This window comes from Streptomyces sp. NPDC002130, assembly GCF_040296465.1.
Taxonomy (GTDB): domain Bacteria; phylum Actinomycetota; class Actinomycetes; order Streptomycetales; family Streptomycetaceae; genus Streptomyces.
In genome coordinates, this window is the sequence record NZ_JBEOXI010000019.1 from 4,188 (window position 1) to 55,105 (window position 50,918).

47 protein-coding genes are annotated in these 50,918 nt (G+C 71.4%); 23 read left to right on the plus strand and 24 right to left on the minus strand.

What is annotated here, in order from left to right:
• The 3 genes from ABT116_RS05800 to ABT116_RS05810 form a co-directional block, all read right to left on the minus strand.
• Nucleotides 1–1,176, minus strand: a 1,176-nt coding sequence (locus tag ABT116_RS05800) for an ABC transporter ATP-binding protein (protein WP_502983825.1), incomplete at its 3' end; no start/stop codon positions are given.
• Nucleotides 1,177–1,494: 318 nt separating this feature from the next.
• The gene (locus tag ABT116_RS05805; protein ID WP_351628338.1) at nucleotides 1,495–1,929 is read right to left on the minus strand and encodes a hypothetical protein; all 435 of its coding nucleotides are present in this window, start codon (nucleotides 1,927–1,929) and stop codon (nucleotides 1,495–1,497) included.
• Complete coding sequence (locus ABT116_RS05810) at nucleotides 1,926–2,588, minus strand: ATP-binding protein (protein ID WP_351628341.1); 663 nt, start codon at nucleotides 2,586–2,588, stop codon at nucleotides 1,926–1,928. Before ABT116_RS05810 ends, ABT116_RS05805 begins: the two co-directional genes overlap by 4 nt.
• Before the next feature lie 250 nt (nucleotides 2,589–2,838).
• Here ABT116_RS05810 and ABT116_RS05815 point away from each other — a divergent pair, with 250 nt between their 5' ends.
• The 3 genes from ABT116_RS05815 (at nucleotide 2,839) to ABT116_RS05825 (ending at nucleotide 4,847) form a co-directional block, all read left to right on the plus strand.
• Entirely contained in the window at nucleotides 2,839–3,699 is an 861-nt protein-coding gene (locus ABT116_RS05815) for a Sco1979 family transcriptional regulator (protein ID WP_351628344.1), read from the plus strand.
• Nucleotides 3,700–3,954, plus strand: a complete 255-nt coding sequence (locus ABT116_RS05820) for a DUF397 domain-containing protein (RefSeq protein ID WP_033310663.1) — start codon at nucleotides 3,700–3,702, stop codon at nucleotides 3,952–3,954.
• Nucleotides 3,955–4,034: 80 nt separating this feature from the next.
• On the plus strand, nucleotides 4,035–4,847 hold the full coding sequence (locus ABT116_RS05825; RefSeq protein WP_351628347.1) for an SAM-dependent methyltransferase: 813 nt from the start codon (nucleotides 4,035–4,037) through the stop codon (nucleotides 4,845–4,847).
• A gap of 37 nt (nucleotides 4,848–4,884) precedes the next feature.
• On the opposite strand, the gene pdxR is transcribed toward ABT116_RS05825, so the two are convergent.
• The gene (gene pdxR, locus ABT116_RS05830) at nucleotides 4,885–6,297 is read right to left on the minus strand and encodes a MocR-like pyridoxine biosynthesis transcription factor PdxR (protein WP_351628350.1); all 1,413 of its coding nucleotides are present in this window, start codon (nucleotides 6,295–6,297) and stop codon (nucleotides 4,885–4,887) included.
• Between the two features lie 47 nt (nucleotides 6,298–6,344).
• On the opposite strand from pdxR, the gene ABT116_RS05835 reads away from it, so the two are divergent.
• Nucleotides 6,345–6,830 carry a carboxymuconolactone decarboxylase family protein gene (locus tag ABT116_RS05835; protein ID WP_351628353.1) on the plus strand — a complete coding sequence of 162 codons (486 nt, stop codon included), beginning with the start codon at nucleotides 6,345–6,347 and terminating at the stop codon, nucleotides 6,828–6,830.
• 110 nt (nucleotides 6,831–6,940) lie between these two features.
• Here the strand turns inward: ABT116_RS05835 and ABT116_RS05840 are convergent, their stop codons facing one another.
• The 3 genes from ABT116_RS05840 to ABT116_RS05850 all read right to left on the minus strand — a co-directional run bounded on the left by ABT116_RS05840 (nucleotide 6,941) and on the right by ABT116_RS05850 (nucleotide 9,964).
• The gene (locus ABT116_RS05840; RefSeq protein WP_351628355.1) at nucleotides 6,941–8,431 is read right to left on the minus strand and encodes a glutamate synthase subunit beta; all 1,491 of its coding nucleotides are present in this window, start codon (nucleotides 8,429–8,431) and stop codon (nucleotides 6,941–6,943) included.
• Between the two features lie 152 nt (nucleotides 8,432–8,583).
• Nucleotides 8,584–9,063 carry an anthrone oxygenase family protein gene (locus tag ABT116_RS05845; protein ID WP_351628358.1) on the minus strand — a complete coding sequence of 160 codons (480 nt, stop codon included), beginning with the start codon at nucleotides 9,061–9,063 and terminating at the stop codon, nucleotides 8,584–8,586.
• Between the two features lie 202 nt (nucleotides 9,064–9,265).
• The gene (locus tag ABT116_RS05850; RefSeq protein ID WP_351628361.1) at nucleotides 9,266–9,964 is read right to left on the minus strand and encodes a DUF2293 domain-containing protein; all 699 of its coding nucleotides are present in this window, start codon (nucleotides 9,962–9,964) and stop codon (nucleotides 9,266–9,268) included.
• Nucleotides 9,965–10,087: 123 nt separating this feature from the next.
• On the opposite strand from ABT116_RS05850, the gene ABT116_RS05855 reads away from it, so the two are divergent.
• Together ABT116_RS05855 and ABT116_RS05860 are read left to right on the plus strand one after the other, a co-directional pair.
• Complete coding sequence (locus tag ABT116_RS05855) at nucleotides 10,088–10,729, plus strand: nucleoside/nucleotide kinase family protein (RefSeq protein ID WP_351628364.1); 642 nt, start codon at nucleotides 10,088–10,090, stop codon at nucleotides 10,727–10,729.
• Between the two features lie 174 nt (nucleotides 10,730–10,903).
• Nucleotides 10,904–11,332, plus strand: a complete 429-nt coding sequence (locus ABT116_RS05860) for a CBS domain-containing protein (protein ID WP_053671225.1) — start codon at nucleotides 10,904–10,906, stop codon at nucleotides 11,330–11,332.
• A 63-nt stretch (nucleotides 11,333–11,395) separates the two neighbouring features.
• On the opposite strand, the gene ABT116_RS05865 is transcribed toward ABT116_RS05860, so the two are convergent.
• The gene (locus tag ABT116_RS05865; RefSeq protein ID WP_351628368.1) at nucleotides 11,396–12,523 is read right to left on the minus strand and encodes a magnesium and cobalt transport protein CorA; all 1,128 of its coding nucleotides are present in this window, start codon (nucleotides 12,521–12,523) and stop codon (nucleotides 11,396–11,398) included.
• 290 nt (nucleotides 12,524–12,813) lie between these two features.
• Here ABT116_RS05865 and ABT116_RS05870 point away from each other — a divergent pair, with 290 nt between their 5' ends.
• Entirely contained in the window at nucleotides 12,814–13,605 is a 792-nt protein-coding gene (locus ABT116_RS05870) for a methyltransferase domain-containing protein (RefSeq protein ID WP_351628371.1), read from the plus strand.
• Between the two features lie 12 nt (nucleotides 13,606–13,617).
• Here the strand turns inward: ABT116_RS05870 and ABT116_RS05875 are convergent, their stop codons facing one another.
• Complete coding sequence (locus tag ABT116_RS05875; protein ID WP_351628373.1) at nucleotides 13,618–14,643, minus strand: carbohydrate kinase family protein; 1,026 nt, start codon at nucleotides 14,641–14,643, stop codon at nucleotides 13,618–13,620.
• Nucleotides 14,640–15,548, minus strand: coding sequence for a pseudouridine-5'-phosphate glycosidase (locus tag ABT116_RS05880; protein WP_351628376.1), 909 nt, complete (start codon nucleotides 15,546–15,548; stop codon nucleotides 14,640–14,642). Before ABT116_RS05880 ends, ABT116_RS05875 begins: the two co-directional genes overlap by 4 nt.
• A gap of 105 nt (nucleotides 15,549–15,653) precedes the next feature.
• Here ABT116_RS05880 and ABT116_RS05885 point away from each other — a divergent pair, with 105 nt between their 5' ends.
• Nucleotides 15,654–16,079, plus strand: a complete 426-nt coding sequence (locus ABT116_RS05885; RefSeq protein ID WP_351628378.1) for a VOC family protein — start codon at nucleotides 15,654–15,656, stop codon at nucleotides 16,077–16,079.
• Between the two features lie 42 nt (nucleotides 16,080–16,121).
• Here the strand turns inward: ABT116_RS05885 and ABT116_RS05890 are convergent, their stop codons facing one another.
• Both ABT116_RS05890 and ABT116_RS05895 read right to left on the minus strand, forming a co-directional pair.
• Nucleotides 16,122–16,676 carry a methylated-DNA--[protein]-cysteine S-methyltransferase gene (locus ABT116_RS05890; protein WP_351628380.1) on the minus strand — a complete coding sequence of 185 codons (555 nt, stop codon included), beginning with the start codon at nucleotides 16,674–16,676 and terminating at the stop codon, nucleotides 16,122–16,124.
• Nucleotides 16,677–16,728: 52 nt separating this feature from the next.
• Entirely contained in the window at nucleotides 16,729–17,601 is an 873-nt protein-coding gene (locus ABT116_RS05895; protein WP_351628382.1) for a glycerophosphodiester phosphodiesterase, read from the minus strand.
• A 289-nt stretch (nucleotides 17,602–17,890) separates the two neighbouring features.
• On the opposite strand from ABT116_RS05895, the gene ABT116_RS05900 reads away from it, so the two are divergent.
• The 7 genes from ABT116_RS05900 to ABT116_RS05930 all read left to right on the plus strand — a co-directional run bounded on the left by ABT116_RS05900 (nucleotide 17,891) and on the right by ABT116_RS05930 (nucleotide 26,583).
• Nucleotides 17,891–18,757, plus strand: a complete 867-nt coding sequence (locus ABT116_RS05900; protein WP_351628385.1) for an MHYT domain-containing protein — start codon at nucleotides 17,891–17,893, stop codon at nucleotides 18,755–18,757.
• A 40-nt stretch (nucleotides 18,758–18,797) separates the two neighbouring features.
• Complete coding sequence (gene uvrB / locus ABT116_RS05905) at nucleotides 18,798–20,942, plus strand: excinuclease ABC subunit UvrB (RefSeq protein ID WP_351628387.1); 2,145 nt, start codon at nucleotides 18,798–18,800, stop codon at nucleotides 20,940–20,942.
• A 139-nt stretch (nucleotides 20,943–21,081) separates the two neighbouring features.
• Complete coding sequence (locus ABT116_RS05910; protein WP_351628390.1) at nucleotides 21,082–21,660, plus strand: TerD family protein; 579 nt, start codon at nucleotides 21,082–21,084, stop codon at nucleotides 21,658–21,660.
• A gap of 76 nt (nucleotides 21,661–21,736) precedes the next feature.
• Nucleotides 21,737–23,752, plus strand: a complete 2,016-nt coding sequence (locus ABT116_RS05915; protein ID WP_351628393.1) for a TerD family protein — start codon at nucleotides 21,737–21,739, stop codon at nucleotides 23,750–23,752.
• 222 nt (nucleotides 23,753–23,974) lie between these two features.
• Entirely contained in the window at nucleotides 23,975–24,976 is a 1,002-nt protein-coding gene (locus tag ABT116_RS05920; RefSeq protein WP_351628396.1) for a TerC/Alx family metal homeostasis membrane protein, read from the plus strand.
• Between the two features lie 131 nt (nucleotides 24,977–25,107).
• Nucleotides 25,108–25,410: a hypothetical protein gene (locus tag ABT116_RS05925; protein WP_351628399.1), complete on the plus strand. Its 303-nt coding sequence runs from the start codon at nucleotides 25,108–25,110 to the stop codon at nucleotides 25,408–25,410.
• 72 nt (nucleotides 25,411–25,482) lie between these two features.
• A complete protein-coding gene (locus ABT116_RS05930; RefSeq protein WP_351628402.1) occupies nucleotides 25,483–26,583 on the plus strand; it encodes a calcium:cation antiporter in 1,101 nt (366 codons plus the stop codon).
• A 49-nt stretch (nucleotides 26,584–26,632) separates the two neighbouring features.
• Here the strand turns inward: ABT116_RS05930 and ABT116_RS05935 are convergent, their stop codons facing one another.
• Together ABT116_RS05935 and ABT116_RS05940 are read right to left on the minus strand one after the other, a co-directional pair.
• Entirely contained in the window at nucleotides 26,633–27,907 is a 1,275-nt protein-coding gene (locus ABT116_RS05935; protein WP_351628404.1) for an MFS transporter, read from the minus strand.
• 95 nt (nucleotides 27,908–28,002) lie between these two features.
• Entirely contained in the window at nucleotides 28,003–29,058 is a 1,056-nt protein-coding gene (locus ABT116_RS05940; RefSeq protein WP_351628407.1) for a S66 family peptidase, read from the minus strand.
• 171 nt (nucleotides 29,059–29,229) lie between these two features.
• Here ABT116_RS05940 and aroQ point away from each other — a divergent pair, with 171 nt between their 5' ends.
• Nucleotides 29,230–29,703: a type II 3-dehydroquinate dehydratase gene (gene aroQ, locus ABT116_RS05945; protein WP_142164611.1), complete on the plus strand. Its 474-nt coding sequence runs from the start codon at nucleotides 29,230–29,232 to the stop codon at nucleotides 29,701–29,703.
• Nucleotides 29,704–29,758: 55 nt separating this feature from the next.
• On the opposite strand, the gene ABT116_RS05950 is transcribed toward aroQ, so the two are convergent.
• The 5 genes from ABT116_RS05950 to ABT116_RS05970 all read right to left on the minus strand — a co-directional run bounded on the left by ABT116_RS05950 (nucleotide 29,759) and on the right by ABT116_RS05970 (nucleotide 34,040).
• Nucleotides 29,759–30,511, minus strand: coding sequence for an amino acid ABC transporter ATP-binding protein (locus tag ABT116_RS05950; protein ID WP_053671209.1), 753 nt, complete (start codon nucleotides 30,509–30,511; stop codon nucleotides 29,759–29,761).
• Nucleotides 30,508–31,404, minus strand: coding sequence for an amino acid ABC transporter permease (locus ABT116_RS05955; RefSeq protein ID WP_351628411.1), 897 nt, complete (start codon nucleotides 31,402–31,404; stop codon nucleotides 30,508–30,510). Before ABT116_RS05955 ends, ABT116_RS05950 begins: the two co-directional genes overlap by 4 nt.
• On the minus strand, nucleotides 31,401–32,273 hold the full coding sequence (locus tag ABT116_RS05960) for an ABC transporter substrate-binding protein (RefSeq protein WP_351628414.1): 873 nt from the start codon (nucleotides 32,271–32,273) through the stop codon (nucleotides 31,401–31,403). The genes ABT116_RS05955 and ABT116_RS05960 overlap by 4 nt, the downstream gene beginning before the upstream one ends.
• 407 nt (nucleotides 32,274–32,680) lie before the next feature.
• Nucleotides 32,681–33,337 carry an MBL fold metallo-hydrolase gene (locus ABT116_RS05965; RefSeq protein ID WP_351628417.1) on the minus strand — a complete coding sequence of 219 codons (657 nt, stop codon included), beginning with the start codon at nucleotides 33,335–33,337 and terminating at the stop codon, nucleotides 32,681–32,683.
• Nucleotides 33,338–33,347: 10 nt separating this feature from the next.
• Entirely contained in the window at nucleotides 33,348–34,040 is a 693-nt protein-coding gene (locus tag ABT116_RS05970) for a maleylpyruvate isomerase family mycothiol-dependent enzyme (protein ID WP_351628419.1), read from the minus strand.
• A 222-nt stretch (nucleotides 34,041–34,262) separates the two neighbouring features.
• On the opposite strand from ABT116_RS05970, the gene uvrA reads away from it, so the two are divergent.
• On the plus strand, nucleotides 34,263–37,292 hold the full coding sequence (gene uvrA / locus ABT116_RS05975) for an excinuclease ABC subunit UvrA (RefSeq protein WP_351628421.1): 3,030 nt from the start codon (nucleotides 34,263–34,265) through the stop codon (nucleotides 37,290–37,292).
• An 86-nt stretch (nucleotides 37,293–37,378) separates the two neighbouring features.
• On the opposite strand, the gene ABT116_RS05980 is transcribed toward uvrA, so the two are convergent.
• The gene (locus ABT116_RS05980; protein WP_351628423.1) at nucleotides 37,379–37,933 is read right to left on the minus strand and encodes a YceI family protein; all 555 of its coding nucleotides are present in this window, start codon (nucleotides 37,931–37,933) and stop codon (nucleotides 37,379–37,381) included.
• A 100-nt stretch (nucleotides 37,934–38,033) separates the two neighbouring features.
• Between ABT116_RS05980 and ABT116_RS05985 the strand changes: the two genes are divergently transcribed.
• The gene (locus ABT116_RS05985) at nucleotides 38,034–38,903 is read left to right on the plus strand and encodes a helix-turn-helix domain-containing protein (RefSeq protein ID WP_351628426.1); all 870 of its coding nucleotides are present in this window, start codon (nucleotides 38,034–38,036) and stop codon (nucleotides 38,901–38,903) included.
• A gap of 24 nt (nucleotides 38,904–38,927) precedes the next feature.
• Here ABT116_RS05985 and ABT116_RS05990 read toward each other — a convergent pair whose 3' ends face one another.
• The 4 genes from ABT116_RS05990 to ABT116_RS06005 all read right to left on the minus strand — a co-directional run bounded on the left by ABT116_RS05990 (nucleotide 38,928) and on the right by ABT116_RS06005 (nucleotide 42,337).
• Nucleotides 38,928–39,833 (minus strand): carbohydrate kinase family protein, encoded by a 906-nt coding sequence (locus ABT116_RS05990; RefSeq protein WP_351628428.1) that lies wholly within the window; start codon nucleotides 39,831–39,833, stop codon nucleotides 38,928–38,930.
• Nucleotides 39,830–40,873 (minus strand): LacI family DNA-binding transcriptional regulator, encoded by a 1,044-nt coding sequence (locus tag ABT116_RS05995; RefSeq protein WP_351628431.1) that lies wholly within the window; start codon nucleotides 40,871–40,873, stop codon nucleotides 39,830–39,832. Before ABT116_RS05995 ends, ABT116_RS05990 begins: the two co-directional genes overlap by 4 nt.
• A gap of 123 nt (nucleotides 40,874–40,996) precedes the next feature.
• Entirely contained in the window at nucleotides 40,997–41,944 is a 948-nt protein-coding gene (locus ABT116_RS06000; RefSeq protein WP_351628433.1) for a hypothetical protein, read from the minus strand.
• 240 nt (nucleotides 41,945–42,184) lie between these two features.
• Complete coding sequence (locus ABT116_RS06005) at nucleotides 42,185–42,337, minus strand: hypothetical protein (protein ID WP_351628436.1); 153 nt, start codon at nucleotides 42,335–42,337, stop codon at nucleotides 42,185–42,187.
• A gap of 263 nt (nucleotides 42,338–42,600) precedes the next feature.
• Between ABT116_RS06005 and uvrC the strand changes: the two genes are divergently transcribed.
• The 5 genes from uvrC to ABT116_RS06030 all read left to right on the plus strand — a co-directional run bounded on the left by uvrC (nucleotide 42,601) and on the right by ABT116_RS06030 (nucleotide 50,842).
• Entirely contained in the window at nucleotides 42,601–44,718 is a 2,118-nt protein-coding gene (gene uvrC / locus ABT116_RS06010; protein ID WP_351628439.1) for an excinuclease ABC subunit UvrC, read from the plus strand.
• Complete coding sequence (gene rapZ / locus ABT116_RS06015) at nucleotides 44,715–45,674, plus strand: RNase adapter RapZ (protein WP_351628441.1); 960 nt, start codon at nucleotides 44,715–44,717, stop codon at nucleotides 45,672–45,674. Before uvrC ends, rapZ begins: the two co-directional genes overlap by 4 nt.
• A complete protein-coding gene (locus ABT116_RS06020; RefSeq protein ID WP_351628443.1) occupies nucleotides 45,671–46,756 on the plus strand; it encodes a gluconeogenesis factor YvcK family protein in 1,086 nt (361 codons plus the stop codon). Before rapZ ends, ABT116_RS06020 begins: the two co-directional genes overlap by 4 nt.
• Complete coding sequence (gene whiA, locus ABT116_RS06025) at nucleotides 46,747–47,736, plus strand: DNA-binding protein WhiA (protein WP_351628446.1); 990 nt, start codon at nucleotides 46,747–46,749, stop codon at nucleotides 47,734–47,736. The genes ABT116_RS06020 and whiA overlap by 10 nt, the downstream gene beginning before the upstream one ends.
• 151 nt (nucleotides 47,737–47,887) lie before the next feature.
• Nucleotides 47,888–50,842: a M14 family metallopeptidase gene (locus ABT116_RS06030; RefSeq protein WP_351628450.1), complete on the plus strand. Its 2,955-nt coding sequence runs from the start codon at nucleotides 47,888–47,890 to the stop codon at nucleotides 50,840–50,842.
• The last annotated feature ends 76 nt before the right edge of the window (nucleotides 50,843–50,918 follow it).

Here is a 50,918-nt window from a genome sequence, read left to right on the forward strand (position 1 = left end):
GTTCTCGAAGCGGATCTCGCGCGGATCCTCCGGCAGCCGCGTGCCGCCCGCCGGGATCGCCCACTGGTCCGCCTCGGTGTACAGCCGGTGCAGATCGCCGACGAAGAGTGCCTCCTCGTGCAGCGCGTTGACCTCCACCACGAGCGTGTCCAGGCTCTGCGAGCCGGTCCGGATCGCGATCACGGCCGTACCCGCCACCGACAGGGCCATCGCGCCCGCCAGCAGCAGCCCGCCCAGCGTCGCGTACGTCGCCACCGTCGCCAGGCCCGTCCACGCCGCCGCGATCAGGCCGGTGCGCGCGGCGAGCCTCGCCAGGCGGGCCTGCTCGGCCTCGGCCGTCTCCGACATCGCGCGGAAGTGCCGCAGCAGGAAGGCGCCCACCCCGTGCACCCGGATCTCGGGGGCCGCCTCGGGCTCGATGAGCAGGCTGCCGAGCAGCCGGCCCGCGCGGGCGTGCTGCACCCAGGCGTGGAAGGACTCGTAGCGGCGCCGGGCGAGGGTCAGCGCGCTCCAGGCGCTCGGCAGGGTCATCGTGACCAGCAGCGGCAGCAGGGCGGGGTGCAGCACGGTCAGCACGCCCGCCGCCGCGACCAGCGAGATCATCGCGTTGATCACGCGCGTCCCGTAGGAGATCATCCGGCGCGCGGAGGCGGCACCGTACTGCGCGGTGTCCAGCAGCTTGTGGAAGGCGTGGTCCTCGATCGCGGCCAGCTCCACGGCCGCGGCCCGCTCCAGGTACTGCTCGGTCGCCACCCGCTCGACCTTGGGCTCCAGCCGGCCGGTGGCATAGGTGCTCGCGGCCCGCAGCAGGGCTGCGAGGAACATCACGACGGCCACCGTGACCAGGGCGGGGACGGCTCCGCGGAGCCGGTCGTCGATCGGGCCGCCGCCCATCAGCCGGGCCAGCACGCTGTTCACCGCGAGCAGGCTCACCGCCTGCGCCACGCCCCGGCCCGCCTCGGCGGCCAGCACGATCCGCGCGGCGCCCCGGTCGGCCTGCCGGGCGAGCCGGAGGCTGGCCGCGAGCAGGGACGGCAGCCGGGTGATCATGGCGTGGAAGTTCAGCTCCAGGAACGCGTCGGCGTGACTGTTCCAGCCCATGTCGTAGCGCAGCGGCCCGCCGAAGAGCAGCCGCTCCGACTCGGACACCTCCGGCGCGGTCCGCTTCTTCCCCACAGTCGACCGACCTCCCCGCTCGGGCCCGCTCCTTGGAACGAACGGCCACTATCGCGGGGCGGACACCGCCCGGGGCAGGGCGCAGCCCGGGGCGCCGGATGCGCGCGGGCGCACGACCTGGCCGGAGGAGGTGCGGGGCGGCGCGGGGGTGCGGGGTGGTGGGGGGACGGGGGCATGCGCTGGGGTGAGGGGAGCGGCCGGAAGGAGGGGCGCCGGCGGCGCGGAGGCCGGGTGTGGAGGTGGGGTGGGCGACGGCTGGGCGTGCGGGGCCGGGCTGGTCCGACTACGCGCTGACCGGACGGGACCAGGAGGGGCCGTCTACGCGCTGACCGGACGGGACCAGGAGGGTGCCGTCCCCGTCGCGCGGCACAGGGCCAGGTACAGGGGTATCGGCGGGGTGTACGGAAGGGTGCCGTCCGGGCGGTGGATCAGGTCGGGGATCTCCGGCAGGTCGGGGACGGCCGCGCCGGTGACGTACCGCGCCGGGGCGGGCCACTCAAGGGCGTGGTCGGAGTCGGACGGCACGAGCCACCACCAGTGCGTCTCGTCGGCGTAGACGCAGCCCACGCGGGGCAGTCGCGGCATGACCAGCGGGCCGAGGGCGGCGGGCACGGCGACCGCGTCACAGCCCAGCGGGGCCGTCATGCCGTCGGGCACGGGCAGCCGCAGGGCCGGACCGGGCGTCCGCAGCCCGCGGCGGACGCGCAGCAGCGTGTCCAGGTTCAGCACGCGTCCTCCCCGTGCGGGGCTCATGCGTGCCCCCGCTCTCGGCGGCGCTTCTGCGGGGGGACCTCCGGGGCTCCGCGCGTGTGGCGTGCCTCCTGAGGGGTTCCGTCTCGGTCGTCCGGGTCATCGGACGGGCCGCGCTTCGGGCGGGCGCCCCAGCCCAGGTCCGCACAGGGCTCGGCCGGATCGTTCGGCAGGTCCGCCGTGCGTGGCAGCTCGGCCCAGACCAGCAGCCCGGGGCCGTTCTCGTGGGCGCCCCAGGAATGACAGAGGGCGTCGACGAGGAGCAGTCCCCTCCCGTGCTCCTCCTCGGGCCGTGTCCGGCCGGCGGCGTGGGGCTGGCCAGGGGCGCAGCCCTCGTCGCGCACGGCTATCCGCACCAGGTCGTCACCGTCGTGCAGCTCGCACACTATGTGGGTGCTCGCCGTGTGCACGATGGCGTTGGTGACCAGCTCGGAAACCACCAGGGCCGCGCTGTCGCACGTGTCCTCGCACACCGACCAGCCCGTCAGCCGGGCTCGGGTCAGGCGTCTGGCCTGCGCGGGAGAACCCGGATGTGCGGCCAGCTCGAAACGGAACCGGCGCTCGGCAGCGGCCCCGAGGGGGACCTCTTCCGTGGCGGCGCCAAGCCCGGGAGGGCCGGCGGCGTCTGTTCCTAAGGGCGCGGACGGAATCACGCTTGCCACTATCGCCCCGCCGTGAACACTTGGCAAGTGTCACTCTGAAATTTGCAGAGTGCTGTGTGACGGTCTGGAAGGCCGTGGCACACTGCTCGCAACAGCACCCCGCGCGGCGCCAGTTGAGATCGTCGAAGATTCGTTCGAAACCTTTGTTCGAATCAGTTCTTCGAAAAGGTCCTCGAATGGCGCCGCCGGGCTGTCAGCGTTCTTTTGTGACCGGCTCGTCAGAACTTTTCCTGGAAACTGGAGGTGGAGCGTGAGTGAACCGCGGTCCGCGCCGACGGTCGGTCAGGTCGTTCTCGGCCGACGCCTGTTGGACCTGAGGGAACACGCCGGGATGAAGCGCGAGGAGGCCGCGCGCATCCTCCGCGTCGCCCCCGCCACGGTCCGCCGTATGGAAATGGCCGAGGTCGCGCTCAAAATCCCTTACCTGCAACTGCTCCTCAAGGCCTACGGCATCTCCGACGAGGAGGCCGAGGCCTTCGTCCTGCTGGCCGAGGAAGCCAACCGGCCCGGCTGGTGGCAGCGTTTCCACGACATCCTGCCCGGTTGGTTCTCGATGTACGTGAGCCTGGAGGGCGCGGCCAGCGTCATCCGCAGTTACGAGCCTCATTTCGTCCCCGGGCTGCTGCAGACCGAGGACTACGCGCGCGGGGTGCTCCAGTCGGGCGCCATCGGCCAGACCCGGCCCGATGACATCGAGCGCCATGTCGCCCTGCGCATGCAGCGCCAGGACCTGCTCACCCGCGAGGACGCGCCCCGGCTGTGGGTCGTGATGGACGAGACCGCGCTGCGGCGCCCGGCCGGCGGCCCGGAGGTCATGCGGGCCCAGATCGACAAGCTGCTCGACGCCACGAAGCTGCCCAACGTGACGCTGCAGATCGCCCCGTTCGCCAATGGGCCGCACCCGGGCACGTACGGGCCGTTCGTGCTGTTCCGATTCGCCATGCCCGAACTGCCGGACATGGTCTACAGCGAGTACCTGACCGGCGCGGTCTATCTGGACGCGCGCACCGAGGTGGCGACCCACCTCGAGGTCATGGACCGCATGGCGGCGCAGGCCGCTACGGCACATCGCACGAAGGAGATCCTCCGGGATCTCCGCAAGGAGCTGTGAATGGATCGCATCAAGCCGCGCAAACACGTCTACAACGGCATGCCCGCGCGCGACTTGGGCAGCGAAGGCTGGCACAAGCCGTGGAGCGGCGGGAACGGAGGCAACTGCCTGGAGGCGATGAAACTCGCCGACGGCCGGATCGCCCTCCGCCAGTCCACCGACCCGGACGGACCGGCGCTGATCTACACCACCGACGAGATGACGGCCTTCATCGAGGGGGCGAAGTCCGGGGAGGCGGACTTCCTGCTGTCCTGATGCGTATGTGCCGTTCTTTGTCCTTAACTTTCCTACGCTGGCGCTGAATTGACCGCCCCTTGCGCCTTACGGAGTGCCTCATGACCGGGCAGGAACCCACGTCGGCCGACCAGATCGACACGACCAGACCCCATCCCGCGCGGATGTACGACTGGTACCTCGGCGGCAAGGACAACTACCCGGTCGACGAGCAGATGGGCCGGCAGATGCTCACCCTCGACCCCAGGGTGCCGGTGATGGCCCGGGTCAACCGCGCCTTCATGCACCGGGCCACACGCTGGCTGGCCCGCAACGGCGTACGGCAGTTCCTGGACATCGGCACCGGCATCCCGACCGAGCCCAACCTGCACCAGGTCGCCCAGGAGACGGCACCCGGCGCCCGGGTCGTCTACTGCGACAACGACCCCATCGTCCTGGCCCACGCGGCGGCCCTGCTGCGCGGCACGGACGAGGGCGCGACCGAGTACCTCCAGGCCGACGTGCGCGACCCGGACGCCATCCTTAAGGGCGCGAAGAAGGTCCTGGACCTCGGCCGGCCCGTCGCGCTGTCGCTCGTGGCGCTGCTGCACTTCATCTCCGACGAGGACGGCGCCCACGACCTGGTCCGCCGGCTGCTCGCCGAACTGCCCTCCGGCAGCTACCTGGTGATGACCCACGCCACCGCCGACTTCACCCCGGAGGAGTCGCAGGCGGCCACCGAGAAGCTGCGTGCCGCCGGCGTCACCCTGGCCCTGCGCTCCCGTGAGGAGTTCACCCGCTTCTTCGACGGCCTGGAACTCGTCGAGCCCGGCGTCGAGGTGCCCCACCGCTGGCACCCCGAGCTGGGCGAACCCGTGCCCGGGCAGGACGACGGGGTGATTCCGGGCTACGGGGCGATCGGGCGCAAGGCCTAGGCGTTTCGGAGTCCGCCAGGGTTCCGCTTCGGGCCGGTCAGGGCGGCGGCAGCGCACCGCACAGCGCCTCCAGGGCCGGCCCGTAGGCGTGCTCGGACGGGGTCGCGTACCCCACGACGAGCCCGTCGCCCACCGGCATGTCGGCCTCCGGGTGCCGGAACGCTGCGAGGCCGTCGAGGGCGATGCCCTGCCAGGCGGCGGCCTTGACCGCGGACGCCTCGGTGCCGGGCGGCAGCCGCAGCACCGCGTGCAGCCCGGCCGCGATGCCGGTGGCCTCGATGTGCGGCGCGTGCTCGGCGAGCGCCGAGACGAGCCGGTCCCGGCGGCCGCGGTACCGCTGCCGCATCCGCCGCACGTGCCGGTCGTACGCCCCCGAGGCGATGAAGTCCGCCAGGCTCAGCTGGTCGAGCACGCTCGCCCACGCCTCGCGCTCGCCCTTGGCGTCCAGTACGGCGCCGACGTACCGCTCCGGGAGCACCATCCAGCCCAGCCGCACCGCCGGCGACAGGCTCTTGCTCACCGAGCCGATGTGGATCACGTGCTCGGGGTCGAGCCCCTGAACCGCGCCGACCGGCTTGCGGTCGTAGCGGAACTCCCCGTCGTAGTCGTCCTCCAGGACCAGCCCGTCACGCGCGCGTGCCCAGTCGATCACGGTGGCCCGGCGCGCGGGGTGCAGCGGGCCGCCGGTCGGGAACTGGTGCGCCGGCGTGAGCAGTACGGCCCGCTCGCGCCCCAACCGGTCGACCTGTGCGCCGTTGTCGTCGAGGGGGAGCGGCACGGTCCGCACCCCGGCCGCGCCCAGGACCTCCCGGTGGAACCCGAGTCCGTACGCCTCCACCGCCAGCGGCCCGCGCAGGACGCCGCCGCCGAACAGCAGCCGCAGCGCGTGCGCGAAACCGGAGCAGATCACGATCCGGCCCGGCGCGGTCCGCACCCCCCGGGCGCGTGCCAGGTACTCCGTGAGCGCCTCCCGCAGTTCCGGCCGCCCCGCGGGGTCGCCCGGCCCGAACACCTCGTGGGGCGCCTGCTGGAGGGCTCGCCGGTAGGAGGTCAGCCAGGCGGTGCGTGGGAAGGCCGAGGCGTCCGGCGTGCCCTGCGTCAGATCGTGCCGCGGGCCATGCGCGCGTGGAGGCGTCTTCTTGGGCACGCGGGCGGCGGGCCGCAGCGGTTCGGCTCGCTCCGCGACCCGGGTGCCCGAGCCCTGCCGGGCGGTGAGCCAGCCCTCCGCGACGAGTTCCGCGTACGCGTCCGCCACCGTGTTGCGCGCGACCCCTAGGTCCGCCGCGAGCGAGCGGTACGGCGGCAGCCGCGTACCCCGGGCGAGCCGCCCGCTGCGGACGGCCTCGCGCAGGGCCCCGATCAGTGCCGCCCGGCGGCCGCCCGGCCCGGTCAGCTCCAGATGCAGGTCGGACCCGATCCGCTCCGCCGCATTGACCCACGAATCCACCATGGAAATGCACCCTACAGCGGGTCTTTCCGGCCCGTAGGTTGAAGGGCATGACGACGAACACGAGCACGAAGAGCGCCCACGGGACGGCGAACCGGCTGGACTTCGGCACGTCCGCCCCGAAGGCCTTCCGGGCCCTCATCGCCTTCGACGCCGCCGCCCGCGAGGGCCTCGACCCGGCCCTGGTCGAGCTGATCCAGATCCGTTCCTCCCATCTCAACCACTGCGCGTACTGCCTCCACATGCACACCAATGACGCCCGCAAAGCCGGTGAGAGCGAGGACCGGCTGCACATGGTCGCCGTGTGGCGCGAGGCCCGTCACTTCTTCTCCGAGCGGGAGCAGGCGGCCCTCGCCCTCACGGACGCGCTGACGCTCGTCGCCGACGCCGGCGTCCCGGACGACGTCTACGCGCAGGCGGCCGCGCGGTTCGACGAGCGGGAACTGGCCCAGGTCATCGCCCTGATCTGCACGATCAACACGTGGAACAGGGTGGCGCTGTCGACGGGGAAGGTCGCGGGGACGGACGAGCGGTGACCGTCCGACGGGTGGGTGGTGATCGTCCGTCAGGTGGGCGGTGGTCGTCCGCAGGTGGGCGGTGATCGGTTGCCGGGTGGCGCGGCGGCGGTTGGCGGGGGCGCGGCGGACTACACAGCCATGGGCCGGTCGTACGGCCCGATCGGCGCCGGCAGCCTCGAACTGCCCGTCAGATGACGGTCGACGGCAGCCGCCACCGCCCGCCCCTCGGCGATCGCCCACACGATGAGCGACTGCCCCCGCGCCGCGTCGCCCGCGGCGAACACCCCGGGCACGTTCGTGGCGAATCCGGAGTCCCGCGCGATCGTCCCGCGGGGCTCCATCTCCAGCCCCAGCTGGTCGACGAGCCCGTCCTCCCGGTCGGGCCCCGAGAAGCCGAGGGCGAGCAGCACGAGGTCGGCGGGGAGCGTCCGCCCGGTGCCGTCCAGCGGGCGGCGCCGCGCGTCCACCTCGACCAGGTGCAGCGACCGCACATGCCCCTGCTCGTCGCCGTCGAAGCGCAGCGTGGATGCCGCGAACAGCCGTGCGTCCGCGTTCGCGACCGGGGCGGTCCGCAGGTCACGGGCCTCTTCATGAGCGGCGGACAGCCGGTAGACCCGCATCGGGTACGTCGGCCAGGGCTCGGTGTCCTCGTCCCGCTCCGCGTCCGGCAGTGCGTAGATGTCCAGCTGGGTCACGGACGCCGCGCCCTCCCGGACCGCCGTGCCCAGGCAGTCCGCCCCGGTGTCGCCGCCACCGACGATGACCACGTGCCTCCCTGCGGCCGACAGCGGAGACGTCTCCAGATCACCTTCGCGCACCCGGTTGGCCAGCGGCAGGTACTGCATCGCCTGGTGGATCCCCGTCAGCTCCCGCCCCGGCACCTGGAGTTCACGCCAGGCGGTCGCCCCGGTGGCGAGCACCACGGCGTCATAGCGCGTGCGCAACTCCTCGGCCCCGATGTCCCGCCCGACCGCCGTCGACGTCCGGAACTTCGTCCCCTCGGCCCGCATCTGCTCCAGCCGCCACTCCAGATGGTGCTTCTCCATCTTGAACGCCGGGATGCCGTACCGCATCAGTCCGCCGAGCCGGTCGTCCCTCTCGTACACCGCGACCGTGTGCCCGGCCCGCGTCAGCTGCTGGGCCGCGGCCAGCCCGGTCGGGCCCGAGCCGATCACCGCGACCGTCTTGCCGGACAGCCGCTCCGGCGGCATCGGCGGCGCGATGCCCTCCTCCCTGGCCCGGTCCGCGATGGCACACTCGACGTTTTTGATCGTGACGGCAGGCTGGTTGATCGCCAGCACACACCCCGCCTCGCACGGAGCCGGGCACAACCGGCCGGTGAACTCCGGAAAGTTGTTCGTGGCGTGCAGCCGGTCGGAGGCCGCCCGCCAGTCCTCCCGGGAGACCAGGTCGTTCCACTCGGGGATCAGATTGCCCAGCGGGCAGGCGTCGTGGCAGAAGGGGATGCCGCAGTCCATGCAACGGTCGGCCTGCCGACTGATGATCGGCAGCAGCGCCCCGGGGACATAGACCTCGTCCCAGTCCCGCGCCCGTTCCTCGACCGGCCTGCGCGGCCAGTCCTGGCGGGGCGTGGTCATGAAACCCTTGGGATCGGCCATGGCCGTCTTCCTTGCGTGCACGTGTGCCGGGCCGTACGTCGTCGGGCCGCACTCTCCTCATGCGTCGTGCGGGACTCCTTTCGCCACGATACGTCCGCCACCCGGCCGCTGCCTGTCGCCGCCTGGCGCCGGAGCCCGGTGAGCCGCCGGCGTCAGGTGAGCGCCAGCACGTACGACAGCGCCGCCCCGGCCGAGGCGGCCGTGCGGACGTGGTTCCACAGCGTCCACTCCCGCAGATACACCGGCCAGTACGCCGCCGCCTCCGGTGTGTCCGGCTCCAGCCCGGCCAGCGCGTCGTTGCGCGGCACGTTCGCGACCATGGTCAGCCCGAACGACCCGAACAGGTACAGGGCGCTGCCCACCAGGAGCTCCACCGTTCCCTCGTCCGGCCACAGCACGAACGTCACCACGGCGATCACCGCGCACAGCGCGGCCGACCCGAGGAACACGATCATGAACGGCAGAGTCACCGCGGCCACGTTGATCGCGTTCATCGCGGCGACCCCCTGCGCGGGCGGCAGCATGCCGAGGCCCCGCATCACGAAGGTCGAGAACCCGCAGAACACCCCGGCCACGAGGCCGGTCCCGAGCACCCCCAGCACCGTCAGCACGAAGTACGGTCCGTCGATCATGTCCCTCTCCCGCCCGTCGAGCCGGGGACCCTGCCCGGCACCCTTCCTCACCACAAGTGAAATCCCGTACCGGCACAGTGACCATGGCCGAGCGGCGCGGGCCCATAAGCACACGTCCACGGTCCACCGGACGGCCCCCTCCTCACGCCCGTGGAACGGCCGGGGCGGACGCGCGGCGGCTCTGCGCGCCGGGAGCTTCACATCACCCCGTGGAACCGAGCCCCGCCTCGGCCCATCCCCTCAGCACCGTCGCCACCGCCGCCGCGATCCGCCGCCGCGCCTCGTGTCTCGGCACGCCGCTCATCAGCAGCCGGTCGTACGGCGTGTCGAGGTGCCGTACGGACGCCACGACCGCCGAGGTCACCGCACCCTCGGTCAGCGCACGACCCGCCGCGCTGCGGCCCACCCGCCCGCTGCCCCGCTCCGAGGCGTGCAGGGCGATGGCCCGCGCCCGATCGGCCGGGCACCCCGGAAAGAGCCGGAGTATCTCCGTCGCGAACGCCTGGGCGAACAAGGCGTCCTGAGCCGCCCGCCGCCGCGCGTCCCGCTCCCGGCGTCGCCGTCTCGCCTCGGCGTCCGCGAGGCACCGCTGCTCGGCCCGTTCGAGCGCCGCCTCCTCGACCAGAACGCCCTGCCGCTCGTACCGGCTCTTGCGCCGGTTGAACCGTACGACCACGGCCGACAGCACGCTCTCCTCCCGCGATCTGCGGGTCAGCGCGGTGTCGCCGCTCGGCAGGAACACCAGGTGCGCGAGGTCGGCGCAGTCCAGGCAGCGCGGGGCGCCGTCCTCCAGGACCAGCAGCGGCAGCGGCCCCCGTCGGCACTCGGCGCAGTACCGCCGCTTGAGGGGCTGGAAGACGAGGAGTCCGGTGCGGGGCGGGAGCGAGGCGCGGGGGACCATACCTGCTTCATTCCCCGTGACGGCGGCCCGAACTGCGCACTTGGGGACGGACCCAGGCGATCCGGCCGCTGCTCCGCCGAGGCGCCGGCCGGCGGGACGCCCCCTGCCCCGGCCTGACGCATCATGGGCCGTGTGCGACTCGAAGCGATCACCTGGGAACGGCTCGGCGACCTGCTCGCCCAGCGCCTGCTCGATCTGAAGCCCGCCGACGGCAGTCCCTGGCCCCGCATCGCCTTCGACGGTGCTCCGGCCGCCCGCCCGGGAGACCTCGCCCGCCGCGTCGGCGAGGCGCTGCGCATACGCGGCCGCTCGTCCCTCGTCGTGGGCACCGAGGGCTTTCTGCGCCCCGCCTCCGTACGGCTGGAGTACGGCCACCAGGACGTCGAGGCCTACTACAGCGGCTGGTACGACACGGGTGCCCTGTGGCGCGAGGTGTTCGGCCCGCTCGAAGCCGACGGCGACGGCCGCGTCCTGCCCGACCTGTGGGACCCGGCCGCCGACCGTGCCACTCGCAGCCCCTACGCCGAACTCCCGCCCGGTGGTGTGCTGTTGATGCACGGGCCCTTCCTCCTCCGGCACTGGTTCCCCTTCGATCTGAGCGTCCACGTCCTCCTCTCCCAAGGCGCCCTGCGCCGCCGCACACCCGAGGCCGAGCACTGGACCCTCCCCGCCTTCGAGCGCTACGAGCAGGAGACGGACCCGGTGGGAACGTCGGATGTCCTGGTACGGGCCGACGACCCGCGTCATCCGGCGTGGAACGGCTGAGGCGGGGCCGGTGTCCGGTGCCGACCCGTGTCCGGTGGCGACCCGTGTTGGGTCCCGACCCGTAGGCCGTCGGCTTCCGTGTGCGGGCATCCGGCTGCGCGGCGAGAATGAAGGGCGCCGGGACTCGCGGTGCGTCCCGCTCCGCGCCGGCCGTCCGGCACCGGGAGGTACCCCATGACCACCGCCGGAGACATCATGCACCGCGGCGCCCAGTGGATCCCCGCCCACGAAACACTCGACCGCGCCGCCCAGCTCATGCGCGAACTCAACGTCGGCGCCCTGCCCATCAGCGACGAGAACGAGCGGCTCTGCGGCATCCTCACCGACCGCGACATCGTCGTCGGCTGCGTCGCCATGGGTCACGACCCCGCCAGGATCACCGCGGGCGAGATGGCCAAGGGCACGCCCCGCTGGATCGACGCGGACGCCGATGTCGGCGAGGTGCTGCACGAGATGCAGGAGCACCAGATCCGCCGGCTGCCCGTGATCCGGGACAAGCGCCTGGTCGGCATGATCAGCGAAGCCGACCTGGCCCGGCATCTCGCGAAGGACCAGATCGCCTCCTGGGCGGAGAGCGTCTACGCCACGACCGCCATGCACTGACCGCCTGGTCACCCCGCAGGCACTCGCACGCGCCCTTGGGCCCCCAGCGGGCCACGGCCCGAGTCAGAGCCAGCCGCTGCGCCGGAACCCCCGGTACAGGGCGAGGCACGCGACGGATATCACGCCGATGACCATGCCGTAGCCGTACCGCCAGTGCAGCTCCGGCATGTGGTCGAAGTTCATGCCGTAGACCCCGCAGACCATCGTCGGCACCGCGACGATCGCGGCCCACGCGGTGATCTTCCGCATGTCCTCGTTCTGCGCGACCGTGACCTGCGCGAGGTGCGCCTGGAGGATGGAGTTGAGCAGTTCGTCGAAGGCGGCGATCTGCTCCTTCGCCCGCAGGAGATGGTCCGAGACGTCGCGGAAGTACGCCTGTATCTCCGGATCGACCGCCCGGATCGGCCGGGTTGCGAGATCCTCCAGTGGCCGGCTGAGCGGAACCACCGCCCGCTTGAGCTCCAGCAGTTCACGCTTGAGCTGGTAGATGCGCCCCGGGTCGGCCCGCGCGCCGGCCTCCGAGAACACGTCCGTCTCGACCTGGTCGATGTCCGCCTGCACCGCGTCCGTGACCGTCAGGTAGTCGTCCACCACATGGTCCGCGAGCGCGTGCAGCACCGCCGACGGGCCCTTGGCGAGCTGGCCGGGGTCGGACTCCAGCTCCTCGCGCAGCGGGCCCAGCGAGCCGTGCCGGCCGTGCCGCACCGTGATCACGAAGTCCGCGCCGACGAACACCATGATCTCGCCGGTGTTCACCACCTCGCTGGTGGCCGTCAGCTCCTCGTGCTCGACGTAGCAGACCGTCTTGAACACCGCGAAGAGCGTCTCGCCGTAGCGCTCCAGCTTGGGCCGCTGGTGGGCCTCGATCGCGTCCTCGACGGCCAGCGGGTGCAAGTCGAAGAGCTCGGCGATGCCCGCGAACTCCTGGTCCGTGGGCTCGTGCAGGCCGAGCCAGACGAAGCCCTCCCGGCTCTTGCGCACCCGCTCCACGGTGTCCACCAGATCGCCGCGCGCGGAGGTGCGGACGCCGTCCCGGTACGTCACGCAGTTCACCACCGAGGAGCCCAGCGGGGACCGGGCCGGGTGACTCAGATCGACGCGCGGACGTCGCCGGGCCAGCCGAGCCACCTTGCGAAGGCCACCGACCCCGCCGAGGCTCGTGACCTTCCGCAGATTCCCTGCCATGGACATCCGGCTCTCCTTGCGTGGAACTTCTCGCGCTGTTCCTGCGCCTTGGCGCGCCAGTCTGCCAGGCCCGCGTGAGCTGCGGGTAAGCCTGTGGACAAGGCTCATTCCGCTTCGTTCCCGCCTGTGGACGGACGACACACAGGCGCCGTGACCCTGCCGTACGACGCATGTCCTGACCGGGTGGTTCTCGTACGGGAGCCTCGATCCTTCTCCGCCACGAAGCAGCCGACCCGGTGCTCCGTGCCGGAGCGTCGACGAGTACGGGTAAGTCGGACAAATGGGATGATCGTCGTATGACGCGAACCGACGGGTACCTCCTGGCGAACCGGCAGACCGAGGCGGCGGAGCACTTCAGTGCCTTCGCCGCCCTCTTCGACCCCACGACGTTCCGGCACCTCGAAGCGCTCGGCATCGGATCCGGCTGGCGGTGCTGGGAGGTCGGCGCCGGCACCTCGGTGGTGGCGTGGCTGGCCAAGAAGGTCGGCCCGACGGGACGCGTCGTCGCGACCCACACCGACACCTCTTCACTCGCCTCCGCCGCCCGGCCACCGGTCGAGGTGCGGCTCCACGACCTCGGCGCGCAGGAGCCGCCGGGGGAGGGCTTCGACCTGGTCCACGCCCGCCTCGCCCTCGTCCACGTGACCGACCGGGAACGGGCCTTGCGGTCCATGGCCACGGCACTGCGCCCCGGCGGGCGCCTCCTCGTCGAGGACGCCGACCCAGCGCTGCAGCCCCTTCTCTGCCCCGACGAGTACGGGCCCGAGCAGCAGCTCGCGAACCGGCTGCGGCAGGGCTTCCGCCGACTGCTCGCCGACCGCGGGACCGATCTGCCCTGCGGCCGGACACTGCCGCGGCTGCTCCGCGACGCCGGACTGACCCGGGTCCACGCCGATGCCTACTTCCCCCTCGCCTCGCCGGCCTGCGCGGCCCTGGAGTCCGTCACGATCCGCCAGATCCGCGACCAGCTCGTCACCGCCGGCCTCGCCACGGACCAGGACATCGACCGGCACCTGGAGAACGTCATGTCCGGCACACTCGATCTGACGACGGCTCCGATGATCTCGGCGTGGGGGCGTAAGCAGTAGCGGGTGGGGCCGTCAGCCCCGCACGGGCGGTCTGCCGCCCACCTGCTCCACCGCTCGCGCACCCGCCCGGCAGCCCTCCGCGGCCGCGTCCCGCGGCCCCGCACCCGCGAGCAGGGCGGCGAGGAACGCGCCGGTGAAGGCGTCACCCGCCCCCGTGGTGTCCCGTGGTGTCGCAGGTACGGCCGGGACGCGGGCGCTCACCTTCCCCGAGCGGGCCACGAGTGCCCCCTCGTGGCCCTGCTTGGCGACGACCAGCGGCACACGCAGGCTCAGCTCGGCCGCCGCCTCGGCCGCGTCCGCCAGCCCCGTCAGCAGGCACGCCTCGTCCCGGCTGGGAAGCAGCACGTCCACGCCCTCGACGAGCTCGAGGAACCGCTCGGCGCCCAGCTCCGCCAGGAAGCCGGCCGAAGCCGGGTCCAGGCTCACCGGCACCCCCCGGGCGCGTGCGGCTCCGAGGGCCACCGTCACCATGGCCCGGCTCGGGTCGGAGAACAGCAGGTAGCCCGAGAGGTGCAGCCGGGCCACGCCGTCGAGTAGCGCGTCCGACCAGTCGGCGGGTCCGAGCCGCACCGACGCGCCGCTGTCGGTGAGGAACGTCCGTTCCGCTGAAGCGCCCCCGTCGACCATGCAGATCACCGTGCCGGTCGGCGCCAGCGGGTCGATGACGAGCTGCGGACGCACCCCCTGGGCGACCAGCTCCCGCTCGTGCCATGCCGCCGCATCCGCCCCGACGCGTCCGAGCAGCCGCACGTCCGCCGCTCCCCGGTGGGCCGCCCAGCACGCCACGTTGGCGCCCGCTCCGCCGGCCACCGTCCGGATCCTGGCGGCCGTGTCCGTGCCGGGCGCGAGCGGCCCTCGGTGCCGCGCGACGACATCCGTGATGACGTCCCCGACGACCAGCAACCCCCGGCCCGCCTCGGTGCCCGTGCTCCCGGAGGCCGTTCCCTCTCCCGGGCCCAGCAGCCCCTGGCCCTCCTCGGCGCCCGTGCTCCCGGAGGCCGTTCTCCCTTCCGGCCCCGCGCCGCCGGCCGCCGTCATCCCCGGGCCCAGGCCGCCGCGATCCGTGCCGCCAGGCGTACGTTCCCCCGGACCGCCGCCAGGTTGGCGCTCAGGGAGGCGCCGTCCGTGTGCCGCACCAGGTGGTCGAGCAGGAAGGGAGTGACCGCCTGGCCGGTGACGCCCTCCTCCGCGCACGCGTGCAGCGCCTGCGCGAGCACCCGCGCGTGCAGGTCCGGATCCAGCTGCTCGTCCTCGGGCACGGGGTTGGCGACGATCAGCGCCGACTCGGGCCCGTCGAGCGCGTCCTGGGCCCGCATGACGTCCGCCACCTGCCCCGGCGTCTGAAGCGTCCAGTCCACCGGGTGCCCGGAGTCCGAGAGGTAGAAGCCGGGGAACCGGCCGGTGCCGTAACCGGCCACGGCGACCCCCAGCGTCTCCAGCCGCTGCAGGGTCGCCGGTACGTCCAGGATCGACTTCACCCCGGCACACACCACCGTGATGCGGGTGCGCGCCAGCAGCCCCAGGTCGGCCGACTCGTCTTGCGTCGTCGTCCACTCCCGGTGCACCCCGCCGAGCCCACCCGTCGCGAAGACCCGTACGCCCGCCAGCGCCGCCAGCAGCGCCGTCGCCGACACCGTGGTCGCCCCGCTCGCCCCGGACGCCACCGCGAGCGGCAGGTCACGGTGGCCGAGCTTGCGGATCCCGTCCTCGTTCGCGACCCGCTCCAGCTGCTCCTTGTCCAGGCCCACACACGGGCGTCCGTCCAGCACGGCGATCGTGGCGGGCACCGCGCCCTCCTGCCGTACGGCCGTCTCCAGCTCCAGCGCCACCTGGAGGTTGCGCGGCCGCGGCAGCCCGTGGGCGATGATCGTGGACTCCAGGGCCACGACGGGCCGGCGCGCGTCGATCGCCTCCCGCACTTCTTCGGACACCACCAGCACCACGCGCCTGCCTCCTGTCAGTCGGTCAGTCGTCTTCCCTCATCTCTGGCGAGCGGCGGACCGGGCCAAACCCTTGCGGGCAGCCGGAGTCGTCACGAGCCTGGGGGCATGACCGATCACACACGTCTCGACCATGTCGTCCTCTGGGTGCGCGACCCGCTGGCCGCCGCCGACTTCTACGAGAAGGCCGTCGGCCTGGAGGCGGTCCGGCTCGCGGAATTCGCGGCGGGTGAGGCGCCGTTCCCCTCCGTGCGCGTCAACGGCGAGACCATCCTCGACCTCATGCCGCTGAGCTACGCGGAACGCATGACGATGCTGCCCGGCTCCGCCGACAGCGCGGGGCACCCGGTCAACCACGTCTGCCTGTCGTTGCCCCACGGCGACTTCGACGCCCTCCTCAGCCGTCTCGAAGAACGCTCCGTACCGACGTCGGACCTCGCGCACGGCTCCTTCGGAGCCCAGGGCAAGGCCGCCCGCAGCTTCTACTTCCGCGACCCGGACGGCAACGTCTTCGAAGCCCGGCACTACGACTGACCGAGCCCGGAACCCCATCGGCTCGCAGAGGAGCGGCGGCTCTCAGAAGAGCGGCTCGGGAAGCACCCCCTCCAGGGCGAGCAGCCTCCGCTTGGTCTCCAGGCCGCCCCCGAAGCCGCCGATGCCGCCGTCGCTCTCCACCACCCGGTGACAGGGCACCACCACCGGCAGCGGATTTGCGCCCATCGCCATGCCCACGGCCTGGGCGGCGCCCGGCTGGCCGACGCGCCCGGCCAGGTCGCCGTATCCGACGACCTGGCCGTACGGCACGCCCGAGGCCAGTTCGCGCAGGACCGCCCGGTTGAAGCCGGAGATCAGCGACCAGTCCAGAGGCAGGTCGAAGTCGCGCCGCTCACCCGCGAAGTACGCCTCGAACTGGCGTATCGCCTCGGCCAGCAGCGGCGAGCCGGGCGCCTCGACGGGCTCGGTTCCCAGCCGCGACGCCAGCCGCTCGACGGCCCGGTCCCGTACCGCGTCCGTGGCGTGGAACACGACGTTGACCAGCCCGTCCCGGCTCGCGGCCAGCAGCAACGGCCCGATCCCGCTGTCGACGACCGCCCACACGATGTTCGGCTCGACCTGCTCTCGGCTGTCCATGCGCCCACAGTAGGACCCGCCACTGACAACGCCGCCGGGGCGGAACTCCGGATCAGCCGCCCACGGCCTTGCGCACCACGTCCGGCTTGTTCGTGATGATCCCGTCGACGCCGTAACCGGCGACCCGCCGGGCCGTCTTCGCGTCGTCGACCGTCCAGGCGAAGACCTTCATCGGCCTGCCGTGCGGTCCGTCGAACGCCTGGACGGACGACACGTACGCCGGGGAGAGCGAGCTGTGGGAGGGGTTGATCTGGTCGACGAACTCGGCGCAGTCGAGCAGGTCCGGCAGCCGTGGCGTCCCCAGGAGGCCGGTCTTGACGCCGGGCTTCAGCTCGTGCACCGTTCGCACGCTGTCCGCGCTGAAGCTCTGCACGATCAGCCGGCCCGTCAGGTGCGACCGGTCGAGCCAGCCCTCGTTGCTGAGGACCGCCAACGTCTGCCGCTCGATGCCCGGGTACAGCTCCGGGTTCTTGATCTCCAGGAGCAATTTCTGACGATGATGTTCCAAGCGGCGCACGAACTGCTCCAACGTCGGCACGCGCACGCCCGCGTACGCGGGAGCGAACCAGCTGCCCGCGTCCAGACGGGCGATCTCGGCGGCGGTGAAGTCCTCCACCTTCCAGGGGGCCCGGTCGGGAAACACCTCCTCGGCGTCGGTGGTGCGCCGGAGGTTGTCGTCGTGGATGACGACCAGCTCTCCGTCCCTCGTCCGCTGCACGTCGTTCTCCACCCAGCGGATGCCCAGGTCCGCAGCTCTGTCGAGGGAGGCCAGGGTGTTCTCGGGCGCGTACGCGGAGGCCCCCCGGTGCCCGATGACCAGCGGGGACGTGTCACCACCCGCGGCGTGCGCGGGGGAGACGGGGAACAGGAGAGCGGCGGTCCCCAGGAGTGCGGTGGTCGAGGCGGCAACAGCGCGCGCGTGCATGCGTACTCCTCGCGACGAGCGAACGGCAACATCACAGACAGCACAACTGTGACAGCAGAGGGTCAACGCGAGAGGGGTGCAGGATGGCCACACGTTGAACGGAGATCGCCCAACTCCGCTCACTGGTACCGCACAACTGCGGCAAGGCCGTGTTTGTTTGCCGGAAAGTCGTTCGACCATTCCGGTGGGGGTCATACTCTCTGCGTCGACCCTGACCGCTTGTGCGGTCCTGGGAGGGGGCGCACATCAGGAATTCCGGGACGTACGAGGGCGGGAAGGGCAGCCGCGCATGCAGGGCACGGTCGACGGATTCAGCTACGGCCTGGTCACCCCCCTGGTGGCCTACTTCATGGCCTGCCTCGGCGGCGCGCTGGGCCTGCGTTGCACCACGAGATCCATGCTCGTCGCCCAGTCCTGGCGCCCCGGCTGGCTCGCCCTCGGCTCCGCCGCCATCGGCTCCGGCATATGGACCATGCACTTCATCGCCATGATGGGCTTCACGGTCCGCGGCACCCCGATCCACTACGACAAGGCGATGACCTTCGCGAGCCTTGCCGTCGCGATCATCATGGTGGGCATCGGGATCTTCATCGTCGGCTACAAGGGCGCGCGCGGTACGGCCCTGTTCACCGGCGGCACCATCACCGGTCTGGGCATCGCGTCGATGCACTACCTGGGCATGGCCAGCATGAGCCTGGACGGGAAGCTGGAGTACAACACCGTCACCGTCGGCATCTCCGTCGCCATCGCCATGGGCGCCGCCACCGCCGCCCTGTGGGCCGCCGGCCAGGTCAGGGGCTTCCTGTGGAGCGTCGGCGCCAGCCTCGTCATGGGGCTCGCCGTCAGCGGCATGCACTACACGGGCATGGCCGCCCTCAGCGTTCACCTGCACGGCACGGCCGAACCCACCACGGGGGAATCGCCCGCGACACTGCTCGCGCCCATGCTGATCGGCCCGCTCGCCTTCCTGCTCCTGGCGGGGGTGGTGGTGATGTTCGATCCGCTGATGGTCATGGGGAAGCCCACCGTCGTCCCCGCCGAGCACAAGCCCGGCATCCCCGCCCACACCCACGTCCGCCACTCCGCCCACCGCCTGCGGTTCCGCCCCCGCCGCACCGTGGAGCACCGGGGGTCCCGCACCCCGCAGAACCGCTGATCAGAGCCCGTTGTCAGTGCGGGGTCGTACGGTGGAACCCATGCGGCCCGTTTCAAAGATCGAACGCACGGTGGCGCCCTTCGAGGTCGTCAGCCCCTACCAGCCGAACGGCGACCAGCCGACGGCCATCGCCGACCTCGCCCGGCGCGTCGAGGCGGGCGAGAAGGACGTCGTGCTGCTCGGCGCGACCGGCACCGGTAAGTCCGCCACCACCGCGTGGATGATCGAGAAGCTCCAGCGCCCCACGCTCGTGATGGCGCCGAACAAGACGCTGGCCGCCCAGCTGGCGAACGAGTTCCGCGAGCTGCTCCCGAACAACGCAGTCGAGTACTTCGTCTCGTACTACGACTACTACCAGCCCGAGGCCTACGTCCCGCAGTCGGACACCTACATCGAGAAGGACTCCTCGATCAACGAGGAGGTCGAGCGGCTGCGCCACTCCGCGACGAACTCGCTGCTCACCCGCCGTGACGTCGTCGTGGTCGCCTCGGTCTCCTGCATCTACGGCCTCGGCACCCCGCAGGAGTACGTGGACCGCATGGTCCCGCTGCGCGTCGGCGAGGAGATCGACCGCGACGAGCTGCTGCGCCGCTTCGTGGACATCCAGTACACGCGCAACGACATGGCCTTCACCCGCGGCACCTTCCGCGTCCGCGGCGACACGATCGAGATCTTCCCGGTCTACGAGGAGCTGGCCGTCCGCATCGAGATGTTCGGCGACGAGATCGAGGCGCTGTCCACCCTGCACCCGCTCACCGGCGAGATCATCAGCGACGACGAGCATCTCTACGTCTTCCCGGCCTCCCACTACGTCGCAGGACCCGAGCGCCTGGAGCGGGCCGTCAACGACATCGAGAAGGAACTGGCCGAGCGCCTGACGGAGCTGGAGAAGCAGGGCAAGCTGCTGGAGGCCCAGCGCCTGCGCATGCGGACCACCTACGACATCGAGATGCTGCGTCAGATCGGCAGCTGCTCCGGCGTGGAGAACTACTCGATGCACTTCGACGGCCGCTCGCCCGGCTCACCGCCCAACACCCTGCTGGACTACTTCCCGGACGACTTCCTCCTCGTCATCGACGAGTCCCACGTCACCGTCCCGCAGATCGGCGCCATGTACGAGGGGGACGCCTCCCGCAAGCGCACCCTCGTCGACCACGGCTTCCGGCTGCCCTCCGCCCTGGACAACCGCCCCCTGAAGTGGGAGGAGTTCCAGGAGCGCATCGGCCAGACGGTCTACCTGTCGGCCACCCCGGGCACCTACGAGATGTCCCGCTCGGACGGCTTCGTCGAGCAGATCATCCGCCCCACCGGCCTCGTCGACCCCGAGGTCGTCGTCAAGCCCACCGAGGGCCAGATCGACGACCTGGTGCACGAGATCCGGCAGCGCACCGAGAAGGACGAGCGCGTCCTCGTCACCACGCTCACCAAGAAGATGGCCGAGGACCTCACGGACTACTTCCTGGAACTGGGCATCCAGGTGCGCTATCTGCACAGCGACGTCGACACCCTGCGCCGCGTCGAACTGCTGCGTGAACTGCGCGCCGGCGAGTACGACGTGCTGGTCGGCATCAACCTCCTGCGCGAAGGCCTCGACCTGCCCGAGGTGTCCCTGGTCGCGATCCTGGACGCCGACAAGGAGGGCTTCCTCCGCTCCGGCACGTCCCTGATCCAGACCATCGGCCGCGCCGCGCGCAACGTCTCCGGTCAGGTCCACATGTACGCCGACAAGATCACCCCCGCGATGGAGAAGGCCATCGACGAGACCAACCGGCGCCGCGAGAAGCAGATCGCGTACAACACGGAACGGGGCATCGACCCCCAGCCGCTCCGCAAGAAGATCAACGACATCGTCGCCCAGATCGCCCGCGAGGACGTCGACACCGAGCAGCTGCTCGGCTCGGGCTACCGCAAGGCCAAGAAGGACGGCGGGGGCACCAAGGCGCCCGTGCCCTCCCTCGGCAAGACGGCCGGCAACGCCAAGTCCGCCAAGGGCAAGGGCAAGGCCACCGAGACCGTGCCGACCGACCGTCCCGCGGCAGAACTGGCCGGGCAGATCGAGGAGCTGACCGCGCGGATGCGGGCCGCCGCCGCCGAGCTCCAGTTCGAGATCGCGGCCCGGCTGCGCGACGAGGTCTCCGAGATGAAGAAGGAACTGCGCCAGATGAAGGAGGCGGGCCTGGCCTGACAGAGGGCCGCGTACGCGCAGTGTTGCAAGACCGACACAAAGTGCGGACCGGGGTACGGCACTGTCCGTGCCGCTGCGTAGGGTTCTGGTCAACCGCGAGCACGCGGCAACAGGGGACGTTCGAGAGGGGAATCAGCGCGTGACCGTCAACATGACCAAGGGTCAGGCCATCAGTCTGCAGAAGAAGGACGGTGGCAGCCTGACTGCGGTTCGCATGGGTCTCGGCTGGCAGGCGGCTCCCCGGCGCGGCCTGTTCGGCTCGCGCACGCGAGAGATCGACCTCGACGCCTCCGCCGTCCTGTTCGCGGACAAGCAGCCGGTCGACGTCGTCTTCTTCCGCCACCTGGTGAGCGACGACGGCTCGGTGCGCCACACCGGTGACAACCTCGTCGGCGGTGTCGGCCAGGGCGGCGACGACGAGGCGATCCTCGTCGACCTCGCGCGGGTCCCGGTCCACATCGACCAGATCGTCTTCACCGTGAACTCCTTCACGGGGCAGACCTTCCAGGAAGTGCAGAACGCGTTCTGCCGCCTGGTCGACGAGACCAACGGCCAGGAGCTCGCCCGCTACACGCTCGCCGGCGGCGGCCAGTACACGGCCCAGATCATGGCCAAGGTCCACCGCTCCGGCCAGGGATGGACGATGACGGCCCTGGGCAACCCGGCCAACGGCCGCACCTTCCAGGACCTGATGCCGGCGATCCTGCCGGTGCTCTGAGCGCACCCGGGCCCCGGAGTCGCGGGCCCGCCGAGCAGCACCCGACTCCACACAACGACACAGGGGGACGAAGGCGATGACGGCCGAGCTGGTGCGGGGGCAGAACCACCCGCTCTCCCAGGCCCGTCTCGAGATCCGGATCTCGGCCGGTACGCCGATCGTGGCCGTGGCCGCACTCGGCGACGAGAACGGCCGGATCCACGGCGTGGAGTGGGTGGCCCACCCGGGCGCACCCACCCAGCCGGGTCTCGAGGTCCCCCGGCAGGCCGCCGCCGACCACCGTCTCGCGGTGGACCTCGACGCCGTACCGGAGACCGTCCACCGGGTCAGCGTGCTGCTCGCCCTGCCCGCCGGTGGGACGGGACCGCTCCGTTTCGGCGCCGTGGCGGCCCCCTTCGTCGCCGTCACCGGTCTCGACGGCGGGGAGGTCGCCAGCTACACCATCACCGGCCTGGAGGCCGAGTCGGCCGTCGTCGCCCTGGAGCTCTACCGCCGGCAGGGCGCCTGGAAGGTGCGCGCTGTCGGCCAGGGCTACGCGGGCGGCCTCGCCGAACTCCTCGCCGACCAGGGCCTGCTGCAGGCCCAGCAGCTCGCCGCCGGCATCGACGACGCGGTGGCCCAGGGGCTGGCCCGCTCGGTGCAGGCGCCCCCGCCCCGCACGGCGGACGGTGACCGCTCCCGGCAGGCAGCGGCTCCCGCGCTCGGCCCGGACCAGGGCGGCACCGCGCCTCAGCCCGGTCCCGTCCCCCCGATGTCCCCCTACGGCGGTCAGACGCCCGGCGGTCCCGGGCAGCCCGGCCCTCGGCAGCCGTCGTATCCCGGCGCCGCGCCGGACCCCAACGCCGTCACCGAGCCGTCCGCGCCAACGGCCGGCGGCCCGATCGACTACAGCCACCCGCGCCGCCAGAACGCCGCTCCGCCGCCCCCTCCGACCGCGCCCCCGGCCGCACCCGGTCAGCCCGCCCAGCCCGTGGCGGGCGATGCGACCGGCTGGTCCATGGAGGAGCGGCTCTACAACCAGGTGTGGGGCATGTTCGAGGACCTGGCCCGCACCACCGCCGCCTACCGCAGCGCCGTCGACTTCGCCGAGTCACGCATGGACAAGGAGCTGGAGCAGGTCCTCTCCGACCCGCGCAGCCGGATCGGCGGGCAGGGCGACGCCGCCCGCGAGGCGGCCCGGACCCGGCACGCCGAGCTCGTCGCCCAGGCCCGGGAGGCCCTCCACCGGGATCTGACCCAGCTCGCCGCCGAGGCCGACGTCGTGGAACCGGCCCTGCCGCCGGCGTACGCCCGCTGGGACAACCCGGTGTGGCACGCCTACCGGGTGCCGATGGAGATGCCCATGGCGCTGCGCCTGGGTGACCTCCACCTCCCGGAGGCCGACCGGATCCGCATCCCGATGCTGGTCCGGCTGCCGCTGGAACGAGGCCTGTGGATCGACAGCGGGGCGGCCGGATCGTCCGACGGATCGTTCACCGATTCCCACGCCATGAGCCGTCTCGCCATGGAGACGGCGGTCGCGCACGCGGCCCGGCTGCTCGCCGTCCACCCGGTGGGCGAGTTCACCGTCCACGTCATCGACGCGGCGGGCTCGGGGGCCCAGTCGCTGGCTCCTCTCGTGGAGACGGGCGTGCTCGCGGCCCCGCCGGCGCGCGGAGCCGCCGGCGTGGCGGACGTGCTGGGCCGGCTCACCCAGCGGGTCGACCTGGTGCAGATGGCGGTCCGGGGCGGCGCCGCCGACTCCCTCCCGCCCGGCTTCGACACCTCCCAGCAGCTCCTGATCGTCAACGACTTCCCGCACGGGTTCGACGACCGGGCCGTGAACCAGCTGCGCTACCTCGCCGACGAGGGCCCCGCCTTCGGTGTCCACCTGATGATGGTGGCCGACCGGGAGGAGTCCTCCGGGTACGGGCCTTTGCTCGACCCCCTGTGGCGTTCGCTGCTGCGACTGACGCCGGTGGCCGACGATCACCTCGCCGACCCGTGGGTCGGTCATGCCTGGACGTACGAGCCGACGCTCGTGCCGCCCGGCAGCCAGATCCTCCAGCAGGTGCTCCGTCAGGTGGCCGCCGCCCGTACCAAGTTCATGTAAAGCCATCTGACCAGGGTTTTTGGTCTTTCTTTTGCCAAGCACTTTACCTGTTCTTGGTGATTGGGTACTGTTGACGGCACGGAGGGGAGTACTCCCTGTCTGCTGCGGCGTACCCGTCAATACGGATCAGGCCAGATCCCGGGGCGTCGGCCCATCTCTGGGTGGAAGAGACCTCCGGCAGCGACGACGCTGACATTTGCCGTTACGACTGCCGGAGGCGCAGTGGATGTTTCCGTGACCCTATGGGTCCTGACGATCGTGGGCCTCGCCGCCCTCATCGCGGTCGACTTCTTCATCGGCCGCAAGCCGCACGACGTGTCGATCAAGGAAGCCGGAATCTGGACGGTCGTCTGGATCGTGCTGGCCGCGCTCTTCGGGTTCGGCCTGCTCCTGTTCGCCGGTGGTCAGCCCGCCGGTGAGTTCTTCGCCGGCTTCATCACCGAGAAGTCACTCAGCGTCGACAACCTCTTCGTCTTCGTCCTGATCATGGCGAAGTTCGCGGTGCCGTCGCAGTATCAGCAGCGCGTGCTGCTGATCGGTGTTCTCATCGCCCTGGTCCTGCGAGCGATCTTCATCGCGGCCGGTGCGGCGATCCTCGCCAGCTTCTCCTGGGTCTTCTACATCTTCGGCGCCTTCCTCATCTGGACGGCCTGGAAGCTCATCCAGGAAGCCCGTGCCGACGAGGAGGACGAGGAGTTCGAGGAGAACAAGCTCCTCAAGGCCGCCGAGCGCCGCTTCGGCGTGGCGGATCGGTACCACGGCACCAAGCTGTGGATCGAGGAGAACGGCAAGCGGGTCATGACCCCGATGCTGGTCGTGATGCTGGCCATCGGCACCACCGATGTGCTCTTCGCCCTCGACTCCATCCCCGCGATCTTCGGCCTGACGCAGGACCCGTACATCGTCTTCACGGCCAACGCGTTCGCCCTGATGGGTCTGCGCCAGCTGTACTTCCTCATCGGCGGCCTGCTGAAGAAGCTGGTCCACCTCAGCTACGGCCTCTCGATCATCCTAGGCTTCATCGGCGTGAAGCTGGTGCTGCACGCTCTGCACGAGTCCGGGGTACACGTTCCCGAAATCAGCATTCCGGTCTCGCTCGGCGTGATCTGCACCGTTCTGATCGTCACCACGATCACCAGCCTGCGAGCTTCCAAGAAGCAGGCGGCGGCCGAGGCGGCGCAGGGCGGGAGCGGAGGCGCTCCGAAGGACAGCATCGACGTCTGACCGCGTCGGACGTAGGAACAACCATCGCCGGGACCGGTGCTCCGCGAATTGCCGACCGCCGGTCCCGGTGCTTGCTTGTTTGCTGAGCGCGTTCCCCGGCCCGGGGGCCGCCGTGGCCGGCTGGAGGTGCCATGAGGTTCGTGCAGATCATCGAGTTCGAGACCGAGCGTCTGGAAGAGATGCAGCAGGTGCTCGAGGAGGCGGGGCAGCGCAACGCCGGCCGTACGAACGGCCCGACCCACAGCATGCTGCTGAAGGACCGGGACAAGCCCAGCCGCTATCTGGCCGTGATCGAGTTCGAGTCGTACCAGGAGGCCATGCGCAACAATGACGACCCCGAGACCAGCGCGATGGCGGAGCGGCTGGACGCGCTCAGCACCGGCGAGCGGGTGTTCACCAACTGCGACCTCCTGGACGCGCGTGCCCTCAAGTAGCTGCTCAGGACGCTCCCGGGGGCCCGGCACGACCGGTGTGCGGGGCCCCTGCCCGTCTGCGACGATCGCGTCATGATCGCTCGGCTCAGGCGGCTCGCGGCACAGTGGACGACCCTGGTGCCCCTGCTCGCGGTCGTGCTGCTGGTCCTGACCTGGGGTCGGGATCTGCCGGTCGCGGGCGTCGCCCTGGTGACCGTGGTCCTCGCGGGAGCCGTCCTGTCCGCTGTGCACCACGCCGAAGTGGTGGCCCATCGGGTCGGTGAACCGTTCGGCTCCCTCGTGCTCGCCGTCGCCGTCACGATCATCGAGGTCGCCCTCATCGTCACCCTCATGGCCGACGGCGGGGACAAGAGCTCGACCCTCGCCCGGGACACGGTGTTCGCCGCCGTGATGATCACCTGCAACGGCATCGTCGGCCTGTGCCTCCTCGTCGCCTCACTGCGACACGGCACGGCCGTCTTCAACCCGGAGGGCACCGGCGCCGCACTCGCCACCGTCGCGACCCTGGCCACGCTCAGCCTGGTCCTGCCCACCTTCACCACGAGCAAGCCCGGACCGGAGTTCTCCACCGTCCAGCTGACCTTCGCGGCGCTGTCCTCGCTCATTCTGTACGGCCTGTTCGTCACCACGCAGACCGTGCGGCACCGGGACTACTTCCTGCCGATCACCCGGCACGGCGAGGTCATCACCGCCGAGGAGCACGCCGAGGCGCCGACCGCCCTCACCGCCCGGATCAGCCTGGCCCTGCTGGGCCTGGCCCTGGTGGGCGTGGTCGGCCTGGCCAAGGGCGTCTCGCCCACCATCGAGTCGGGGGTGGAGGCCGCCGGGCTCCACCATGCCGTCGTCGGCGTGATCATCGCCCTGCTGGTGCTGCTCCCGGAGACCATCGCCGCGCTGCGTTCCGCCCGCCGCGACCGCGTGCAGACCAGCCTGAACCTCGCCCTCGGCTCGGCCATGGCCAGCATCGGCCTGACCATCCCCGCCGTGGCACTCGCGTCCTTGTGGCTCTCCGGCCCGCTCGTCCTCGGCCTCGGCGCCACGCACATGGTGCTGCTCGCCCTGACCGTGGTGGTGGCCTCGCTGACGGTGGTGCCGGGCCGGGCCACGCCGCTCCAGGGCGGAGTCCACCTGGTGCTGTTCGCGGCCTACCTGGAGCTGGCGATCAACCCGTAGGCACGCTCGAGCGCCCATGCCTCCAGGGCGCCGCGCAGCGCCGTCCGCATCACCCCGCGGTCGCCTCCGCGGCCGTGCCCACCCGCACCGGGCGCGTCTCCGGCAGCAACGCGAAGCACCCCAGGCTGAACAGCGCGATCGCCGTCAGATACGCGGCCACACCCCACGGCACCCGCCCGCCCTGTTCTGCGAGGGCCGTCGCCACGATCGGTGTGAGCGCTCCTCCGACGACCCCGCCGAGGTTGTAGCCGACGGCGGCGCCGGTGCAGCGCACCCGCGGCTCGTACAGCTCCGGCAGATAGGCGGCGATCACGGCGAACATCGTGATGAACGCGAGCATCGCCCCGAGGAAGCCGAGGAACATCGGCAGCGGCGCCCCGGTGGCGAGGAGCGCGACCATCGGGAACATCCACAGGGCTGCGGCCGCACACCCGGCCAGGCACAGCGGGCGCCTGCCGTAGCGGTCACCGAGCAGCGCCATCACCGGCGTGAAGGCACCCTTCACGAGCACCGCGCCCATGATGCAGGTCAGCATGACGCCCCGGCTCACTCCGAGCCGCTCCGTGCCGTAGGCGAGGGACCAGGTCGTCACGGCGTAGAAGATCGCGTAGCCGATCGCGAGGCCGCCGCCGGTCAGCAGGAGGAGCCGCCAGTGGTCGCGGACGACCTCGGCGAGCGGCACGCGCGCGTGGTCGTCGATCTCGAGGAAGCTCGGGCTCTCGGTGAGAGACGACCGCAGCCACAGCCCCGCGACGGCCAGCACCCCCGCGGCCCAGAACGGCACCCGCCACCCCCAGGCGGCGAACTGCGCCTCGGTCAGCGTCGAGGACAGACCCAGCACCACACCGTTGGCGAGCAGGAACCCCAGCGCGGGCCCGACCTGCGGGAAGCTCGACCACAGCACCCGCCGTCGGGCCGGCGCGTGCTCCACGGCCAGCAGCACCGCCCCGCCCCACTCCCCGCCGAGCCCCAGCCCTTGAAGGAAGCGCAGGACCAGGAGCAGCAGGGGAGCGACCACGCCGATCGAGTCGTACGTCGGCACGCAGCCGACCGCGACCGTGGAGGCCCCGGTCAGCAGCAGGGAGGCGACGAGGACCGGCCGCCGCCCGCGCCGGTCCCCGATGTGCCCGAACAGGATCGATCCGAGCGGCCGTGCCACGAAGCCCACACCGAAGGTGGCGAAGGCGGCCAGCGTCCCGGCCACCGGGGAGAAGGTCGGGAAGAACAGCGGTCCCAGGATCAGGGCCGCCGCGGTGCCGTAGACGAAGAAGTCGTAGAACTCGATGGCCGTGCCGGCGAGCGAGGCGGCCGCGATGCGCGGCATGGAAGGTGCCCTTACGGTGCGTACGTCGTGCATGTCGCGTCAACTACCCACCGTGACCGTCGGTTACGGGGGCGCATGGAGGGCCCCGGGGGTCCTCAGTACGTGACCGTGATGCGCCGGGCGGGTCCGTCCACCCGCACGGTGCCTCCGTACGGCAATACCAGTTGCGGATCGGTGTGCCCGAAGTCCACGTCGAAGACGATCGTGGTGTCGGGGGCGTAGGTCCCCATGGCCCGCAGCACGGCCTCGCGCTGGTCGGCGGCGTAACGGGCCCCCTCATCGGGACTGTTGGGCCGCTCGAAGGACCATGTCTTCGGCCGGCCCATCAGCAGGGCCGGGAAGCGCCGCAGCAGCCCGCGCTCTCCCATGCCGCGCAGGATGCGGAAGACCTCCGTGGCGCTCGGCATGTCCTCGGAGGTCTCCAGGAGCAGCACACCGCCGTCGTACTCGGACAGATCGCGGGCGACCTCCCTGTCGGCCATCAGCAGCCACGCGAGGATCTCCAGGCAGCCGCCCCAACTGCGGCCCTCGACCACCCGGCCGGGATTCACCCAGGTCCAGCCGGCACCGGGCCGGGTCTCCGGCTCCGCGTCGAAGGTCGCCGGGTCCGCCCAGTCCCGGTCGACGTCACGCCATCGCTCGGCGGGCCTCAACTCGTACGGCCCCGGAGTGAACAGGGCCGCCCGCAGGGACTCGGCGGTCTGTGGATGCATGGCCCCCGGGCGGCCCAGCTCGCACATCACGCTCCCGCCGTGGAAGCCGACGATGCCGCAGGTGCGCAGGAACGCGAGCAGGTTCGTGTTGTCGCTCATCCCGAAGAACGGCTTCGGGTGGGCCCGGATCAACTCCCGGTCCAGGTAGGGCAGCACGGTGATCTGGTCGTCCCCGCCGATCGACGCGATGACCGCCTTGATCTCCGGGTCGGCGAAGGCGGTGTGGATGTCGGCGGCCCTATCCCGGGGCGTGGAGCCCATCGTGCGGGTCGCCGGATACTCCACCGGCTCCAGCCCGAACTCCTTGCGCAGCCGCTCAAGACCCAGCTCGTAGGGGAGCGGGAAGAGGCCCGGCAGGCCGGAGGAGGGCGAGATCACCGCGATGCGGTCGCCGGGGGACGGCTTGGGCGGATAGCTCGGGCTGGTCGGGCTCGTCATGCCGGGAGGCTACGACCCGGCAGGCTGTCGGCGCACCGTGATAAACCGGCGTGCGCACCGAGGAGAGACCGGCATGCGCACCGAGGAGAGACCGTCGTGCGCACCGTGATAAACCGGCTGTGAGCAGCGGTCCGCCACGGGCCGCACGACCCCGAACGGACCGGAGGAACCGTGCCCCGCACCCTGGCCCACGCCCCGATCATGATCCTCAACGGCCCGAATCTGAACCTGCTCGGCCAGCGCCAGCCGGAGATCTACGGCTCCGACACCCTCGCCGACGTCGAGGCCCTGTGCGCCAAGGCGGCGGCCGCGCACGGCGGTACCGTCGACTTCCGCCAGTCCAACCACGAGGGCGAGCTGGTCGACTGGATCCACGAGGCACGGCTGAACCACTGCGGCATCGTGATCAACCCGGGTGCCTACTCGCACACCTCCGTCGCCATCCTGGACGCCCTCAACACCTGTGACGGTCTGCCGGTGCTGGAGGTCCACATCTCCAACATCCACCAGCGCGAGTCGTTCCGGCACCACTCCTACGTCTCGCTGCGCGCCGACGGGGTCATCGCGGGCTGCGGTGTGCAGGGGTACGTGTTCGGCGTGGAGCGCGTCGCGGCGCTGGCCGGGGCGGGCAAGGCGGACGCGTGAGCCGTCGCCGGTAAGACACGCCGACCAAGGCGGGCGCCCCTTACCACCCGCCCTCCTACAGTCGCCCCGCCTCCACGATCCGCCTCAGGAAGCGCCGCGTGCGCTCCTGTCGCGGATCCCCGAAGACCTGCTCGGCGGTGCCGCGCTCCAGCACCACGCCGCCCTCCAGGAAGCACACCTGGTCGGCGACCTCCCGGGCGAAGCCCATCTCGTGCGTGGCCAGCACCATGGTCATGCCCTCGTCCTTCAGCCCTCGGACCACGGTGAGGACCTCGCCCACCAGCTCGGGGTCGAGGGCGGCGGTGATCTCGTCGAGCAGCAGCAACCGGGGACGTACGGCCAGGGCGCGGACGATCGCGACGCGCTGTTGCTGGCCGCCGCTCAGCCGGTCCGGGTACTCGGCCGCCTTCCCGCCCAGGCCCAGCCGCTCCAGCAGCTCACGCGCGCGTGCCTCGGCCTCGGCACGGGGCACACCGTGCACGCGGCGCGGAGCGAGCGTGATGTTGTCCAGGACCGTCATGTGCGGGAACAGGTTGTACGCCTGGAAGACCACGCCGATCCGGCGACGCACGGCGTCCTGGTCGGCGCGCGGGTCGGTGATCTCCTCGTCGTCGAGCCAGATCGCCCCGTCGTCGATTTCCTCCAGCAGGTTCGCGCACCGCAGCAGGGTGGACTTGCCGGAGCCGGAGGCGCCGATCAACGCGGTGACCGTGTGCGGGGCGACCTCCAGGTCGACGTCCCGCAGGACGACCGAGCCGCCGAAGGTCTTGCGGACGGACTCCATGCGCAGCACGGGCGTCTCGCTCATGCGGTTCCTCCCTGGGCCTGCCGGCGGTCCATCCGTGCCGTCACCCAGTCCGTGAAGCGGGTCATGGGGATGGTCAGTGCGACGAAGACCAGCCCGGCGACGATGTACGGCGTGTAGTTGAGGCTGCGGCCCACGATGATGTCGGCGGCCCGTACGGCGTCCACCGCACCGCCGATCGAGACGAGCCCGGTGTCCTTCTGCAGCGACACCAGGTCGTTCAGCAGCGGCGGCACCTGACGGCGCACCGCTTGGGGCAGCACCACGTACCGCAGCGCCTGCCGGTTGCTCAGCCCCAGCGAGCGGGCGGCGGCGCGCTGCGAGGGGTGCACGGACTCGATGCCGGCGCGGAATACCTCGGCGACGTACGCCGAGTACGTCAGGGTGAGCGCGGTGCCGCCGAGCAGCACCGGATCGACGGTCACCCCCTGGAGCCGCAGCGCCGGGACGCCGAGGACCACGATCATCAGGTTGATGATGAGCGGCAGCCCCCGGAAGAAGTCCGTGTACGCGGCGGCCAGGAAGCGCAGCGGGAAGAACACCGGCCCGCGCAGCGTGCGGGCCACGGCGATCAGCATGCCGAAGACGAGCACCGCGACCCCGCAGATCAGCAGCAGCCGGACGTTCAGCCACAGCCCTTCGAGCACCTTCGGGAACGCCTCGCGCGCGTAACCGGCGTCGAAGAAGGTCTCCTTGGTACGCGGCCAACCCGGTGCGTTGACGACGACCAGGTAGAGGACGACCGCGGTGACGAGGGTCGAGAGCGCGCCGATCGCCGTCGCGCGCCGGGCGCGGGCGCGCTTGTGGCGCTCCCGGTCCAGGCGCCGCTGCGACGGGACGTAGCCGTCTGCCGCATCGTGCTCGTCCGAGGCCGGTTCCTCCTTGCGCACCGTCACTTGAGCACCGGCGCGTCGACGGCGTCCGACAGCCACTGCTGCTCGATCTTCGCCAGCGTGCCGTCCTCGCGCAGGGCGTCCACCGCCCGTGAGACGCAGGAGGTGAGCGCGCTGCCCTTGTCGAGCACGAGACCGAACTGCTCCGGGGTGCCGCCCTGGTTCTCGAACTGGCCGACGATCGTCGCGTCGGTGATCTCGGCGCCGGTGATGTAGAAGGCGGTCGGCAGGTCGACGACTATGGCGTCGACCTGGCCGTTCTTCAGGGCGGACTTGGCCTGGTCGTTCTTGCCGTAGACGGCCGCGGCCTGCTCGGGCTTCACCACGTCGTCGATGTAGTCGAGGCTGGTGGTGCCGACCTGCGCGCCCAGCTTCACGCCCCTGAGGTCCGCGACGCTCTTCGCCTTCGCGGCCTTGGAGCCCTTCAGCGCGACGACGGCCTGGCGTACGTCGTAGTAGCCGGAGGAGAAGTCCACGGCCTTCTTGCGCTCCTGGCTGATGGAAACCTGGTTGATGTCGAAGTCGAAGGTCTTCTCCCCGGGGGCGAAGGCCTTGTTGAAGGGGACGGTCTGCCAGGCGACCTTGTCCTTGCCGTAGCCGAGCCGTTCGGCGACGGCATAGGCGACCGCCGACTCGTAGCCCTTGCCGTTGGCCGGCTCGTCGTCCTTGAACCAGGGCTCGTAGGCGGGCTCGTCGGTGGCGATCGTCAGCTTGCCCGAGGTCCGGGTGGCCAACTCGCCCTTCTCGCACGCGTTCCCGGCGGGCGACGACGGCTTGCCCGCTTCCTCAGGCTGCGGAGCGCAGCCCACGGCGGCGGTGAGGAGGACGACGGCGACGGCTGCGCGGCGCAGGGCACGCGGGGCGGGGTGCATGGCGGGAGATTGACAGCCGACGGTCCCGTTTGTCGAGGTCACGGCAACACATGTCCGGATAGTGGGAACGGGTGTTGCGGTCGTGTGAACGGACCCCTGGCGGCGTCGCGTTGAGATGCGCGCCGGGGCCGCCGGCCGAGGGCGGGGATCGACAGGCCGGCGGCCCATCCGCCCAGGAGCCGTCATCCTGCGCGGGGCTGAGACCAGTTGACTGCGCAACTACGTACGGGGGGAGCGCACGTGCGGCACCGGCGCGTGCGAACGATTCACACGGGGCGCGTGCGCGGCGCACCACGCAACGCGAAGGCGCCCGATTCGGAACGCCGAGGCGCGCCACGCAAGGCGACGGCGCCCGACTCGGAACGCCGAGGCACCCCACTCACGGTGGAGGCGCCCCACGCAGCCGCTCACCACCCGCGCGCGTGCCACTCCGGCAGGTGCGGGCGCTCCGCGCCCAGGGAGGTGTCGTTGCCGTGTCCCGGGTAGACCCACGTCTCGTCCGGGAGGGCGTCGAAGATCTTGGTCTCGACGTCATGGATGAGGCTGGCGAACGCCTCGGGGTCCTTGTGGGTGTTGCCAACCCCGCCGGGGAACAGGCAGTCCCCGGTGAACACATGGGGGTGTCCGTGCGGGTCGTCGTAGACGAGGGCGATCGAACCGGGCGTGTGCCCGACCAGGTGGCGCGCGGTCAGTTCCACGTGCCCCACCCGGATGGTGTCGCCGTCGTCGACCGGCACGTCCGTCCGTACGGGGATGCCGTCGGCGTCCTCCCGGCCCGCGTAGGTGCGGGCGCCGGTGGCCGCCACGACCTCGGCGAGCGCCTGCCAGTGGTCGCCGTGCCGGTGAGTGGTGACGACGGACGCGATGCCGTCGCCACCGATCATGCCGAGCAGCGTGTCCGCCTCGTTCGCGGCGTCGATCAGCAACTGCTCGTCCGTGGCCCGGCAGCGCAGCAGATAGGCGTTGTTGTTCATCGGACCCACCGCGATCTTGGTGATCATGAGGTCCTTGAGCTCGTGCACATCGGCCGGTCCGCCGACCGTCACCTCTCCGCTGTACGTCATGTCCGCCAGCCTATAGCGGCGGCAGCGTCGGAAGCGGGCCGCCGGCCGAGGCCAGCGCGGATCCGTCGCGGCGGCCCGCGAGCCAGCCCAGCAGGTCGGCCGGGGGACCCGTGACGGTCACCTCGGGCCCCTGCCCACCCGGCTTCCGTCCGGTGCTCCACGCGCGCGTACCGTCCGTGAGGAGGGTGGCCGGGATGTCGGGGTGCCCGGCGAACCGGTCGGCCAGGAAGTCGATCTCCCGCTCGGTGAACTCCTCCGGAAGATCCTCCAGCTCGTATCCGATCCCCAGGTCCACGTGGTGCAGCTCCACCTCCACCCACCGCCGGAACGGCACCCGGGACGCGGAGTCCGTGACCCCGTTGCGCAGCTCCACCGTGCGCGCCCAGTCCGCGGGAGCGTCCCCGGCCGCCTGGAAGCGGGCCGCGCTCTCGCGCAGGTCGGCGAGCTGGACGTCCAGGGCGCGCGGGGCGTCGCGCTCGATGTCGGCGTCCCGGGCCTCGCCGGACACGTACATGGGGCGCCCCTCGAGGACGTTCACGAGGGCGTCCGCGTTCCGGGCGAGGTGGGCCAGGACATGGCCGCGGCTCCAGCCGGGCAGCCGTGACGGCTGCGTCACAGACGCGTTGTCCAGTGCGCCGACTGCGGTCAGCAGCCGCTCCGTCGCGTCACGTACAGACGCCAGGTCATGAGCGTGATCAATCATGGTGCTGACCCTAGCTGCGCCACTCCTTCGGGTGAAGGTGGTGAAGCAGTGCCGTAAATCGAAAGCACGTGCTATATGGTCGGACGTGGCGTCGGGCATGCTGGAGAGCCGGGGTTTGTTGGCAACCCGTGAATCCGACCGGCGTTGTCAGTGGCTCCCCCTAGTCTGAGAAAGACGGGGGCCCCGCCCCTGTCACTTCTCTCAAGAAAGGTGCGGACCGGCGTGGCCGACCGTCTCATCGTTCGTGGAGCGCGCGAGCACAACCTCAAGAACGTCTCGCTCGACCTCCCGCGCGACTCGCTCATCGTCTTCACGGGCCTGTCGGGGTCGGGCAAGTCCTCGCTGGCCTTCGACACCATCTTCGCGGAGGGGCAGCGGCGCTACGTGGAGTCCCTCTCCTCGTACGCCCGGCAGTTCCTCGGCCAGATGGACAAGCCGGACGTCGACTTCATCGAGGGCCTGTCCCCGGCGGTCTCCATCGACCAGAAGTCGACCTCGCGCAACCCGCGCTCCACGGTCGGCACCATCACCGAGGTCTACGACTACCTGCGTCTGCTCTTCGCGCGCATCGGCAAGCCGCACTGCCCCGAGTGCGCCCGCCCGATCTCGCGCCAGTCGCCCCAGGCCATCGTCGACCGGGTGCTGGAGCTCCCGGAGGGCAGCCGCTTCCAGGTGCTGTCGCCTCTGGTGCGTGAGCGCAAGGGCGAGTTCGTCGACCTCTTCGCCGACCTCCAGACCAAGGGCTACTCCCGCGCGCGGGTCGACGGCGAGACGATCCAGCTGTCGAGCCCGCCCACGCTGAAGAAGCAGGAGAAGCACACCATCGAGGTGGTCGTCGACCGCCTCACGGTCAAGGACGGCGCCAAGCGCCGCCTCACCGACTCCGTGGAGACCGCCCTCGGTCTGTCCGGCGGCATGGTCGTGCTCGACTTCGTCGACCTCCCCGAGGACGACCCCGAGCGCGAGCGCATGTTCTCGGAGCACCTGTACTGCCCGTACGACGACCTGTCCTTCGAGGAGCTGGAGCCCCGCTCCTTCTCCTTCAACTCGCCCTTCGGCGCCTGCCCGGACTGCACCGGCATCGGCACGCGCATGGAGGTCGACCCGGAGCTGATCGTCCCCGACCCGGACAAGAGCCTCGACGAAGGCGCCATCCACCCCTGGTCGCACGGCCACACCAAGGACTACTTCGGCCGCCTGATCGGCGCCCTGGCCGACGCGCTGGGCTTCCGCACGGACATCCCCTTCGCGGGCCTGCCGCAGCGTGCCAAGAAGGCCCTCCTCCACGGCCACAAGACCCAGGTCGAGGTCCGCTACCGCAACCGCTACGGCCGCGAGCGCCGCTACACCACGGCCTTCGAGGGCGCCGTCCCCTTCGTCAAGCGGCGGCACAGCGAGGCCGAGAGCGACTCCAGCCGCGAGCGCTTCGAGGGCTACATGCGCGAGGTGCCCTGCCCGACCTGTGAGGGCACACGCCTGAAGCCGATCGTCCTCGCGGTCACGATCATGGACAAGTCCATCGCCGAGGTCTCCGCGATGTCGATCAGCGACTGCGCTGACTTCCTGGGCGAGCTGAAGCTCACCGCCCGGGACAAGAAGATCGCCGAGCGCGTGCTGAAGGAGGTCAACGAGCGGCTGCGGTTCCTGGTCGACGTCGGCCTGGACTACCTCTCGCTGAACCGCGCGGCCGGCACCCTCTCCGGCGGCGAGGCCCAGCGCATCCGCCTGGCCACCCAGATCGGCTCCGGCCTCGTCGGCGTCCTGTACGTCCTCGACGAGCCGTCCATCGGCCTGCACCAGCGCGACAACCACCGGCTGATCGAGACCCTGGTCCGGCTGCGCGACATGGGCAACACCCTCATCGTCGTCGAGCACGACGAGGACACCATCAAGACCGCCGACTGGATCGTCGACATCGGCCCCGGCGCCGGTGAGCACGGCGGCAAGGTCGTGCACAGTGGCTCCCTGAAGGAGCTGCTCGCCAACGACGAGTCGCAGACCGGTCAGTACCTGTCCGGCAAGAAGGCCATCCCGCTGCCCGACATCCGCCGCCCCCTGGACCCGTCCCGGCAGCTCACCGTGCACGGCGCCCGGGAGAACAACCTCCAGGACATCGACGTCTCGTTCCCCCTGGGCGTGTTCACCGCCGTCACCGGCGTCTCCGGCTCCGGCAAGTCGACGCTGGTCAACGACATCCTCTACACGCACCTGGCCCGCGAGCTGAACGGCGCGCGGAGTGTGCCGGGGCGGCACACGCGCGTGGACGGCGACGACCTCGTCGACAAGGTCGTGCACGTGGACCAGTCGCCCATCGGCCGCACCCCCCGCTCCAACCCGGCCACGTACACCGGCGTCTTCGACCACATCCGCAAGCTGTTCGCCGAGACCACCGAGGCGAAGGTCCGCGGCTACCTGCCCGGCCGCTTCTCCTTCAACGTCAAGGGCGGCCGCTGCGAGAACTGCGCGGGCGACGGCACCATCAAGATCGAGATGAACTTCCTCCCGGACGTCTACGTCCCGTGCGAGGTCTGCCACGGCGCCCGGTACAACCGGGAGACCCTGGAGGTCCACTACAAGGGCAAGTCCATCGCCGAGGTGCTGAACATGCCGATCGAGGAGGCCACCGCCTTCTTCGAGGCGGTCCCGGCGATCGCCCGGCACCTCAACACGCTGAAGGACGTCGGCCTCGGCTACGTCCGCCTCGGCCAGGCCGCGACCACCCTGTCCGGCGGCGAGGCCCAGCGCGTGAAGCTCGCCAGCGAACTGCAGAAGCGCTCCACCGGCCGCACGGTCTACGTCCTGGACGAGCCGACCACCGGCCTGCACTTCGAGGACATCAGCAAGTTGCTGACGGTCCTGTCCGGACTGGTCGACAAGGGCAACACGGTCATCGTCATCGAGCACAACCTCGACGTGATCAAGACCGCCGACTGGATCGTCGACATGGGCCCCGAAGGCGGCGCCGGCGGCGGTCTGGTCGTCGCCGAGGGCACGCCCGAGCAGGTGGCCGGGGTTCCGGCCAGCCACACCGGCAAGTTCCTGCGGGAGGTCCTCGGCGCCGACCGCGTCAGCGACGCCTCCTCGGTGAAGGCGCCGCGCAAGACGACGGCCCGCAAGACGGTCGCGGCCAAGACCGCATCGGCACGCAAGACCGCCACCAAGACGGTCACCGGCACGGCCGCCGCCAAGAAGACGGCGGCCAAGACCACCAAGGCGGCCGCGAAGAAGACGACCCGGTCCAGCAAGGGCTGAGGTCTCCCGTCGAACGTGCCTAACGCGCCGAACGCGCCGGGCCCCACAGGCAGCGTCCTGTGGGGCCCGGCGCGTTCGCAGTGCGGTCAGGCGTTCTCCTTCGGCTCCACGAACTGCATGTCGAGCTGGATCTTGACCACTTCGCCGAGCAGGCCGGGGGCGAAGTCCAGCCCGAAGTCACCGCGCCGGATCTCGCCCGTCGCCTCGAACCCGGCGTGCCGGCTGCCGTCCATGGGCACCTCGACCAGCCCGCCGAACTCCACCGCGAGCGTCACCGGACGGGTCACCTCGCCGATCGTCAGCTCACCCTCCATGGTCCAGTCCTCACCCCCGCCCGACACCCGCGTCGAGCGGTACGTCATCGTCGGGCGCTTCGCCACGTCCAGCAGGTCGGAGGCGCGGACGTGCGCGTCCCGGTCGGCGTTGCCGGTGTCGATCGAGGCCAGGTCGACGGTCGCGGAGATCCGCACGTCCTCGACCCGCTCCCCGATGGACAGTTCGGCCTCCAGCCGCTCGAAGCGCCCCCGCACCTTGGCGATGCCCAGGTGCCGGATGGTGAAGTTCACGGAGGAGTGGAACGGATCGAGGGCCCACTGACCGGGGGCCAGCGGCAGGGCGGTGGTGGCGGTGTCATTCGTCATGCCCCCACCCTGGCGGCGGCGCGGCCCGGAAGGGAGACCGGCCGGAGCCTGGTAGTGACGGGGCCACCCTCCGCGCCCCGGGGCGCTGTACGTTCGGCGGGTGAGCGACAACGAGTTGGGCACGTTCCTGCGCACCTGGCGCGAAGCCGTCACCCCGGCCGAGGCGGGTCTGCCCGCAGGCCCCCGGCGCCGTACTCCTGGCCTGCGGCGCGCCGAGCTGGCCACGCTCGCCGGCGTCAGCGTCGAGTACCTCACCCGGCTGGAACAGGGCCGCGACCGCAACCCGTCGGCCCAGGTGCTCGGCGCCCTGGCCGACGCCCTGAACCTCTCCCTCACCGACCGGATGCTGCTGCGCCGCCTGACCAAGGAGGCGGACGGCGGCGACCCCCTGGTCTGCGCTGCGGCCCCGTCACTCAGCCGCACGGCGCGCCCCACCGTGCGGGCCGTACTGGACCGCCTGGAGCCGACTCCCGCACTGGTGATCAACTGGATCGGCGACGTCCTCGCCCACACGGCCGGGTACGAGCGGCTGGCCGGACCCCTCGGCATGCTGGACGACGAGCGGCCCAACCTGCTCCGGTACCTGTTCACCGACGAGCGGGCGCGCAGCGCCTACCGGGACTGGGACAGGGTGGCCGACGATCTCGTGGCCCGGCTCCGGCACGGCGTCCCCCTGAGGGATCCGTACCTCGCCGGGCTGGCCGACGAGCTGACCGTGACGGCGGGTGCGGACTTCACCGACCGGTTCGCCGATCTGACCACGGCACCGAGACGGACGGGCTCCCAGCACATCGAGCACCCGGAGGCCGGTTCCCTGCGGCTGCTGCAGGAGACGCTCGCGCTTCCCGACGAGGGGCAGCGGCTCGTCATCCACCTGCCCGCTGACGACGCCACGGCCGCCGCCCTGGACCGGCTCAACGGCCGCCGCCCCGGCGCCCTGCGGGCGGTGGCGATGGGGGAGACCGGCTGAAGCGCCCGGCCGGGCCCGCCGACGTCAGCCCTCCAGCTCGTGTGCGTACGGCGGTTCCGCCCCGGCCCGTGAGCAGGTGATCGCCGCCGCGCGGGCCGCGAAGCCCAGCAGTTCCGTCCAGCCGTCGGGGCCTAGTTCGGCCAGGCCCCGTGCACTGAGGGCGTCGCGTACCGCGAGCCCGTGCAGCAGGGCCGCGTTGACCGTGTCGCCCGCGCCGATCGTGTCCACGACCTCGATACGTTCGCCCGGCACCGTGTACTCCCCGTCGGCGGTGAAAGCGGTCAGCCCGTCGCCGCCCCGGGTGATCACGACCGCCGCCGGGCCGGACGCCAGCCATTCGCGGGGTGTGCCCCCGAGCCACTCCGCGTCCTCCACGGACAGCTTGAGCAGCGACACCGAGGGCAGCCAGCTCTTGAACCGCGCCCGGTAGGCGTCCGCGTCCGGGATCAGTCCGGCCCTGATGTTCGGGTCCAGCGCCGTGAACACGCCCTGCTCCGCCGCCCGGCGCATCAACTCCTCGTACGCGCTCGCGCCCGGCTCCAGCACCAGCGAGCAGGTACCGAAGGACACCGCCCGGGTGCCGGGCGGCAGCGCGGAGGGCGCCTCGAACAGCCGGTCCGCCGTCCCGTCGACGTAGAAGGAGTACGCCGCCGAGCCGTCCGCGCCGACCGTGGCGACGGCGAGCGTCGTCGGCTCGGTGCCCCGTTGCACCGAGGACACGTCGACCCCGGTCGCGCCCAGCCGGTCCAGCAGCGCCTGTCCGAAGGCGTCGGACGACACCCGGGAGCAGAAGGCGGCGGGGGAGCCGAGGCGGCCCAGCGCCACGGCGGTGTTGTACGGGCCGCCGCCGAGTGCGGGCCGCAGCGCCGCCAGGGCACCCGTGCCCTGCGGTACCAGGTCGATCAGTGCCTCACCGGCGACGACGATCACGACGGGGTTCCTTCCTCGGACGGGCTGGGGCAGCCGCACGATGTGCGGTGGACGAAGGTGCAGGGCAGACGCACGGTCCGGACGGGCCGGTGGGGCTCGGCGAGACGCTCCAGAAGCACGCGGACGGCCCGGGCGCCGATGTCCTTGGCGGGCTGGGCGATCGCGGTGAGCCGGGGCGAGAACAGATCCGCCCAGGGGAAGTCGTCGAAGCAGCACAGGGCGATGTCGTCCGGGACGGACAGGCCGTGCGCACTCAGGGCCCGCAGCACCCCGATGGTCATGGCGTTGTTGCCGGTGACCAGCGCGGTGGGCGGCACACCCAGCGACAGCAGGGCCTCGGTCGCCTGTTCGGCACCCGCGGACTCCGAGTCGCCGTGCACCAGCAGCCGCTCGTCGTACGCCAGCCCCGCGAACGCCAGGCCGCTGCGGTAACCGGTGATCCGCTCGCTCGTGGTGCTGAGCCCCGGCCGCCCCGCCACCAGCCCGATCCGCCGGTGACCGAGCCCGGCGAGATGGGTGACCAGCCGGGACGTCGGCTCGGCGTTGTCGGCGCACACCTGGTCGAAGAGCCGACCCCCGTCCTCGCCGGGCGCGTTCACCAGACGGTCCAGGAACACCGCCGGCACGTCGTGCCGCCCGAGGTAGTCGAGCAGCCCGCGCGGATCGGCGGAGGGCGCGACGATCATGCCGTCGACCCGGCGCTCGTGCAGCAGCCGGACGACCTTGCGCTCGTGCTCCGGGTCGTCGTGCGGATCGGCGATCAGCAGGCTGTATCCGGCGTCCAGGGCGGCGGCCTCGACGCCCTGGAGGATCTCCGTGAAGTACGGGTTGCTGATCGCCGACACCGCCAGCCCGATGGACCGGGTCCGGGCCGTCACCAGGGAACGGGCCAGCGTGTTCGTGGTGTAGCCGAGCTCTTCGACGGCGTCCAGCACCGCCTGGCGGGTGTGCGGCAGCACCGGCCGGGTGCCGTTCAGGACGTGCGAGACCGTGGCCACGGAGACACCGGCGCTCCGCGCGACGTCGGCCATGGTCGCCATGAATGTTCCCTCCTCCGCTTCCGGCGGGGAACGTACCGCATCCGGCGGCTGACGTAAACGTTTGCGCAATCGCTTACGTCAGCCCCGACCCAGCTGCCACGGGACAGATCCGCAGCCGTGCGGCTACTCCCAGTCCCAGCCGATCCCCAGGAACCCCGCCCGTACCCGAGGCTCGACCAGGTGCACCGACCGGTGCCGGCCGCTCAGCGCCAGGTCCTGGCATCCGCTGCGCGGCGCCGCCGCCGAGTGCTGGGCGAAGCGGTGGCACCGCACCGGCAGGGCCGCCGCGTCGAAGCGCACCTGAAGGGCGTACTGGCCGCCGGGGCAGTCGAAGCCGCGCACGTACTCGCGTGCCGGACCCGCCGTGCCGTCCTCGACGCCGTAGCGGAACAGGAAGGTGTCGCCGGCCCGCAGCCGGGTGTCGAAGAGCAGCTCGGCCGCGAGAACTCCGGTGTCGCGGTGCCAACGGACACGTCCGGTACGGCAGTTCTCCAGGGCGTGCACCCGCATGCGCTCCGGTATGGCTCCCCGGTCGCCGTGGTGGACGGCCACGAAGCGATCGATGCCGTCCCGGTGGGCGCGCACGATGTGGTGCGACTCGCGCTCGGCCAGCTCGCGCCGCGCCCCGATCCGGAGCCGCTCGTGGTGGCCGAGGGAGTGCAGGCCCCCGTCCGGCGGGCACTCCAGCTCCGCCAGCAACTGGTCCAGGACGCCGGACGCCTCGACGAGGGAGCGGTAGGAGCGGGCGGCGGACCGCGGCCCCGACGGGCTCTCCCCGGACTCGGCGAGCAGCCGGATCAGCGACTCCTCGGGAAGCAGCAGGATCTCCTCCAGCGCGCGCACGGCCCGCAGCGACTCGGGGCGCTGCGGACGCCGGGCCCCCTGCTGCCAGTAACTCAGGCTCGTGACGCCGACCTTCACACCATGGCGGGACAGATGGTGCTGCACGCGCTGCAGTGGCAGGCCGCGGGCGGCGATCGCGGCCCGCAGGGCGACGTGGAAAGGGCCGCCCCGCAGGGCCGTGTCCAGTTCCGCGGTGGCGACGTCCGCGTGCTGTGGGGCGTGCGGCATGCAGGGGCCTCTTCTCTGAGTCGGCAACGGCTGGTCAGACCGCTCGCGCGGGGCCCTCCCACCGGCGCGGGGCAGGTCTTCACATCCGTACGCCGTCGTTCAGGGCCCGAGTTCCCCCGCATTGAAGCGTGTTGACCCGGCCCCGACAACACCTGATGCCGGACAGTGATCCAGGCCCTCCCGGCCGGCTCGGTCCGGACATGCGAAAGCCCGGGGCGCACGCCCCGGGCTTTCGCGGTGCTAGGAGTGGTCGCTTGCGCCCCGTTCCCTCAGAGCCAGGCGCTTGGCCCGCACGATGTCGGGATCGCGCGGGTCCAGGGCGTCGGGCAGCGCGAACGGCTCGTCCGCGTACCGGCGGGCACGGACCGTCCGCCGGGTTTTCTCGATCCGCATCCGCTTCATCTGCGCAGCCCTCCGACCCGTGGCCCGCCCGTTCCCCACCGGAAACGGCCGGTCCGCACCGACAACCTGTGCCTGCACCGGCATGGACTCCGCCCGTCGGGCGTCGCCGTGTGCCGTGGGTGAGCCACATTCCCGCTCCCGGTGGGCCGTAACCCCCGGGCGGCGCATGCCGTTGGAAACTGCCCCCCGCCGGGCCGCTGATCATGTCCCTCCGCCGCGCCTGACTGTCGGTGCTCGCCAGTAGGGTGTGAGACATGGCCGACCCCTCCAGCTACCGCCCCAAACCGGGTGAGATCCCCGACTCGCCGGGGGTCTACAGGTTCCGTGACGAGCACCGCCGGGTGATCTACGTCGGAAAGGCGAAAAGCCTGCGCCAGCGCCTGGCGAACTACTTCCAGGACCTGGCGGGCCTGCACCCGCGCACCCGCTCCATGGTCACGACGGCCGCCTCCGTGGAGTGGACGGTGGTGTCCACGGAGGTCGAGGCGCTCCAGCTGGAGTACTCGTGGATCAAGGAGTACGACCCCCGGTTCAACGTCAAGTACCGCGACGACAAGAGCTACCCCTACCTCGCGGTGACGATGAACGAGGAGTACCCGCGCGTGCAGGTGATGCGCGGTCACAAGAAGAAGGGCGTCCGCTACTTCGGGCCCTACGCGCACGCGTGGGCGATCCGCGACACCGTCGACCTGCTGCTGCGCGTCTTCCCCGTACGCACCTGCTCGGCGGGCGTGTTCAAGAACGCGGCCCGCACCGGCCGCCCCTGCCTCCTCGGCTACATCGGCAAGTGCTCGGCCCCCTGCGTGGACCGGGTCTCCGCCGAGGAGCACCGAGAACTGGCCGACGAGTTCTGCGACTTCATGACCGGCCGTACGAACACGTACATCCGCCGGCTGGAGAAGCAGATGGCGGAAGCGGCCGACGACATGGAGTACGAGCGGGCCGCCCGGCTGCGCGACGACATCGGGGCCCTGAAGAAGGCCATGGAGAAGAACGCGGTCGTGCTCGCCGACGCGACCGACGCCGACCTGATCGCGGTCGCCGAGGACGAGCTGGAGGCGGCCGTCCAGATCTTCCATGTGCGCGGCGGACGCGTGCGCGGCCAGCGCGGCTGGGTCACCGACAAGGTGGAGGAGATCACCACCGGCGCCCTCGTCGAGCACGCCCTGCAGCAGCTGTACGGCGAGGAGACGGGCGACGCCGTCCCCAAGGAGGTCCTCGTCCCGGCCCTGCCCGACCCCGTGGAGCCGGTCCAGGAGTGGCTCACCGGCCGGCGCGGCTCCGGCGTGTCCCTGCGCATCCCGCAGCGCGGCGACAAGAAGGCCCTCATGGAGACCGTGCAGCGCAACGCCCAGCAGGCGCTCGTGCTGCACAAGACCAAGCGCGCCTCCGACCTGACCACGCGCTCACGCGCCCTCGAGGAGATCGCCGACGCCCTCGACCTGGACAGCGCCCCGCTCAGGATCGAGTGCTACGACATCTCCCACCTCCAGGGAGACGACGTCGTGGCCTCCATGGTCGTCTTCGAGGACGGGCTGGCCCGCAAGAGCGAGTACCGCCGCTTCCAGATCAAGGGCTTCGCCGGGCAGGACGACGTCCGCTCCATGCACGAGGTGATCACCCGCCGCTTCCGGCGCTACCTCGCCGAGAAGGAGAAGACGGGGGAGTGGACGGACGGCGAGAACGCCGGGACCCCCGAGACCGACGGCAACGGCGAGATCGTCGCGACCGGCCCCACCGTGACCGACGGCAACGGCGAGATGGTCGCGACCGGCCCCACCGAGGACGACGGCCGCCCCAAGAAGTTCGCCTACCCGCCCCAGCTCGTGGTCGTCGACGGCGGCGCCCCGCAGGTCGCTGCAGCCCGGCGGGCCATGGACGAGCTCGGTATCGACGACATCGCCGTGTGCGGCCTCGCCAAGCGCCTGGAGGAGGTCTGGCTGCCCGGTGACGACGACCCGGTGGTCCTGCCCCGCACCAGCGAGGGCCTGTATCTGCTCCAGCGTGTCCGTGACGAGGCCCACAGGTTCGCGATCACCTACCAGCGCACCAAGCGGTCCAAGCGCTTCCGCTCCAGCCCCCTGGACGACGTCCCCGGTCTCGGGGACACGCGCAAGCAGGCACTTCTGAAGCACTTCGGTTCGTTGAAGAAACTGCGATCCGCCACGATCGACCAGATCTGCGAGGTCCCCGGCATAGGCCGCAAGACGGCCGAGACGATCGCCGTGGCCCTCGCCCGCTCGGCCCCGGCCGCACCCGCCGTCAACACGGCGACTGGAGAGATCATGGAAGAGGAACCGGGCACCATGGGTTCCAGTGGGGAACCCGTGGCAGCGGGCGCCCCGGACGAACGACGGGGGCAGGAGACATGAATGTGAACGAGCACGACGGGCAACACGAGCAGGCCGGAGACGGAGCACAGGTGAGTACGGGCACGCCCAACGACAAGGCCCAGGTCCCGGACGCGGCCATCCCCGAGCTGGTGATCATCTCCGGCATGTCCGGAGCCGGCCGCTCCACGGCCGCGAAGTGCCTGGAGGACCTCGGCTGGTTCGTCGTCGACAACCTGCCGCCCGCGCTGATCCCCACCATGGTGGAGCTCGGCGCCCGCTCCCAGGGCAACGTGGCGAGGATCGCCGTCGTCGTCGACGTCCGCGGCCGACGCTTCTTCGACAACCTCCGCGAGTCCCTCGCCGACCTGGAGGCGAAGAACGTCACACGGCGGATCGTCTTCCTGGAGTCCTCCGACGAGGCCCTGGTCCGCCGCTTCGAGTCGGTGCGCCGCCCGCACCCCCTGCAGGGCGACGGCCGCATCGTCGACGGCATCGCCGCCGAACGCGAGCTGCTGCGCGAGCTGCGCGGCGACGCCGACCTGGTGATCGACACCTCCAGCCTGAACGTGCACGAGCTGCGCGCCAAGATGGACGCCCAGTTCGCCGGCGAGGAGGAGCCGGAGCTGCGGGCGACGGTCATGTCGTTCGGCTACAAGTACGGCCTCCCTGTCGACGCCGACCTCGTCGTCGACTGCCGCTTCCTGCCGAACCCGCACTGGGTCCCGGAGCTGCGCCCCTTCACGGGCCTCAACGAGGAGGTCGCGGGCTACGTCTTCAACCAGCCCGGCGCCAAGGAGTTCCTCGACCGCTACACGGAGCTCCTCCAGCTGATCGCCACCGGCTACCGCCGTGAGGGCAAGCGCTATGTGACCATCGCCGTGGGCTGCACGGGTGGCAAGCACCGTTCGGTCGCCATGTCCGAGAAGCTCGCCGCCCGGCTCGCCGCCGAAGGTGTGGAGACGGTGGTCGTACACCGGGACATGGGACGCGAATGACACCACGTACACCGCGGCTGAGCCGGCTGCGCCGAGTGGTGCCCGAGGGCAAGGGCAGCCCCGGCGGCAAGAGCGGCCGGCCCGCCGAGGCCCGGGGCGGCAGACCGCGCCGCCGGGGCACCCAGCCCAAGGTCGTCGCCCTCGGCGGCGGCATGGGCCTGTCCGCCTCGCTCGCCGCGCTGCGCCGGATCACCGGCGACCTCACCGCCGTGGTCACCGTGGCCGACGACGGCGGCTCCAGCGGCCGGCTGCGCGACGAGCTCGGCGTGCTGCCGCCCGGCGACCTGCGCAAGGCGCTGGCCGCGCTGTGCGGCGACGACGACTGGGGCCAGACCTGGGCCCGGGTCATCCAGCACCGCTTCCAGTCCCAGGGCGACCTGCACGAGCACGCGGTCGGCAACCTGCTGATCGTCGCCCTCTGGGAGCAGCTCGGCGACCATGTACAGGCCCTCGACCTGGTCGGACGGCTGCTGGGCGCCCAGGGCCGGGTGCTGCCGATGTCCGCCGTGCCGCTGGAGCTCCAGGCCCTGGTCAAGGGCCATGACCCGGCGCGCCCGGAGGAGGTCGACACGGTCCGCGGCCAGGCGACCGTCGCCCTCACCCCGGGCGAGGTGCAGTCCGTGCACCTCGTGCCGTGCGACCCGCCCGCCGTGCCGGAGGCGGTCGAGGCCGTGCTGGACGCCGACTGGGTGGTGCTCGGCCCAGGCTCCTGGTTCTCCTCGGTCATCCCGCACCTGCTCGTGCCCGAGCTGCTGGACGCGCTCACGCAGACCAAGGCCCGCCGGGTACTCTCCCTGAACCTCGCGCCGCAGCCCGGAGAAACCGAGGGCTTCTCCCCGCAGCGTCATTTGGAGGTTTTGGGACGACACGCCCCTAAACTCGCCCTGGACGTGGTGCTGGCCGACGAGGCCGCCGTGCCCGACCGTGACTCCCTGACCGATGCCGCCAAGCGGTTCGGGGCCGCGGTCGAGCTGGCGCCGGTGGCCAGACCCGACGGAACCCCGAGGCACGACCCGGAGCTGTTGGCCGCCGCGTACGACCGTATTTTTCGGATGCATGGAAGGATCGGCCCATGGCGATGACGGCAGCGGTGAAGGACGAGATCTCCCGGCTCCCCGTCACCCGGACCTGCTGCAGAAAGGCGGAGGTCTCCGCCATCCTGCGGTTCGCCGGCGGCCTCCACCTGGTGAGCGGTCGGATCGTGATCGAGGCGGAGCTGGACACGGCGATGGCGGCCCGCCGACTCAAGCGGGACATCCTGGAGATCTTCGGCCACGGCTCCGAGCTGATCGTGATGGCTCCGGGCGGGCTGCGCCGCGGCTCGCGCTACGTGGTGCGGGTGGTGGCGGGCGGCGACCAGCTCGCCCGCCAGACCGGCCTGGTCGACGGGCGGGGCCGCCCGATCCGCGGCCTGCCCCCGCAGGTGGTCTCGGGGGCCACCTGCGACGCCGAGGCCGCCTGGCGTGGCGCGTTCCTGGCGCACGGCTCGCTCACCGAGCCGGGCCGCTCGTCCTCCCTGGAGGTGACCTGCCCGGGCCCCGAGGCGGCGCTCGCCCTGGTCGGTGCCGCCCGCAGGCTGTCGATCGGCGCCAAGGCCCGCGAGGTGCGCGGCGTGGACCGGGTCGTCGTCCGCGACGGTGACGCGATCGGCGCGCTGCTGACGCGCCTGGGCGCCCACGAGTCGGTGCTGGCCTGGGAGGAGCGCCGGATGCGCCGCGAGGTGCGCGCCACGGCGAACCGGCTCGCCAACTTCGATGACGCCAACCTGCGGCGCTCGGCCCGCGCGGCCGTCGCCGCCGGGGCGCGGGTGCAGCGCGCCCTGGAGATCCTCGCCGACGACGTGCCCGAGCACCTCGCCGCCGCCGGCCGGCTGCGCATGGAGCACAAGCAGGCCTCCCTGGAGGAGCTGGGCGCGCTCGCCGACCCGCCGCTGACCAAGGACGCCGTCGCCGGCCGGATCCGCCGCCTGCTGGCCATGGCCGACAAGCGCGCCTCCGACCTCGGTATCCCGGGCACGGAGGCCAACCTCAGCGACGAGCTGGCCGACAACCTGGTGGGCTGATCCCACATCACGTCAAAAAGCCGGTGCCGGCGCCCATTTGGGTGACCGGCACCGGCTTTTGCGTGTCGCTGAGGCACCCTTGACTCGATCATGCTCTGTCATGAGCCTGGCATCTGTTCGCTGCTGTGGCGGACCCACGCTAGGGGGGTTCATGAGACGAAGAGCGAGATCGATCCTCGCTGTCGGCGCGCTCCTGATCGGCGGAGCGAGCTTCGCACCCATCGCCCAGGCACAACCGGAAAGTCCGGCCTTGTCCGACCCGGACGAGGTCAAGGTGTTCCGCGCCGAGGTCACCCAGAAGCAGGTACCCCTGCTGCTGGCGGCCGGTCAGGACGGCCACGAACTGAGTGAACGGGTGCCCGAGAAGGGCACCGCGACCGTCGAGGCCTACCTGACGGACCAGCAGGCGAAAAAGCTGGAGAAGCAGGGCGTCGACCTCACCGAGCACAAGGTCTCCGCCCGGGCCGCCGCCCGCGTCGAGGACGCCGCCGAGGGCGTGTTCCGCCCGTACAGCGGAAAGGGCGGCCTGCGGGAGGAGCTCCTGCGCACCGCCCAGGAGAACCCGGACCTCACCAAGGTCGTCTCCATCGGCAAGACCATCAAGGGCCAGGACATCCTCGCGCTGAAGCTCACCAAGGGCGCGAAGAAGACGAAGGACGGCTCCAAGCCCTCGGTCCTCTACATGTCCAACCAGCACGCGCGCGAGTGGATCACGCCGGAGATGACCCGGCGTCTGATGCACCACTACCTGGACAACTACAAGAAGGACCGGCGCGTCAAGAAGATCGTCGACTCCACCGAACTGTGGTTCCTGCTGTCGGCCAACCCCGACGGCTACGACTACACCTTCGCGGACCCCGCCAACCGCCAGTGGCGCAAGAACCTGCGGGACGTCAACGGCGACGGTGCCATCACCACCGGCGACGGCGTCGACCTCAACCGCAACTTCGCCTACAAGTGGGGCTACGACGACGAGGGGTCGTCCCCCAACCCCACCAGCCAGACCTACCGCGGCGCGGGCCCGGGCTCCGAGCCGGAGACCAAGGCCCTGGACGCCTTCCAGAAGCGGATCGGCTTCACCTACGGCATCAACTACCACTCCGCCGCCGAACTCCTCCTCTACGGGGTCGGCTGGCAGGTGGCCACGCACACCCCGGACGACGTCGTGTACGAGGCGCTCGCCGGTACGCCCGACAACTCCGCGGTCCCCGGCTACCACCCGCAGCTCTCCTCCGAGCTGTACACCACCAACGGTGAGGCGGACGGCCACGCGGCGAACGTCAACGGCCTGGCGATGTTCACCCCCGAGATGTCGACCTGTCAGACGGTCTCGGACCTCTACCCCGACGACAAGTGGAAGGCGGCCGACTGCGCGTCGGTCTTCACCTTCCCGGACGACGAGAAGCTGATCCAGCAGGAGTTCGCCAAGAACGTCCCGTTCGCGCTCTCCGTCGCCGAGTCCGCGGCCCACCCCGACCGGCCGTCCTCGTCGGTCGGCCTGAGCGCCGCCGACTTCACCCCGGCCGCGTTCACCACGTCGTACTCCCGCGGCGCCGACCAGGAGGTCTCCGCCGTCGTACGGAAGTCCGTGCGCGACAAGGAGCTCAAGTACCGCGTCAACGGCGGCCGCACCTGGGACATGGCGCTCAAGCCCTGGAAGGGCGGCGAGACCTACGGCGGTGAGGACAACCTCTACTTCGACGAGTACCGGGCGAAGGTCAAGGACGGCGAGCCGGGCGACAAGGTCGAGGTGTGGTTCACCGGCGAGGCGAAGAACGGCAAGAAGCTCTCCAGTGAGCGCTTCACCTACACCGTCGCCGAGCGGCCCCGGGCGAACACCCTCGTCGTCGCCGAGGAGGGCGCTGCCGCCACCCAGGCGCAGACGTACGTGGACGCGCTCAGGGCGAGCGGCCGCAAGGCGGTCGTCTGGGACGTGGCCAAGCAGGGGGCACCCGACGCGCTGGGCGTGCTGAGCCACTTCGACACCGTCGTCCACTACACGGGCGCGAGCGTCCCGGGTAACGCCACCCAGCTCCAGCTGCGGGCCTACCTCAACGAGGGCGGCCGGCTGATCGAGGCCGGTGAGCAGGCGGGCGGCAACGTCGACCTCGGCGGCGGCGCGCTGTCGAACGACTTCAGCCAGTACTACCTGGGCGCCTACACCCGCACCGCCACCCCCGGGGCCACCGGCTTCACCGGCTCCGGCGGCCTGAGCGGCGTCACCAGCCCGCTGGGCGCCGCCCCCGGCAACCCGCTGGACAAGGCCGGCACCTACAGCGTCACCTCCGACGAACTGCGCACCGACACGTTCCCGCAGTTCGCGAGCAAGGGCGCCGGGCAGTTCGCCGGCACGGCCAGCCCCTACGGCCCGTACGCGGGCTCCTCGATGGCAGCCGCCGTCCACACCGACGACGCCTACAAGCGCCTCACCCGCACCGTGGACCTCACGGGTGTCACGGCGGGCGACAAGCCCACCCTGCGCACCCAGCTGCTGTGGGACACCGAGCCCGGCTACGACCACGCCGTCATCGAGGCCCGTACCACGGGCGCCGACGACTGGACGACCCTTCCCGAGGCGGGCGGCGCCACCAGGACCACCGTGCCGACGGAGTGCCAGGGCGGCTTCTACGTGGGCGAGCACCCCTGGCTGAAGCACTATCTGACCGTGGCGGCCGACGGCTGCACCGCGACCGGCACCACCGGCACGTGGAACAGCCTCACCGGCGCCTCCAACGGCTGGCAGCAGGTGAACTTCGACCTGAGCGCCTACGCCGGCAAGACGGTGGAGCTCTCCATCAGCTACGTCACCGACCCGGGCAGCGGCGGGCACGGCGTCCTCGCCGACGACGCCTCGCTCGTCGTCGGCGGCACGGCGAAGGAGACCGAGGGCTTCGAGACCTCGCTCGGCGCCTGGAAGGTGGCCGGACCGCCCGCGGGAAGTCCGGCCGTCCTCAAGGACTGGGCCCGCACCGGCGCCCTGTTCCAGACGTACGGCGCGGTCACCACGGACGACACCGTGCTGCTGGGTTTCGGTCTGGAGCACGTCACCTCCGCGGCCGACCGGACGGCGCTGATGAGGAAGGCACTCTCTTCTCTCGACGGGTGAGTTCCCTGGTCAACAGGGAACCCGTGAGGTAGCGAAATCAAGTGATCTTGCTCGCGGCGGTGGGGGGGCCGGGACC

Excerpts from the sequence above, each read along its gene's own strand:
- ABT116_RS05805 (WP_351628338.1), bottom strand. The coding sequence starts at position 1,929 with ATGAGCCCCGCACGGGGAGGACGCGTGCTGAACCTGGACACGCTGCTG.
- ABT116_RS05820 (WP_033310663.1), top strand. The coding sequence starts at position 3,700 with ATGGATCGCATCAAGCCGCGCAAACACGTCTACAACGGCATGCCCGCG.
- ABT116_RS05825 (WP_351628347.1), top strand. The coding sequence starts at position 4,035 with ATGACCGGGCAGGAACCCACGTCGGCCGACCAGATCGACACGACCAGA.
- pdxR (WP_351628350.1), bottom strand. The coding sequence starts at position 6,297 with ATGGTGGATTCGTGGGTCAATGCGGCGGAGCGGATCGGGTCCGACCTG.
- ABT116_RS05835 (WP_351628353.1), top strand. The coding sequence starts at position 6,345 with ATGACGACGAACACGAGCACGAAGAGCGCCCACGGGACGGCGAACCGG.
- ABT116_RS05840 (WP_351628355.1), bottom strand. The coding sequence starts at position 8,431 with ATGGCCGATCCCAAGGGTTTCATGACCACGCCCCGCCAGGACTGGCCG.
- ABT116_RS05845 (WP_351628358.1), bottom strand. The coding sequence starts at position 9,063 with ATGATCGACGGACCGTACTTCGTGCTGACGGTGCTGGGGGTGCTCGGG.
- ABT116_RS05850 (WP_351628361.1), bottom strand. The coding sequence starts at position 9,964 with ATGGTCCCCCGCGCCTCGCTCCCGCCCCGCACCGGACTCCTCGTCTTC.
- ABT116_RS05855 (WP_351628364.1), top strand. The coding sequence starts at position 10,088 with ATGGGCCGTGTGCGACTCGAAGCGATCACCTGGGAACGGCTCGGCGAC.
- ABT116_RS05860 (WP_053671225.1), top strand. The coding sequence starts at position 10,904 with ATGACCACCGCCGGAGACATCATGCACCGCGGCGCCCAGTGGATCCCC.
- ABT116_RS05865 (WP_351628368.1), bottom strand. The coding sequence starts at position 12,523 with ATGTCCATGGCAGGGAATCTGCGGAAGGTCACGAGCCTCGGCGGGGTC.
- ABT116_RS05870 (WP_351628371.1), top strand. The coding sequence starts at position 12,814 with ATGACGCGAACCGACGGGTACCTCCTGGCGAACCGGCAGACCGAGGCG.
- ABT116_RS05875 (WP_351628373.1), bottom strand. The coding sequence starts at position 14,643 with ATGACGGCGGCCGGCGGCGCGGGGCCGGAAGGGAGAACGGCCTCCGGG.
- ABT116_RS05885 (WP_351628378.1), top strand. The coding sequence starts at position 15,654 with ATGACCGATCACACACGTCTCGACCATGTCGTCCTCTGGGTGCGCGAC.
- ABT116_RS05890 (WP_351628380.1), bottom strand. The coding sequence starts at position 16,676 with ATGGACAGCCGAGAGCAGGTCGAGCCGAACATCGTGTGGGCGGTCGTC.
- ABT116_RS05895 (WP_351628382.1), bottom strand. The coding sequence starts at position 17,601 with ATGCACGCGCGCGCTGTTGCCGCCTCGACCACCGCACTCCTGGGGACC.
- ABT116_RS05900 (WP_351628385.1), top strand. The coding sequence starts at position 17,891 with ATGCAGGGCACGGTCGACGGATTCAGCTACGGCCTGGTCACCCCCCTG.
- uvrB (WP_351628387.1), top strand. The coding sequence starts at position 18,798 with ATGCGGCCCGTTTCAAAGATCGAACGCACGGTGGCGCCCTTCGAGGTC.
- ABT116_RS05915 (WP_351628393.1), top strand. The coding sequence starts at position 21,737 with ATGACGGCCGAGCTGGTGCGGGGGCAGAACCACCCGCTCTCCCAGGCC.
- ABT116_RS05925 (WP_351628399.1), top strand. The coding sequence starts at position 25,108 with ATGAGGTTCGTGCAGATCATCGAGTTCGAGACCGAGCGTCTGGAAGAG.
- ABT116_RS05930 (WP_351628402.1), top strand. The coding sequence starts at position 25,483 with ATGATCGCTCGGCTCAGGCGGCTCGCGGCACAGTGGACGACCCTGGTG.
- ABT116_RS05935 (WP_351628404.1), bottom strand. The coding sequence starts at position 27,907 with ATGCCGCGCATCGCGGCCGCCTCGCTCGCCGGCACGGCCATCGAGTTC.
- ABT116_RS05940 (WP_351628407.1), bottom strand. The coding sequence starts at position 29,058 with ATGACGAGCCCGACCAGCCCGAGCTATCCGCCCAAGCCGTCCCCCGGC.
- ABT116_RS05950 (WP_053671209.1), bottom strand. The coding sequence starts at position 30,511 with ATGAGCGAGACGCCCGTGCTGCGCATGGAGTCCGTCCGCAAGACCTTC.
- ABT116_RS05960 (WP_351628414.1), bottom strand. The coding sequence starts at position 32,273 with ATGCACCCCGCCCCGCGTGCCCTGCGCCGCGCAGCCGTCGCCGTCGTC.
- ABT116_RS05965 (WP_351628417.1), bottom strand. The coding sequence starts at position 33,337 with ATGACGTACAGCGGAGAGGTGACGGTCGGCGGACCGGCCGATGTGCAC.
- ABT116_RS05970 (WP_351628419.1), bottom strand. The coding sequence starts at position 34,040 with ATGATTGATCACGCTCATGACCTGGCGTCTGTACGTGACGCGACGGAG.
- ABT116_RS05980 (WP_351628423.1), bottom strand. The coding sequence starts at position 37,933 with ATGACGAATGACACCGCCACCACCGCCCTGCCGCTGGCCCCCGGTCAG.
- ABT116_RS05995 (WP_351628431.1), bottom strand. The coding sequence starts at position 40,873 with ATGGCGACCATGGCCGACGTCGCGCGGAGCGCCGGTGTCTCCGTGGCC.
- ABT116_RS06000 (WP_351628433.1), bottom strand. The coding sequence starts at position 41,944 with ATGCCGCACGCCCCACAGCACGCGGACGTCGCCACCGCGGAACTGGAC.
- ABT116_RS06005 (WP_351628436.1), bottom strand. The coding sequence starts at position 42,337 with ATGCGGATCGAGAAAACCCGGCGGACGGTCCGTGCCCGCCGGTACGCG.
- uvrC (WP_351628439.1), top strand. The coding sequence starts at position 42,601 with ATGGCCGACCCCTCCAGCTACCGCCCCAAACCGGGTGAGATCCCCGAC.
- rapZ (WP_351628441.1), top strand. The coding sequence starts at position 44,715 with ATGAATGTGAACGAGCACGACGGGCAACACGAGCAGGCCGGAGACGGA.
- ABT116_RS06020 (WP_351628443.1), top strand. The coding sequence starts at position 45,671 with ATGACACCACGTACACCGCGGCTGAGCCGGCTGCGCCGAGTGGTGCCC.
- whiA (WP_351628446.1), top strand. The coding sequence starts at position 46,747 with ATGGCGATGACGGCAGCGGTGAAGGACGAGATCTCCCGGCTCCCCGTC.
- ABT116_RS06030 (WP_351628450.1), top strand. The coding sequence starts at position 47,888 with ATGAGACGAAGAGCGAGATCGATCCTCGCTGTCGGCGCGCTCCTGATC.